We start from the raw sequence: 55877 nt of genomic DNA on the forward strand, positions 1-55877 counted from the left end.
GACCAGCGACCGCACCGGACCCTCAGCGCACAGCAGCGCGTCGGCCAGCTCGAACAGCTCATCGGCCCGCCGACCCAGGCATCCATACAGCTGACCGCGGAACTCTCGCAGCCGGTCCAGCCCCGCCGGCCCCACGAAGCTCTGGTCAATCCCGTCGGACAGGGGAAGACTGTCCATCGCGGCCACCGCCGATCTTCGAAGCTCGCTACTCCGAAGGATCACGCGGTGGCCGCCTTCATGCCAGCCCTCGAATCACACTGATGTGACTCCGCCGGCCACGGAGGTTAAACGGCAAGCTCAGCCCGGGTGCGCGACCTCCACGACGACCCGCGTCGGGGCCTCGAGCAGGTGCACCCGGAACGGCGCCCGGGTGCCCGTCCCGACGAACGACGTCGTGACGCCCTCGAACGTCGCCGCGAACGCCACCTCGGTGACCGTCTCCGTGCCGGAGCCGGCCACCGGCCCCGCCGCGGTGAACTCCTCGACCCCGGTGTCGTAGGGGTAGCCGGCACCGGTGATCTGGACCTGCAGCACGGCGTCGCCGGCCAACTGGATCTTCTGCCCGCGGCCCGGCTCCGTCGCCTGGTCGACGTACCGGATGTCCCAGCCGGGCGTGCCGGTACCGCCGAGCTCGAAGACCACCCGGTCGTAGCCGTCGTGCGCTCCCACCCGGACGTCCCGGACGGTGACGCGCGCGTCGGCGGACGGATCGGCGGTCTCCCGCCCGGCGTCGAGGTCGGCTGAGGGCGGCGCGTCGGAGGTGGCGCCCGGTTCGACCCCGGCGTCCGGCGACGGCGCGCTCGCCGGGGCGCTGCTCGTGGTGGGACCGGCGGAGGACGACGCCTCCCCCACGTCCCCGTTGCCGGCGCACCCGGAAAGGGCCACGAGCGAGGCGACGACGGCGGGGAGGACTACCTGGGGACGGGCGCGCACACGACACAGCGTCGCACCCGGAACCCCCCGCGCAGAGGAGGCGCGAGGAGCATGTATTGTTCTCGCTGCCCCCGGCGAACACGAGCCCCCATCGTCTAGCGGTCCAGGACGCCGCCCTTTCAAGGCGGTAGCACGGGTTCGAACCCCGTTGGGGGCACGCAGCACCAGCACCACCAGCAAGGCCCTGTAGCGCAGTTGGTTAGCGCGCCGCCCTGTCACGGCGGAGGTCGCGGGTTCGAGTCCCGTCAGGGTCGCTTTCCGGTGAGATCACCGGGAGGGGCAGGTAGCTCAGTCGGTACGAGCGCTCGCCTGAAAAGCGAGAGGTCGGCGGTTCGACCCCGCCCCTGCCCACACCTCCACCCCGCACGGGCCCGGCAGCTGCCGGGCCCGTCGTCGTTCAGGCCCAGCTGCGGTCGGCCACCACCTGCGCGTAGACCTCACCGTGCACCTCGCGGACGGCGGTGCGCTGCTCCTCTCGCCAGCCGCGGTCGGCCGGCCGCGGCATCGGGCGGGTCAGGGCGGCACCGATCGCGGCGGCCAGGGACACCGGGTCCAGGCCCGTGCGCTCGTCGTTCGTGTAGGGCACCACCTCCGACCACTGGTCGGCGAACCACCCGCAGCTGGGCGCCACGACCCGGGTGCCGACGTCGCGGCAGACCTCCACGTCCGGGGAGTGGGTGCCGCAGCGCTCGGGCAGCACCGCCACGTGCAGCTGCTGCAGCTGGGCGGTCCACTCATCGTCCCCGTACCGGACGAGCTCCAGCTCACCGCGGTCGGCGAGGGCGACGACCTCGGGGTCCAGCGCCGGGGCGACCGCCGCGTCGACCAGGATGCGCAGCCGGCCGCCGCCGGACAGCGCGCCGGAGAGCGCCGCGCGGACGATCCCCACCGGGTCGGGCACCGCGCTGGACGCCGGGCCGAGCCGCACGCCGACCAGCCCGCGCTCGGCACCGAGCTCCGGGTCCGGGACGGTGAGGGACGGGTGGGCCACCACGATCGCCGTGCGCCCGTAGCGCTCGGCGATCTCGTCGGCGGCTCCCGGGGTCAGGGTGAGGACCACCTCCGCCGTGGCCAGCACCGCGGCGAGGTGGGTGTCGTGACGTGCGGGCGAGGGGTGCCCGGGGTCCTGCAGCTGGTGGACGGTGACGACCAGGGGGATGCCCAGCCGCTGCAGCTCCTCGGCCCACGCCTCGAGCTCCGCGACCTCCAGGCGACCGTGCCCGGCGTGCAGGTGCACGGCGTCGACCTCGGCGGCGTGGGTGGTCAGGTGGGCCCGGTCCAGCCACGGGCTCGGTTCGGCGGGCCCGCCGACCCGGACCACTCCGGGGGGCAGCACGGCGTCGACGTAGGGGGCGGCGTGCGGGATGGACACCACCCGGATGCCCGTCCCCGGCACAGGGGGCAGCCCCGGGAGCGGGGGTTCTGCGTGCGTCACGCGGCGGCGCTTCTCCTCGTGCGGTCGAGCCTCACGACAGCACCACGGTGCCGCTCGACGTCCTCAGCGCCCACCGACGTCCTTGCGGCTGCGCCGGTCATGCCTACCCCACCGATCTCCGGAACAACCCGTGACCAACTCCATCGGGTGAGTCGACGTGACCGGCGCGTCACGAGCCGATCCGGCGTGCGGTCGCGTAGGCCGGCTCCCGGAAACGCGCGAGCGGACCGTCGGCCACCAGCCCCGGGGGCGGGTTGCGGACCGCGTCGAAGCGCAGCCGGGTGTCCAGCGGACCGTGCGTCCCGGTGGCCCGCAGCGTGCCGAAGGGGCGCCACTCCTGCGCCCCGGGCGCGACCGCCAGCGTGAAGACGACCGCGCCGTCCGCCGCGGCCGCCGCCACCGGCTCCGGGTCGGACGGCAACGAGAGGACGCCCGGGAAGGCGGCCAGCCGCACCGTCCCGGCGGCCGACCGGTAGGCCATGATCGAGCCGTAGGTGGCCGCCGCGTCCGTCCGGAGCACCGGCACCCGCCGGGTCAGCGGACCGCGGCCGCACGTGGAGAGCAGCAGGTCCACCGGGGCGCCGTCCGCATCGGGCAGCCGGATCGCCAGACCGAGGACGTCGGGCAGCGGGGCCGGGAGCCCGGCGCCGCGCGAGAACCGGACCAGGGCCTCGGTGGTGCCGCTGCCGTCGAGCCACGGATCCCCGAGCGGTGGGCTCGCCCCGTGCCGCTCCAGGACTGCGTCCAGCACCGCCCCCCGCGGGTGCAGCGGCCGACCGTGCCGCCAGCGTGCCACGGCGCCGAACGGCCCCGCCACCAACTGCCCGGCAGCTGCCGCCAGATCCGGCACCGCGCCTCCCCGCTCGATCGACGGCGGCTGCCCTACCCGCCCACGTGCGTCGGCCATGCGCCCTGCCGACGGCGGCGACGTGCCCCTCCCGCTTTCCCGGCGAGAGGTGCCGAGGTCGGCGGGGCGGAACGGGGCGACCGCAGGTGAACTCTGCGGAACTCGCCGTCGATCTTCGGAGACATCTGCCTGATGACAGCGCACGTTCAGACGCCTACGTTGAGTACATGCTCTCGACGCTCCTGGTCATCGGCGGTGTGCTGGTCGGTCTGCTCGTGCTGCTGGCCGTGATCGTGAGCCTGAGCGCCCGTCCCGCGACCACCAGCCGCGGCACGCAGAGCGGCCCGCGCACCCCGGCCTGGGTGGCCGACGCCGGCCGGCCGCACCCTGACGCCTGGTCGGCCCCGACCGTTTCCACCAGCGAGATGCCCGCCGTCCGCTGACGCCACGAGCCCGGGTCCCGGCGGCTGCGTCCTCGCGCCGCCGGGACCCGCGTGCGTGCGCCCCCGGGCCCGCAGCACCCCGCCAGCACGCGGGTTGAGCCGTGCCACCGGAGGTCCAGCCGCGCCGTGACGCGGCTGGACGTCCGGTGGAGCGGCCCGACGTGACGTTCACGGGCCTCACCGGGGGGTGGCGCAGAGGTTCCGAGGGGCTCTGTCGTCTCCCACCCCCATCCCCTTGCTGCTGGGCTCAGCCGACCATGAGCTCGGCGGCCCGCTCGCCGATGAGTACCGCGGTGGCGGCCGGACCGCGGCTGGTCACCCGCGGCAGCACCGACGTGTCGGCCACCCGGAGCCCCTCGACGCCCCGCACCCGGAGCTCCTGGTCGACCACGGCCCCCGGATCGCTCTCCGGACCCATGCGCGCGGTCCCCGACAGGTGCACGGCGGTGGTCAGCCGGTCGCGGATCCAGGCGTCCAGCGCCGCGTCCTCGGCCGGGACCGCGCCGGGCTCGCCCAGCCCCGCCAGCGCGCGGGTGCGCAGCAGCTCCGCCGCCAGCCGTACGCCCTCCCGCATGCGGCGCCGGTCGGCCTCCTCCACCAGGTGGCCGTACTCGACGACAGGCGCTGCGGCGGGGTCCGCCGCGGCGAGCACCAACCGCCCCCGGCCGGCCGTCCGCTGCAGCCCGACCCCGACCTCGACCACCTCGCCCTCCGGGGCGGCGTGACCGGTCATCACCTGGGCGAACGGCGCCAGCCAGGGCAGCACCTCGAGGTCTCCGGGGACCTCCGCTCCCGCCGAGCTCGCGTGCAGGACGCCGTCGAGCGGTGACCCGCCGGGCGGGGCGGTGGTGCCGGCCCGGGGTCGGAAGGGCAGGTAGACCAGCGGGTGGTCCGAGCACTCCTCGCCCACGCCGGGCGCGGCCACGAGCACGTCGACACCGGCGGTGCGCAGCCGGTCGGGCGGGCCGATGCCGGACAGCAGCAGCAGGTGCGCCGACCCCACGGCCCCGGCCGCGAGCACCACCTCGTCGGCGCGGACGTCACCGGCCGTCGTCCGCACCCCCACCGCGCGGCCCCGCTCCACCAGCACCCGCAGCACCCGGACGCCGCCGCGGACGGTGAGGCCGGGGTGCCCGCGCCGCGGGGCCAGGTACGCCGCGGCCGTGCTGATCCGCACGCCGTCGACCACGTTGCGTGGCAGCGGGCCGTAGCCGGGGGGCGCGCCGGCGTTCTTGTCGGGCTCGGCGGGCAGCCCCAGCTCCTCGGCGGCCGCGGCGAACGCACATGCGAGCGGCGGTCCGCCGGTGGGGCGCGTGACCGGCACCGGCCCGTCGGCCCCGTGTCCGGGACGGTCGCCGTACTCCCGGTCGCTCTCCAGCCGGCACAGCGCCGGGAGCAGCCGCTCCCAGGCCCACAGGTCGTTGCCGGCGGCGGCCCACCCGGCCGCGTCGGCCGGCGTCGGGCGCACGAAGTACCCGGCGTTGACGGCGCTGGAGCCACCGCTCACCCGGCCACGGGGCACCCGCACCTCCCGCCCGCCGGGGAGGAGCCCGGGGAGGTCCCAGTTGGCCGGGTGGCCGCTCACGGCGGCGCGCAGCGTGGCGGCGTCGCGCAGCTCGGCCGGGGCGGCCGCGGGATCGGGGTGGTGCGCGCCGGCCTCCAGCAGCAGCACCCGCCGGCCGGCGTCGGCCAGCCGGGCGGCCAGCGGGCAGCCCGCCGTGCCCGCGCCGACCACGACGACGTCCCAGTGCTCAGCCACCGGCGAGACCGAGCACCCCCGGCAGGTCCAGCCGGCGCACCTTGCCGGTCGACGTGCGGGGCAGCTCGGTCAGCGGGTGCAGCGACTTGGGGCGCTTGGCGGGCGCCAGCCGCTCCCTGGCCCAGTCCGCGAGCTCACCGGCCCCGGCGCCGCCCACGTAGGCGGCGACCACCCGCTGTCCCCAGTCGGGGTCGGGGACGCCGAACACCGCGCTCTCGACCACCCCGGGGTGGGCGTCGAGGACCGCCTCGACCTCGGCCGGGTAGACGTTCACGCCGCCGGAGATGACGAGGTCCTCCCGCCGGCCGTCCAGCCAGACGGTGCCGTCGGCGTCGACCCGGCCCAGGTCGCCGACGGTCACCCGGTCTCCGCGCCACGCCGCCGTCGTCTTCTCCGGGGCCCGCCAGTACTCGAACCGGGCCCACCGGGGCACCGCGCACCACAGCTGCCCGCGCCCGTCGGTCTCCAGCCGCCGCCCAGGGCGGGCCCGGCCGACGCTGCCCGGGTGGGCCAGCCAGCCCTCGGGGGAGCAGACGGTGAACTGCGCCTCGGTGGAGCCGTAGAACTCCCACACGCTGCCGGCGGGCAGCGCCGCGAGGACGGCGCGCTTGAGCGGCTCGGGGCAGGGCGCCCCGGCGTGCACCAGCCGGCGGAAGGAGGACCAGTCGACGTCGTCGCGCGCGAGCAGCCGCTGCAGGTGGGTGGGCACGCAGAACGCCGTCGTCGGCCGCAGGGTGGAGAGCACCCGCGCCGCGCGGGCGGCGTCGAAGGGCCCGGGCAGGACCACCTCGCCACCGGCGAGCAGCGTGTGGACGGCGAACCGCAGCGGGGCGCTGTGGTGCAGCGGGGAGAGGACGACGTGCCGGTCCCCCGACCCGAACTCCCACAGGTCGATCTCCTCGCCGGCCAGGGCGCGGGCGTCGTCCCCCGCCAGGACGCCGGACCACACCCCCTTGCGGCGGCCGGTCGTGCCGGAGGTGTAGTGCATGGGGCGCGCCAGCGGCACCGGGGCGAGCGGCGCCTCGGCCTCGCCCAGCAGCCGCTCGGGTTCGGCGCCGACGTCCAGCGCCGGATCGGCGTCCGCCGCCAGCGCTGCCCGCTCCGCGGCCGGGAGCGCCGGGTCGAGGACGACCGGGACGATGCCGGTGCGCAGGGCACCGAGGACGACGGCCAGCAGCGCGGGCGAGGCCGCCGCCGAGACCAGCAGGCGGTCCCCCTCCCGCACCCCGGCCGCGGCCAGCGCGGCGGCGGCGCGGCGCTGGTCGTGCTCGCTGCCGGCCGCCGTCACGACGGGGACGCCGGTCACGCCGGCCGCACCCCGCCGTCGCCGGTGAGCTCCACCCGGCCGTCGGCGGCGAGCTTGTCCAGCGTGGCCCGGGTCGACTGCGCGGCGGCCGGCCACACCTCGCGGGGCACGTCGGCGTAGACGGTGGCGACCAGCTCGTCGACGGTGCCCGCGCCGGCGGCGAGGGCGTCCAGCAGCTGCTGCTCGCGGTGCGCGCGGTGGGCCAGGTAGTACTGGAGGACCGCGCCGGGGTCGGTGGTCAGCTCCGGGCCGTGGCCGCAGTAGAGCGCGCTGGGGCCCAGGTCGTGCACCCGGCGCAGCGACTCCAGGTAGGCCACGACGTCTCCCTCGGGGTGCGTGACGACCGACGTCCCGCGCCCCAGCACGTGGTCGCCCACCAGGACGGCCCCCGACTCCAGGCGGAACGCCAGGTGGTCGGCCGTGTGACCGGGCGTGCCGACGACGTCGATCGCCGTGCCGGCCAGGGCGAGCCGCTCCCCCGGGGCCAGCACCCGCCCGTCCGGCCCCGCGACGTCGCCCGACGCGGCGGCGACGGGCGCGCCCAGCCGCGCACCCCACGGCAGCGCCGCCTCGGCGTGGTCGCCGTGGTGGTGGGTGACCAGGACCGCCACGCAGCGCGCGGCCCGCGCGGCGAGCACCGCCTCCACGGCGGCCAGGTGGGCGGCGTCGTCGGGCCCGGGGTCGACCAGCACCGCCTGCCCGCTGCCCGGTGCCCCGACCACGTAGGTGTTCGTCCCGTCGAGGGTCATCGGCGAGGGATTGGGCGCGAGCACCCGGGTGACCAGCGGCTCCAGCTCGGCGGTGCGCGGCAGCGCGCCGGGCGCGGGGAGCCCCCACGAGGCACGGGGGTCGGTCGGAACGGCCACGTCGCGCACGCTAGCCGCGCGGCCCCCGCGGCGCGCAGTCGGCGGCTAGCCTCGTCCCATGCGCCGCACCCTGCTCCGGTCCGGGCTCCTGCCCGCCGCGACCGCCCTCGTCCTGCTCACCGGCTGCAGCGGTTCGGAGCCCGAGGACACCACCGCCTCCGAGACGACCACCGCCTCCCCGCAGACCTCGGCGCCCGAGGAGACCACCGCCTCCGAGACCCCGTCCGCCGCCGGCAGCGAGTTCTGCACGGAGGCGACCGGCATCGTGGAACGCCTCACCAGCAACGCCACGGCCGGGAACCCCGCCGACCTGCCGCAGACCTTCCAGGCCGCGGCGCAGGAGATCCGCGCCCTCGAGGCGCCCGAGGAGCTCGCCGCGGACTGGAACGCGCTGGCCGACGGCGTCGAGGAGATCGCGACCACCCTGCAGGACATCGACCCCACCGACCCGAACGCGCTGGCCACCCTCCAGGAGCGGCTCGCCCCGCTGCAGCAGGAGCTGAGCCAGTCCTCCGACAACGTGGAGCAGTACCTGGTCGAGGAGTGCGGGCTGGGCCTGCCCACCGAGGAGAGCGCGCCGACCGGCTGAGCGCCGGCGCGGCTCGCGCTCAGCCGCCGCAGCCGCCGACGAACACCCCGCGCGCGTTGAGCCACGGCACGGGGTCGACGTGACCACCGTGCATCCGCCCGCTCGGGTGGACCTCGAAGTGCAGGTGCGGGCCGGTGGACTGGCCCCGGTTGCCGACCTCGGCGATCCGCTCCCCCGCCGACACGCGCTCACCGGCGGTGACGAAGTACCGGTTGACGTGGCCGTACACGGTGACCGCGCCGTCGTCGCCCTCGATGTAGACCGCGTAGCCGAAGCCGGTGGCGGTGCCGGCACGCCGCACGACGCCGCTGGTGACCGCGTACACGGGAGTCCCGATCGGGGCGGCGATGTCCACGCCCCCGTGCAGGGCTCCCCAGCGCCAGCCGTAGCAGCTGGACACCCGGCCCGACGTCGGCTTGACGTACCCGGACCCGCCGACCGCACCGCCGCCGCCATCGCCACCCCCGCTGCTGCTGTCGCCGCCCGCGTCGGCACGGTTCCGGGCCGCTTCCGCCTCGGCCTCGGCCTCCCGGGCGGCGCGCTCGGCCGCCTCCCGCGCGGCGGCCTCCTCAGCAGCCTTCTGCGCGGCCCACTGGTCGTAGGCGTTGCGCGCGCCCTGCAGCTCCAGCAGCTGGATCTGGGCCGCCTGGAGCTGCTGCTCGTACTCGGCCTTCTGCGCCTCGATCTCGGCGTAGGCCGCCTGCTGGGTGGCGAGCTGCGCGTCGGCCGCCGCCTTGGCGGCCTCGGCGGTGTCCTCCGCGGCCGCGCGCTCGTCGCGCGTCGCCCGCGCGCTCGACTCGGCGTTGGCCTGCCGGACGCGAGCGATCTCGAACTGGCCCAGGACATCGAGCTGGTTGGCCGCGACGTAGTCGAGCATCGCGGCGCGCTGGATCAGCTCGCCGGGCCCCTCGGAGTCCAGCAGGGCCGCGGAGCTGGTCAGGCTCCCGCCGTTCATGTAGCTCTCGCGGGAGAACTCCGCGATCCGCAGCTCCGCCGCCACGACCGCCTCGTCGGCGGCCCGCAGCTCGGCGGCCGCCCGGTCCGCGGCCTCCTGGGCCAGCTGCAGCTCCTCCACCGCCGCCTCGTAGGCCGTCCCGGCGGCCTCGGCCAGCACGCCGACGCGCTCGAGGTCGGCCTCGGCGGTGGCGACGAGGGCGCGGATCCGGCCCACCTCCGCGGCGGCCGCGTCCTGCTGGCTCCGCGCCGAGCCGATCTGACCGTCGGTCGGGTTCGGCGGGGGCGCCGGCACGGCGACGGCGGGCGCAGACGTGAGCACCAGCGCGGCTCCGGCGACGACCCCGACCAGGGCGGTGCGCAGCGGGCGGGGTGAGCGGCCCGCGACGGGACGGCGGCGGCCGGCCCGCGGAGTCGCCGGTCCGTGCGAACGGCGCTGGGACATGTGCTCGCTCCCTGGGGAAGAGGGTGGGGCGGTGTGGCCTGCGAACGGTCCCACTGTCACCTGGAGTCACAAAGGCAACACGCGGCGCCCACGCCGGGCCGCGCGCAGAACGTTCGGTGACCGTCTCGTCGCGATCGGTATGTCGACACCGGCGGCCTGCCCGACCACCCCGCACTAGCCGCCGGGCCGCTCCAGCTCGTGCGCGAGCGCGATCGCCACCGACTGCCGCTCGCCGCCGGAGAGCGTGCCCAGCGGGCGCTCCGCGCCGTTCGGGCGGCCTAGGCTCTCGTCGTGGACGTGCTGACATCCGGTCATGAGCAGGTCGTCTTCTGCAGCGATCCCCGGTCGGGGTTGAGGGCGATCATCGCCATCCACTCGACCGCGCTCGGGCCGGCGCTGGGGGGCACGCGCTTCTACCCCTACGCCGACGAGGACGCGGCGGTGGCCGACGTGCTGCGGCTGTCGGCCGCCATGTCGTACAAGAACAGCCTGGCCGGCCTGGACCTCGGCGGCGGCAAGGCCGTGATCATCGGGGATCCTCGCGCGGACAGGACCGAAGGGCTGCTGCGGGCCTACGGGCGGTTCGTGGAGTCGCTGGGCGGGCGCTACCTCACCGCCTGCGACGTCGGCACGTCCAACGCCGACCTCGACCTCGTGGGCCGCGAGACGCGGTACGCGCACGGCCGGTCGGAGGCCTACGGCGGGTGCGGCGACTCCTCCGTGCTGACCGCCTACGGGGTCTTCCAGGGCATGCGGGCGGCCGCCCAGCACTGCTGGGGGATGCCGTCGCTGGCGGACCGGACCGTCGCCGTGGCGGGCGTGGGCAAGGTCGGCTCGTGGCTCGTCGACCACCTGGTCCAGGACGGCGCCGACGTGGTGGTCACCGACGTCGATCCCGGCGCCGTGGAGCGGGTGCGGACCCGGCACCCGCAGGTGCGCGCCGCCGCCGACACCGCCGCCCTGGTGCGGACGCCGCACGACGTCTACGCACCCTGCGCCCTCGGCGGGGCGCTGGACGAGGAGACCGTGGCGGCGCTGACCGGCCGGATCGTCTGCGGCGGCGCGAACAACCAGCTCGCCGACCCGGAGGCGGCCGAGCGGCTGCGCGCCCGCGGCATCCTCTACGCACCCGACTACCTGGTGAACGCCGGCGGCGTGATCCAGGTGGAGGACGAGCGGCACGGCTTCTCGTTCGATCGCGCCCGGGCCAAGGCGTCGGGGATCTTCGACGTCGCCCTGCGGGTGTTCGCGCTGGCCGACGCCGAGGGCGTCTCCCCGGCCGTCGCCGCCGACCGGCTGGCCCAGGAGCGGATCGACTCGGTCGGCCGGCTGGCCACGATCCGGCTCCCGCGTTGAGCGGCGGAGGGCTCGCGCACCTCCGGAGGGGGAGGGCGTGTGCCCCTCGCCGATCCGTGTCGTAATGTTGTCCGAGACATAGTCACTCAGTCGGGGTCGCCACGCGGGCCGCATCAGCCGCTTGGCTGGGCCTCCGCACTCCGTAATGAGGGGGTCGAGCCGATGGGGCGCGGCCGAGCGAAGGCCAAGCAGACACGCGTGGCCCGTGAGCTCAAGTACAGCTCACCGAACACCGACCTCTCCGCGCTGCAGCGGGAGCTGGCCGGTTCTCCGTCGACGTACACCGCGCCCAGCGCGGCGAACGACGACGAGGACGAGGACGACGAGTACGCCGACCGCTGGGCGGACGACGACTCGGACGACGACTGGGCGGCCAGCCGCTAACCGGCGGCCCGACCAGCTGATCCGTCCGATCCCACGACACCGCAGCCCTCCGGGGCAGCGGTGTCGTGGCGTTGCGTGCCGGGATCCGGGTCGTCCGGCGGCCCCGCGCGAGCCCTGAGCCCGCGTGATCCCGGGCACGTCGTCGCCGCCCCGGCTCCGCAGCGCTCAGGCGGCGACCACGGACCCGGGGCGGGGGAACGCCCGGGGCGTCGTCAGCGGTAGGTGCCGACGAGCTCGGCGGCCGACGGGCCGCCGGCCTGCTCGCGCACGGTGCCGACGACCCACGCGGGCACGCCGCGCGCGGTGAGCAGCGCGACGGCGGCGTCCGCCTGCTCCGGCGCCACCGACGCCACCATGCCGACGCCGCAGTTGAAGGCCCGCTCGCTCTCCGCCCGCGGCACCCCGTGCTCCTCCATGAGCCGGACGGCGGCCGGGAGGGCCCAGGTGGAGCGGTCGAGGACCGCCTGCAGGCCCTCGGGGACGACCCGCGCGGTGTTCCCGGCCAGCCCGCCGCCGGTGATGTGCGCGTAGGCGTGCACCGCCCCGACGCCGAGCTCCTCGACCAGGGCGAGGCAGTCGCGGGCGTAGATGCGGGTGGGCTCGAGCAGCTCGTCGCCCAGCGGCCGATCCAGGCCGGCCGGCGTGGCGGTGAGGTCCAGCCCGGCGGCGGAGACGACGCGCCGCACGAGCGAGTAGCCGTTGGAGTGGAAGCCGCTGGCGGCCATGGCGATCACCGCGTCGCCGGCGCGCACCCGCTCGGGGCCCAGCACGGCGTCGGCCTCCACGACCCCGACAGCGGTGGCGGCGAGGTCGTACTCGTCGGCGTCCATGAGGTCGCCGTGCTCGGCGGTCTCGCCCCCGACCAGCGCGGCGCCGGCCAGCGTGCAGCCGGCGGCGATGCCGGTGACGATGGCCGCGATGCGCTCCGGCACGACCGTGCCGCAGGCCACGTAGTCCTGGAGGAACAGCGGCTCGGCACCGCAGGCCACCAGGTCGTCGACGACCATCGCGACCAGGTCGATGCCGACAGTGTCGTGCCGGTCCAGCTGCCGGGCCAGGGCGATCTTCGTCCCGACGCCGTCGGTGGAGGAGGCCAGCAGCGGCCGGCGGTACTTCTGCACGTCGAGGGCGAAGAGGCCGGCGAACCCACCGAGCCCGCCCACGACCTCCGGCCGGTGGGTGCGCTCGACCGCGGTCTTCATCAGGGTGACGGCACGCTCACCGGCGTCGATGTCGACACCGGAGGCGGCGTAGGTGAACGTCTCGCTCACGGCCGCCTCAGCGCGTCCTCGGCGCCACCGGGCACGATCGCGCTGCCGGCCTGCTGCCCGGTCCAGCCACTCACGGCACGCTGGCCGATGCCCTCGAGCACGTGCTTGCCGAGCACCTCGGGCTCGCCGAGGTCGATCGGGTACTTGCCGGTGAAGCAGGCGGTGCACAGCCGGTTGACCGGCTGCTCGGTAGCAGCGATCAGCCCCTGCTCGGAGACGTAGCCCAGCGAGTCGGCGTTGATCGAGGCACGGACGCCGTCGATGTCCAGGCCGTTGGCGATGAGCTCGGCCCGGCTGGCGAAGTCGATCCCGTAGAAGCAGGGCCACTTGACCGGGGGCGAGGCGATCCGCACGTGCACCTCCACCGCCCCGGCCTCGCGCAGCATCCGGATCAGCGCCCGCTGGGTGTTGCCGCGCACGATCGAGTCGTCGACGACGACCAGCCGCTTGCCACGGATGACGTCGCGCAGCGGGTTCAGCTTGAGCCGGATGCCCAGCTGCCGGATGGTCTGGCTGGGCTGGATGAAGGTGCGCCCGACGTAGGAGTTCTTGACCAGGCCCAGCCCGTAGGGGATGCCCGATGCCTCGGCGTACCCGACCGCGGCCGGCACGCCGGACTCGGGGACCGGGATGACCAGGTCGGCCTCGGCCGGGTGCTCGGCGGCCAGCCGCCGGCCGATCTCGACGCGGGCGGCGTGCACCCCGCGGCCGGAGATCGTGGTGTCGGGACGGGCGAGGTAGACGTACTCGAAGACGCAGCCCTTGGGGTCGGCGGGGGCGAAGTGCTGGCTGCGCAGGCCGTTCTCGTCGATGGCGATCAGCTCACCGGGCTCGACCTCGCGGACGACCGAGGCCCCGACGATGTCGAGCGCCGCCGTCTCGCTGGCCACGACCCAGCCGCGCTCCAGGCGGCCGAGCACCAGCGGCCGCACGCCCTGCGGGTCGCGGGCGGCGTAGAGCGTGTCCTCGTCCATGAAGGTGAGGCTGAACGCGCCGCGCAGCTGCGGCAGCACCTCCATGGCGGCGGCCTCGACCGAGAGGTCGGGGCGGGCGGCGATGAGCGCGGTGACCAGGTCGGAGTCGTTGGTGGCCACGAAGGCACCCGGGACCCCCGCGTCGGCGGCCCTGCTGGCGAGCTCCGCGGTGTTCACCAGGTTGCCGTTGTGGCACAGCGCCAGGCCGGTGCCGGCCTCCGTGGTGCGGAACGTGGGCTGGGCGTTCTCCCAGGTGGAGGCCCCGGTGGTGGAGTACCGGGCGTGGCCGACCGCCAGGTGGCCGCGCAGACTGCCGAGGGTCGACTCGTCGAAGACCTGGCTGACCAGGCCGAGGTCCTTGTAGACGACGACCGAGACGCCGTCGGACACCGCGATGCCGGCCGCCTCCTGCCCTCGGTGCTGCAGGGCGTACAGGCCGAAATAGGTCAGCTTCGCGACCTCCTCACCCGGCGCCCAGACACCGAAGACGCCGCAGGCGTCCTGGGGGCCGGGGAACTGGGGATCGAGGTCGTGCGTCAGCCGTCCATCACCACGGGGCACGAGGTCGAGCGTACCGGCGTCCGTCACCTCGCCTCCGAGGCGCTCGCGCGCACCGCGCCGCGTCGCCGGACCGTCCTCGCTGGTCACCGACCGGATCCGCGCCCGGCCGGCCGCCTCCGGCGGGAACCCCACCAGCCCCACCCGCGTTGAGCGGCAACCCCCTCGCCGCCTCGGAGGTCCCGCCGTGCCCACCACGCCCACCGCTCACCCGCTCGCCCCCCTCCCGCTCGCCCTGCTCCCGGCCGCCCCGCTCCCGGCCGCCACCGCGCAGGCCGAGCGGTTGATCGCCCTCGGGGTGCCCGGGATCGCCGGCCTCGACCCGGCGGAGCTCCACGCCGCCGCGGGCACCCTCCCCCCGGGTGCCCTGCTGGTGGTGCACCCCGACCGGGCCCCGGTGTCGGCGCTCGCCCCGCTGCTCGAGCTCGACGGCCGGCCCGGTTTCGTCGTCGAGGACATGACCGACGTCGACGCGTTCGGCCCCGCCGGCGGGGTGGAGCTCCCCGCGGACGCGGTCTACGCCGTCACCGGGCTCGACCGGGGTGACGGGATGCGGAACTGGAGCCCCGCCGAGGCGCTCCCCGCCCTCGGCGCCGCCGGCCGGACCCCGCTCACGCTGGGCGAGGGCGTGCACTGGCTGCTGCAGTGCCCCGAGGTGCTCGAGCGCAACGCCTGCTTCATGACCGTGGGCTCCCGGCTGCGGAAGGGCGACGGCCGCCTCGACGCCCGGACGCCGGCGCTGTGGATCAGCAACGGCACCGGACGCGACGGGCGCGAGCGCCGGGGCGCCCCCAAGGTCGGCTGGTGCTGGGCGGGCAACCGGCACACCTGGCTCGGCATCGCCTCGGCCGCCGCCCGGGTCCCGCGCTGACCCCGGGGCATAGGAAGCTTTACCTACGGTTTCGAGGCCAGTTCCACACGTAGAGCTTCCTATGCCCGGGTCTCAGCCGACGTTGCGCAGCTCCGCGGCGATGGTGGTGTCGTCGCCGTGCCCGGTCTTCACGACGGTGTCGCCGTGCAGGCTGAGCAGCTGCGCGCGGATCGACCTCAGGATCGTCGGGTGGTCGCTGAAGGACCGGCCGGTCGCACCCGGCCCGCCGCAGAACAGCGTGTCGCCGGTGAAGACGGTGTTCAGGTCCGGGGCGTGCAGGCAGGTGCTGCCCGGCGAGTGACCCGGGGTGTGCAGCGCGACCAGCCGGGTGCCGGCGACGGTGAACACCGTGCCCGGGTGGAGGTCGCGGTCGGGTCCGGCGTCCGGGTGGGTCATGTCCCACAGCATCCGGTCGGCAGCGTTGAACCAGATCGGGGCGCCGGTGGCCTCGCGCAGCGCGGGAGCGGCGGTGATGTGGTCGTTGTGCCCGTGGGTGAGGACGATCGCGGTGACCTCTCGGCCGCCGATCGCCGCCACGATGGGCGCGGCGTCGTGCGGCGCGTCGACGACCAGCACCTGCTCGTCGTCCCCGACCAGCCAGACGTTGTTCTCGACGTCGAAGTCCTGCCCGTCCAGGGAGAAGACGCCCGGGATCACGACCTGCTCGATGCGTGCGCTCACCGGTCGAACACCACGACCGAGCGCAGCACCTCGCCGTGGTGCATCTTCTCGAACGCCTGCTCGACGTCGTCCAGCCCGATCGTCTCGGAGACGAAGGCATCGAGGTCGAAGCGGCCCTGCAGGTAGAGGTCCACCAGCATCGGGAAGTCGCGGCTGGGCAGGCAGTCGCCGTACCAGGAGGACTTCACCGCGCCGCCGCGGCCGAAGACCTCGATCGCCGGCAGGGTGATCTCCATGCCCGGCGTCGGCACGCCGACCATGACCACCCGGCCGGCGAGGTCGCGGGCGTAGAACGCCTGCTCGAACACCTTCGGGTGGCCCACGGCGTCGATCGCGACGTCCACACCGAACCCGCCGGTGAGCGCCTTGATCGCCTCGACCGGGTCGGTCTCCCGGGAGTTGACCGTGTGGGTGGCGCCGAACTGCTCGGCCCACTCGAGCTTCCGGTCGTCGATGTCGACGGCGATGATCGTCGTCGCGCCGGCCAGCTTCGCCCCGGCCACCGCGGCATCCCCCACGCCGCCGCAGCCGAACACGGCCACGGTCTCCCCGCGCTGCACGCCACCGGTGTTGATCGCCGCGCCGACGCCGGCCATGACGCCGCAGCCCAGCAGCCCGGCCGCGGTCGGCGGAGCTGCGGGATCGACCTTGGTGCACTGCCCGGAGTGGACCAGCGTCTTCTCCGCGAACGCGCCGATGCCCAGCGCAGGGGAGAGCTCCGTGCCGTCGGTGAGGGTCATCTTCTGCGCGGCGTTGTGGGTGTTGAAGCAGTACTGCAGCTGACCCTTGCGGCAGGCGCGGCACTCCCCGCACACCGCCCGCCAGTTCAGCACCACGTAATCGCCCACGGCCACGTTCGTCACACCCTCCCCCACGGCCGAGACGACACCGGCCGCCTCGTGACCGAGCAGGAAGGGGAACTCGTCGTTGATGCCGCCCTCGCGGTAGTGCAGGTCGGTGTGGCACACCCCGCACGCCTGCACGTCCACGACCGCCTCACCGGGACCGGGATCGGGCACCACGATCGTCTCGACCGACACCGGCAGGCCCTTGCCGCGGGCCACCACACCTCGCACCTCGTACGCCATGTGACGAAGCCTAGGGCCACCCCTGGGACGCACCCCCCGACCATCCAGCCCATGGACGGTGAGTCACACCCCGGTCACAGCGGCCTGTTGAACGCGCAATCTGCTGGCGCACCACGTACGGTGCCACGCGATAGCGACCCAGATCACAGATCATCGGGCGCGTCCCGGTCGCGGCCAACCGGCCGTACCGGTCCCGTCCCCGGAGGTTCTCCCCGTGGCAGTACCCAGCTTCCTGGCTCGTGAGCGGATCATCGCCAAGCCAGGCTTCAACCGGTGGTTGATCCCACCCGCGGCGCTCGCCGTGCACCTGAGCATCGGCCAGGCCTACGCCACCAGCGTCTACAAGGTGGCGCTCGTCGAGCACTTCGACGCCAGCCTCACCGCGATCGGCATCATCTTCTCGCTGGCGATCGTCATGCTCGGCGTGTCCGCCGCGCTCTTCGGCACGTGGGTCGACAAGAACGGCCCCCGCGCCGCGATGGCCACCGCTGCCGTCTTCTGGTCGGCCGGCTTCCTCGTGGGCTCCCTCGGCATCTTCACCAACCAGCTCTGGCTGGTCTACCTCGGCTACGGCGTCCTCGGCGGCATCGGCCTGGGCATCGGCTACATCTCGCCGGTCTCCACGCTGATCAAGTGGTTCCCCGACCGGCCGGGCCTGGCCACCGGCATGGCGATCATGGGCTTCGGTGGTGGCGCCATGGTGGCCTCGCCGCTGTCCCGCCAGCTGATGAACTGGTACGACGAGGACTACACCGGTGCGGCCGGTGAGGTCGCCAGCGGCAACTCCGTCGCCCTCCTGTTCCTCACCCTCGGCCTGATCTACCTGGTCTTCATGCTGTTCGGCGCCCTCATCGTGCGGGTGCCCGCAGCCGACTGGCGGCCGCACGGCTTCGACCCGGCGACGGTCAAGCAGAAGGCCCTGGTCACGACCGAGAACGTCTCCGCCAGCAACGCGATCAAGACGCCGCAGTTCTGGCTGCTGTGGACGGTCCTGTTCTGCAACGTGACCGCGGGCATCGGCATCCTCGAGCAGGCCGCCCCGATGATCCAGGACTTCTTCCGCGAGGGCGGGACGTCCGCCGTGGCCGCCGCCGCCGCCGCCGGCTTCGTCGGGCTGCTGTCCCTGTTCAACATGGCCGGCCGCTTCGTGTGGTCCTCCACGTCGGACTACATCGGGCGCAAGCCGATCTACATGGTGTATCTCGGCGTCGGCATCGTCCTCTACATCGGGCTGGCCACCATCGGCGCCAGCACCGTCTGGCTGTTCGTCGCGCTGGCCGCGGTGATCATCAGCTTCTACGGCGGTGGGTTCGCGACCGTCCCGGCGTACCTGCGCGACCTGTTCGGCACCTACCAGGTCGGCGCGATCCACGGCCGGCTGCTGACCGCGTGGGCGGCGGCGGGCATCGCCGGACCGCTCATCATCAACGGCATCCTCGACGCGCAGGGGGAGCCGGGGAACCTGGTCGCCTCCGACTACCGGCCCGCCCTGTTCATCATGGTCGGCATCCTGGGCGTCGGCTTCGTCGCCAACCTGCTGATCAAGCCGGTCTCCGAGAAGTACTTCGAGCCGAAGAACACCGACATCCCCACCGCTGCAGCGGAACCCGAGAGGAGCACCATCCGATGAGCTCGACGTCCTCCACCGGTGAGCAGCCGGCCTCGAGCACCCCGGGGGGCTTCATCGCCTTCGCCTGGGCACTGGTCGGCATCCCGCTCGTCTACGGGCTGTACAACACCGTGAAGGCGGCCAGCGCCCTCTTCACCGGCTGACCGCTCTTCAGCACCACCGGCGCCCCCGTCCGCATCCCGCGGGCGGGGGCGTCTGCCGTTCCGCGGTGTCGTGCCGAGTGGGGCCCGGGGGCTCCGCTCAGCCCGGGGACGGCTCCTGGCCGCGGTGTCGCCCGGAGGGTGACAGAGGGCGCAGCGGCAGGTGGGCGCCGAGATCGGCGCGGTTGCCGCTCGCGCTGACCCCGCCCTCGGCGAGCGCCTCGTCCCAGGTGACCTGACCGGTGGCCAGCCGCAGCCAGGTGGCGGCATCGGTCTCCACCACGTTGGGCGGGGTGCCCCGGGTGTGCCGCGGCCCCTCGATGCACTGCACGGCGACGAACGGGGGCACCCGCAGTTCCACGGAGCGGCCCGGCACCTGCTGGGCCAGCCAGCGGGCGCTCGTCTTCACCGCCGCACCCAGCACCGCCCGGGGCGGCTGCTCGGCCTCGCCCGCCAGCCAGGCCCGCACCGGGTCGACCACCGCCCGCAGCTCGTCGGCCGGGATGGGGGCCGGCATCAGGAGGTCGGGACGGTGCCCGCCGGAACGGTGCCGACCGCGTCCTCGGGCGCTCCGAACAGCGCCGGCAGGGTGGCGCTCCAGGTGGCCCGCAGCTCGTCCAGCGGCAGCTCGGCCAGCCCGTCGACCGACAGCGCATCGCCACCGGTGGTCCCGAGCTCGGTCACCGGCACGCCGGCCCACCGCGCGGTGGTCTTCACCCCACCCGGATCGGTCGTGGTGACGACGACGCGCGCCGTCGACTCGCTGAACAGCGCGGTGAACGGGTCCTCGCCCAGCTCGAGGCGGGCGCCGACGCCGTGGCGCAGCGCCGACTCGGCCAGCGCCTGGGCGAGACCGCCGTCGGCCAGGTCGTGCGCGGAGCCGACCAAGCCTGCCTTCGCCAGCGCGGCGAGGAGGTCGGCGAGCGTGCGCTCCGCCGCCAGGTCCACCGCCGGCGGCCGCCCGCCGAGGTGGCCGTGCAGGACCGACGCCCACGCCGAGCCGCCGAACTCCGGCCGCGTCTCGCCAAGCAGCAGCACCGTCTCCCCCACCGCCCGCCATCCGCTGGGCACCCGGGTGCGGACGTCCTCGTGCACACCGAGCACACCGATGACCGGCGTCGGGTTGATGGCGACGTCGCCGGTCTGGTTGTAGAGGCTCACGTTGCCGCCGGTGACCGGAAGGCCGAGCTCGCGGCAGGCGTCGGCCAGGCCGCGGACGGCCTCGGCGAACTGCCACATGACCTCGGGGTTCTCCGGGGAGCCGAAATTGAGGCAGTTGGTGACGGCGAGGGGCTTCGCGCCGGAGACGGCGACGTTGCGGTAGGCCTCGGCCAGGTTGAGCTGCGCGCCGGTGTAGGGATCGAGCCGCGCGTAGCGGCCGTTGCCGTCGAGCGAGAGGGCGATGCCGCGGTGGCTCTGCTCGTCGATGCGCACCACGCCGGCGTCGTCGGGCTGCGCCAGGACGGTGTTGCCGCGGACGTAGCGGTCGTACTGCTCGGTGATCCAGGTCTTGTCCGCGCCGTCCGGGCTGCTGACGACGGCCAGCCAGTGCGCCTGGAGCTCCTCGGGCGTGGTGGGGCGGGGCAGCCCGGCGGCGTCGTCGGCCTGGAGCGCGTCCAGGTCGGCGGGGCGGGCCATCGGCCGCTCGTACACCGGGCCCTCGTGGGCGACGGTGCGCGGCGGGACGTCGACGATCCGCTCGCCGTGCCAGTCGACGGTGAGCCGCGCGCCGTCGGTGACCTCACCGATGACGGTGGCCAGCACGTCCCACTTCGCGCAGACCGCGAGGAAGGCATCCACCTTGCCCGGCTCGACGATCGCGCACATGCGTTCCTGCGACTCGCTCATCAGGATCTCGGCGGGCGTCAGCGTGGAGTCGCGCAGCGGGACGGTGTCGAGGTCGACGTGCATGCCGCCGGTGCCGGCGCTGGCGAGCTCGGAGGTCGCGCAGGACAGCCCGGCGCCGCCGAGGTCCTGGATCCCGGTGACGAGGTCCTGGGCGAAGATCTCCAGGCAGGCCTCGATGAGCAGCTTCTCGGTGAACGCCGCGCCCACCTGGACGCTGGGGCGCTTGGCCGGGCCCTCGGCGTCGAACGTCTCGCTGGCCAGCACGCTCACGCCGCCGATGCCGTCGCCGCCGGTGCGGGCGCCGAACAGGATGACCTTGTTGCCCGCGCCCTCGGCCTTCGCCAGCCGGACGTCCTCGTGCTTCATGACGCCGACGCACAGGGCGTTGACCAGGGGGTTGCCGGCGTAGCAGTCGTCGAAGAGCACCTCGCCGCCGATGTTGGGCAGCCCCAGGCAGTTGCCGTAGCCCCCGACGCCGGCGACGACGCCGGGCAGCACGCGAGCGGTGTCGGGGGCGTCGGCGCGGCCGAAGCGCAGCGAGTCCATGACCGCGACCGGGCGGGCGCCCATGGTCAGGATGTCGCGCACGATGCCACCCACACCGGTGGCCGCGCCCTGGTAGGGCTCGACGTAGCTCGGGTGGTTGTGGCTCTCCACCTTGAAGGTGACCGCGTAGCCGTCGCCGACGTCGACGACGCCCGCGTTCTCGCCGATGCCGACGAGCAGCGCGTCGCTGGGCGGGAGGTCGCCGAACCGGCGCAGGTGCACCTTGCTGGACTTGTAGGAGCAGTGCTCGCTCCACATGACCGAGTACATCGCCAGCTCCGCCGTCGTGGGGCGGCGGCCGAGGATGCCCTTGATCCGGGCGTACTCGTCGGCCTCGAGCCCGAGCTCGGCGTAGGGCTGCTCGTCGTCCGGCGTGCTCGCGGCGAGCTCGACGGTGTCCAGCCGGTGGGCCAGCCGGCCGGGGCCGGTGTCGAGCTCGGAGAGCCCTGCGGTGGCGCTGGCCCGGCCCGCCGTTCCGTCGTCGCTCACGCGTTCACGACCGCCTTCAGGACGCTGGTGAAGAAGCCGAGGCCGTCGGTCGACGGCCCGGTGAGGTCCTCGATCGCGTGCTCGGGGTGCGGCATGAGCCCCACGACGCGCCCGTTCTCGCTGGTGACACCGGCGATGTCGCGGCTGGAGCCGTTCGGGTTGCCGCCCTCGTAGCGGAACACCACCCGGCCCTCGCCCTCGAGCCGGTCGAGGTCGGCGTCGGCGGCCACGTAGCGGCCCTCGCCGTTCTTGACCGGGATGACGATGCGCTGGCCGGTCTCGTAGTCCTGCGTCCAGGCGGTGTCGGCGCGCTCGACGGCCAGCACCTGGTCGCGGTTGCGGAAGTGCAGGTGGCTGTTGCGGGTGAGCGCCCCGGGCAGCAGGCCCGCCTCGCAGAGCACCTGGAAACCGTTGCAGATGCCCAGCACCGGCAGGCCGCCGTTCGCCGCGGCCACGACGTCCTGCATCAGGGGCGAGCGGGCGGCGATGGCACCGGCGCGCAGGTAGTCGCCGTAGGAGAAGCCCCCGGGGAGGACGACGGCGTCGACGCCCCGCAGATCGTGGTCGGCGTGCCAGAGGGCGACCGGCTCGCCACCGGCCAGCCGTACCGCGCGCGCGGCGTCGACGTCGTCCAGGGAGCCCGGGAAGGTGATGACACCGATGCGCATGGCTTCAGGCTCCCAGGTGCAGCTCGACGTCCTCGATCACCGGGTTCGCCAGCAGCGTCTCGGCGATCTGCTTCAGCTCGGCCTCGTCGGGTGTCCCGTCGACCTCGAGCACGAAGTGCTTGCCCTGGCGGACGCTCCGGATGGAATCGTGGCCGAGCCGGCCGAGCGCGCCGAGCACCGCCTGACCCTGGGGGTCGCTGATCTCCGGCTTCAAGACGACGTCGACGACCACGCGGGACACGCCGCCGAGCCTACCGGGGCGGCTCACCCACCCGGCGTGAGCCTGCTCTCCCCGCCCACCGCCTCGCCGAGTGCGACGAACTCGTGGCCATCGCGGCCCGATAACCACGAGTTCGTCGCACTCGCCGTCAGTGGCCGGTCAGCACGCGGGTCAGCAACCGGAGAACCGCCGCTTGGCGCCCCAGGACGTCCGCTGAGCTGAACCGCAGAACCTGCCAGCCGGCCAGCACGATCGCGTTCTGCCGGCGCAGGTCGTTGACGAAGACCCGCCGCTCGCGGTGCACGTCGCCGTCGAACTCCACCAGCACCCGCCGCTCCGGCCAGGCCATGTCGACGGCCGCGAGGAAGCGGCCCCGCTCGTCACGGACCTCGTGCTGGAGAACCGGGCACGGCAGTCCCGCGTCGAGGATCGCCCACCGGAGGACCGACTCCATGGGGGAGCCCGCACGGCGGTCGCCCCGTCCCATCACCGCCCGCGCGCGAGCGGCTCCCCGCCGTCCGCGGTAGCGCCGGACGGCGTGCGCGAACTGGTCGGCCGGGTAGCCCTGGGCGAGCAGTTGGTCGGTGACCGCAAGGAGCGCCGCAGGCGGCACCACACCGGCGAGGTCGATCCAGGTCCGGCTGGGCGAGGTCACGAGCAGGCCGTCGATGCGCCGCGTCTCGGGGGCGGGCACGACCGAGGCGTGGATTACCCGGTCCGCCCGCGATCGGACACGGGCACCCGGCGGCACGGTGAGGTGCACCCGCCGGTCGTCGTCGACCAGCGGGACCTCGAGGTCCCACAGCTCCGCCGCCGTCCGGTGGCTGAGCACCGAGCCGGCGGGAGCACCCAGGAGGACGGCGTCGATGCGCTGCCGCAGCATCCATCCCGCATCTCGCGGCAGGTACGTGTCCCTCGACGTCCGGATGATTCCGTCATGCCGTAGCTGCCAGTCGCTCACCCCGGTCGAGCGGGCTCCACGTCGGTCGGTCGGCGCGTGGATGCGCGGCGGGACGGGCGGGGTCGGCACCCGGGCAGCCTGCCCGGACGCCGCGAAGGCCCGCTGGCGTCGTCCACAGGCGAACCGGGTGCGACGAACTCGTGGCGATCAGCGGCTGATGGCCACGAGTTCGTCGCACTCGCGGCGGAGCACGGCGGGGTGGCGGGGCGGAGCACGGCGGGGCGGGGCGGGGCGGGGCGGGTCAGGCGAAGGTCTGGCCGGTGAGGCGCTCGTAGGCGGTCACGTAGCGCTCGCGGGTGGCGGCGACGACGTCCTCCGGCAGCTCGGGCGGCTCGGACACGCGGTCCCATCCCGAGGAGGTCAGCCAGTCGCGGACGAACTGCTTGTCGTACGACGGCTGCACCGCACCCGGCGACCACGTGTCGGCCGGCCAGAAGCGCGACGAGTCGGGGGTGAGCACCTCGTCGCCCAGGACGAGGGAGTCCCCCGCCGCCCCGAACTCGAACTTGGTGTCGGCCAGCACGATCCCGGCGTCGGCGGCGATCTCCGCACCCCGCCGGTACAGCGCGAGGGTCAGCTCACGCAGCTGCTCGGCCCGTTCGGCGCTCACCAGCGCGATCACCCGGGCGAAGTCGATCGCCTCGTCGTGCTCACCGATCTCCGCCTTGGTCGACGGCGTGAACACCGGCTCGGGCAGCCGCGAACCCTCGACCAGCCCGGCGGGCAGCGGGACGTCGCGGATCGAGCCGGTCCGCTCGTACTCCTTCGTCCCCGAGCCCGACAGGTAGCCGCGGGCCACGCACTCGACGGGGAGCATCGCCAGCCGCCGCACGAGCATCGCGCGACCGGCGACGCCGGAAGGCACCTCCGACGCCGAGACCAGGTGGTGGGCCGCCCCGAACGACGCCAGCACCGGCGCCAGCTGCTCGAACCACCACACCGACAGCCGGGTCAGCACGGCGCCCTTGTCCGGGATCGGCGTGGGCAGCACCCGGTCGTAGGCCGAGATGCGGTCCGACGCGACCAGCAGCAGCCGGTCGGGGCCGGCGTCGTAGATCTCCCGCACCTTGCCGCGGGCCACCAGCGGGAGGTCCACCATCACGTGAGCGCCGCCAGCCGGTCGAAGAGCGGACCGAGGTTCGCCACGTACTTCTCCGGCCGGCAGATCTCGTCCAGCCGCCCCTCGTCCAGCGTCACGCCCGAGGACGACGCCCGGGCCCGCAGCGTCTCCCGGAACGGGACACCGCTGTTCCACGTCTCCATCGCCGCCGACTGGACCAGGGCGTAGGCGTCCTCGCGCGACTGCCCGCTCTCCACCAGCTCCAGCAGCACCGAGGAGGTGTAGATCAGCCCGCCGGTGGACTCCAGGTTCGCCCGCATGCGCTCGGCGTCCGCCACCAGGTTCTCCACCAAGCCCGCGGTCAGGTGCAGCAGGTAGTCGGTGGTGATCGCGGCGTCGGGCAGGAACACCCGCTCGGTCGAGGAGTGCGAGATGTCGCGCTCGTGCCAGAGCGGGATGCCCTCCATGACCGGCACGATCGCCGCCCGCACCACCCGCGCGAGCCCGGCGATGCGCTCGGAGCGGATCGGGTTCTTCTTGTGCGGCATCGCGCTCGAGCCCTTCTGGCCCGACCCGAACGCCTCGGAGAGCTCGCGCACCTCGGTGCGCTGGCCGTGCCGCACCTCCAGGGCGATCGCCTCGCAGACGGTGGCGATGATCGCCAGCGCGGAGACCCACTCGCTGATCGAGTCGCGCAGCACCACCTGGGTGGAGGCGTCGGCGGGACGCAGGTCCAGCGCCTCGGCGACCGCGACCTCGACCGAGGGGTCGATCAGCGAGTACGTGCCGACGGCGCCGGAGATGGCGACGACGCCGACGCGCTCGCGGGCGGCCCGCAGCCGGTCACGTGACCGGGCCGCGGCGAAGGCCAGGTCGGCGATCCGGTGCCCCCACACGTCCGGCTCGGCGTGCACGCCGTGGGTACGGCCCACCTTGATGGTCCCGCGGTGCGCCAGGCCGTGGTCGCGCAGCGCCGCCACGAGCCGGTCGGCCTTGGCCAGCAGGATGTCGGTCGCCTCGGTGAGCTGCACGGCGAGCGCGGTGTCCAGGAGGTCCGACGACGTCATGCCGTGGTGCACGAAGGCGGCGGCCGAGCGCGGCTCGGTGTTGTCGGCCCACGCGGTGAGGAAGGCGATGACGTCGTGCTGCGTCGTCTCCTCGATCTCCGCGACCCGCTCGGCCGTGGGCGGGGGCGCGTTCCGCACCGGCTCCACGACGTCGGCGGGCACGCGGCCGGCCGCGGCGTGCGCCTCCAGGACGAGCGTCTCGACGCGGCACCACAGCTCGTACTTGTGGGCGTCGCTCCAGACCCGGCCCATCTCGGGGAGGGTGTAGCGCTCGATCATGCGGGTACCGCCCGCCACCGGTCAGCTCGTCGCAGCACGGGGACAGTCTCCCGCAGGGCTAGCGTGACACGAACGGCCCCCTACCGGAGGTGATCGATGCGGCGTCGCGCCCGAGATCTCGCAACGCGGGCTCGCGAGCGCATCCGCGCCGCGCGGGAGCACGATCCGCACGCCTGGCACCACCACCACGGCCCGCCCGACCCGTACCCGGTCGGCATCCGGGGCGACGGGGCGCACGCCGACGGGGCCGGCCGGGACGACGCCGGCGGTCCGCCACCGCTGGGCAGCCCGGCCCCCGGCGCCCCGGACCTCGACGGCGCGCTGGGCCCGGGCGGGGTCAGCGGCCCGCCCGCGCCCGGCTCCCCCGGCGGTGCGGCGCCGCACCTGGACGGGCACGCGTCCGGCGCGCGCCACAGCGGGCCGGAGGACATCGTCCCGTTCGGGCTGCGCACCGCGGCGGCCTGGTCGTGGCGGCTGATCGTGGTGATCGCCGGGTTCTCCGTGCTGCTCTGGGCCGCGGCCTACATCGCGGTCGTCATCGTCCCGGTGCTCGTGGCGCTGCTGCTGTCGGCGCTGCTGCAGCCGGGCGCCGCGGGGCTGGCCCGGCGCGGGTGGCCGCCCTCGCTGGCCGCGTTCACCATGCTGCTGGTCGGCCTGACCGTGGTCGCCGGGATCATCACGCTCGTCGTCGAGCGGTTCACCGCGGGCTTCGCCGACCTGGCCGAGCAGGTCAGCGAGGGGCTGGAGCAGGTGCAGACGTTCGTCGTCCGCAGCTTCCCCATCACCGAGGGGCAGCTCGCCGACCTCCTCACCCAGGCCCAGGACGTGCTGCTCGACAACCAGGACACCCTGGCCTCCGGTGCCCTGACGACCGCGGCGACGGTGGGCGAGGTCGTCGCCGGCATCGTGCTGGCGCTGTTCACCCTCTTCTTCTTCCTGAAGGACGGCCGGTCCATCTGGCTGTGGCTGGTGGGCCTCTTCCCCGCCGCTTCCCGCGCCTACCTCGACGAGGCCGCCCGGCGCTCCTGGCGCACGCTCATCTCCTACGTCCGCGCGACCGTCGTGGTGGCGCTGGTCGACGCGGTGGGCATCGGCATCGGGCTGGCGGTGCTCGGGGTGCCGCTGGTGATCCCGCTGGCCGCACTGGTCTTCCTCGGCGCCTTCGTGCCGATCATCGGCGGCTTCCTGGCCGGCACCGTGGCGGTGCTGGTGGCGCTGGTCTCCAACGGCCCGATCACGGCACTGATCACGCTCGCCGTCGTCATCGGCGTCATGCAGCTCGAGGGGCACGTCCTGCAGCCGCTGCTGCTGGGCCGGGCGGTGCGGGTGCACCCGCTGGCGGTGGTGCTCGCGATCGCCGCGGGCCTGCTGATCGGCGGCATCTTCGGCGCCCTCATCGCCGTCCCCACGGTGGCCTGCGTGAACGTCGCGGGCACCTACCTCAGCCGCCGGCACGAGGGCCCGCGGCCGCCCGAGCCCCGGCCCGAACGCGCCCGCCCCGTGGTCGCGGCGAGTTAACCGAGGGCGATCCGGCCCTCGACCGCGGCCAGCGCGATGTCGGTGCGCCAGTGCGCGTCGGCCAGCCGCACGCCGGCGACCCGCTCGTAGGCGGCCTGCCGCGCGGCGGCGAGGTCGTCGCCGGTCGCGGTGACGGCCAGCACCCGCCCGCCGGCGGAGAGCACGGTGCCGTCGTCGGCGAGCGCGGTGCCGGCGTGCAGCACGCCCTCGCCGTCGGCGCCGGTGACCGGGTCGCCGGTGCGCGGCGCCTCGGGGTACCCCGGTGCGGCGACGACGACGGTGACCGCGGCACCGTCGCGCCAGCGCAGCGGCGGGTGCTCGCCGAGGGTGCCGGTGGCCGCGGCGTGCAGCAGCCCGCCCAGCGGCGTCTCCAGCAGCGGCAGGACGACCTGGGTCTCGGGATCGCCGAACCGGGCGTTGAACTCCACCACCCGGACGCCGCGCGAGGTGAGGGCCAGCCCGGCGTAGAGCAGGCCGGTGAACGTCTCGCCGCGGCGGGCCAGCTCGTCCACGGTCGGCTGCAGCACGGTGGCCAGCACCTCCTCGACCAGCCCCACCGGGGCCCACGGGAGCGGGGCGTAGGCCCCCATGCCGCCGGTGTTGGGGCCGGCGTCGCCGTCGTCGCGCCGCTTGTGGTCCTGGGCGGGCACCAGCGGCAGCACGGTCGTCCCGTCGGTGACGGCGAACAGCGACACCTCCGGCCCGTCGAGGTACTCCTCCACCAGCACGGCGCCACCGGCGTCGAGGACCCGCCGGCCGTGCGCGGCGGCGGCCTCCCGGTCGGGGGTGACGACGACGCCCTTGCCCGCGGCGAGCCCGTCGTCCTTCACGACGTAGGGCGCGCCGCCGGTGAGCGCCGCAACCTCGTCGAGGGCCGTCTCCAGCTCGGCCGGGCCACCGACGGGCCACGAGCGCGCGGTCGGGACGCCGGCCGCGCTCATCACGTGCTTGGCGAAGGACTTGCTGCCCTCCAGCTGCGCGGCCTGCGCCGAGGGGCCGAAGCACGCGATGCCGGCCTCGCGCACGGCATCGGCCGCCCCGGCGACCAGCGGCACCTCGGGGCCGATCACCACGAGGTCGGCCCGCCAGTCACGCGCCAGCGCCGCCACCGCGACCGGGTCGGCCGCGGCGAGGTGCTCGCCTCCCGGAGGCGACGGTGCGGTGCCGCGCGTGCCGGCGTTGCCGGGTGCGCAGGCGAGCGCGCTCACCGCGGGGTCGGACTGCAGAGCCACGCACAGGGCGTGCTCCCGGGCACCGGAGCCGATCACCAGCACGCGCACGATCCGCGACCCTACCGATGCCACGCGGCGGCGGCCCCGCGGCAGGGGCGCAGTCCCACCCGTCACAGACACACCGTGTGAGATCGCCCACGTCGGCTCCGGTCCTCCGCTGGTCAGCGCGGTGGCCGCTCGATCGTGCGCAATCCGTCCCCTCCAGTTCGCCCCCGATTCATCCGATTCATGTGTTGTGGGTGCCATGCGCGCGACCGAGTCGCTGACCGACCGGCCAGTGACACGCCTTCCCCGGCCCGTCGTCATCGGACACCGCGGAGCCCCGGCCTACCGGCCGGAGCACACGCGGGCCAGCTTCGAGCTGGCCGTCGACCTGGGCGCCGACCTCATCGAGCCCGACGTCGTGCTCAGCCGCGACGGCGTGCTCGTCGTCCGGCACGAGACCGAGCTCTCCCTGTCCACCGACGTGACCGACCACCCGGAGTTCACCGACCGCCGGACCACGAAGGTGGTGGACGGCGAGCTGTGCACCGGCTGGTTCACCGAGGACTTCACCCACGCCGAGCTGCGCACGCTGCGCGCGGTCGAGCGGATGCCCGCACTGCGCCCGCTGAACACCGCCTACGACGGCCGGTTCGGCATCCTGACGCTGGCCGAGGTCGTCGAGCTGGCGCGCTGCCGCTCCACCGCCGACCGCCGCGTACGCGTGCTCGCGGAGCTCAAGCACGCCGAGTGCACCGAAGCGGGCCGCTCGATGGCCGACCTGGTCGCCGAGGAGCTGCGCCGGCTCGGGGCCGACCGCGCCGACGGCGACGTCGTGCTGCAGTCGTTCGACCCGGCGGTGCTCCGCCGCCTGCGCACGCTGCTCGGCGAGGACGGCCCTCAGCTGGGTCAGCTCGTCGCCGACCTCCCCGCGGGCGACGCCATGGTCACGCCCTCCGGGCTGCGCGAGGTCTCCACGTACGCGCAGGTGATCGGTCCGAGCCGGGAACGCGTGCTGGCCGGCGCCGCCGCGCAGGCGCTGACCGGCACGCCGCACCTGGTGGAGCAGGCGCACGCGGCCGAGCTGGCGGTGTTCTGCTGGACGCTGCGGGCGGAGAACGCCTTCCTGCCCGAGCACCTCCGGCGCGGCACGGCACCCGACGGGCTCGGCGACGCCGTCGGTGACGCGATGGCGCTGCTCGCGCTGGGGGTCGACGGCCTGATCAGCGACTCCCCCGACCACGCCGTCCGCGCCCGCACGGCGGTCACCGCCCAACTGGTCTGACGCCGTCGGGGGACTGCGGCGCGGGGCCCGGAGTGCTCCCGGCGCGGCTTGCGCAGCGGCTCAGCGCGAGCCCGCCCGCTGCCTGGCCGCGGTGCCGTCCGGAGGACGACGGTGTCGTCGCGCCCGGGCGTCCACGCGGAGCTGCTGGCGGTGGGCCTCGGCCTCGAGCTTGCGCCAGGAGGTGAAGCGGGCGGGGTCGAGCCGGCCGTCGTCGATCGCGGCCGCGACCGCGCACCCGGGCTCGCCCCGGTGGCCGCAGTCCCGGTAGCGGCACTGCGTCCCCAGCTCCGCGACGTCGGCGAACGCGCGGTCGACGCCGTCCGCGTCGTCGTGGAGGCCCAGCTCCCGCATGCCCGGGGTGTCGATCAGCGACCCGCCGCCGGGCAGCCGGTGCAGCTCCCGCGCCGTGGTCGTGTGGCGCCCGCGGCCGTCGTCGCGGATCTCACGGGTACCGGCCACCGCCTGCCCGGCCAGCGCGTTGGCGAGGCTGGACTTGCCGACCCCGGAGGGGCCGACCATGGCGGCCGTGGTCCCGGGCGGCACCAGCGCCCGGACGGCGGCCAACCCCGCCCCGGTGACCGGGCTGACCGCCAGGACCGGGACGCCCAGGGCGTCGTCGGCGACCTGGGCGACCCCGGCCGGCACGTCGGGGCACAGGTCGGTCTTGGTGAGGACGACGACGGGCGCCGCACCGCTGCTCCACGCCACGGCCAGGTAGCGCTCCACCCGGCGCAGCCGGGCGGGCCCGATCAGCGCGTCGACCACCAGGACGGTGTCGACGTTGGCGGCCACCACCTGCGCGGCCGAGGTGCGGCCGGCGGCGGTGCGCGTGAAGGCGCTGCTCCGGGGCAGCACGGCCACCGCCAGCTCCCCGCGCAGGGCCACCCAGTCACCGACCGCAGGGCCGCCGGTGGCGTCGTCGTGCAGGGCGGGCGCGGGGTGGACCCGGCGCTCGCCGTCGGCGGCCAGCACGGTCAGCCGCGCGCGGTCGACGCGCACCACCCGGCCGGGCTCGCAGCCCGCGGTCAGCGCGGCGGCGCGGTCCGGCGTCCAGCCGAGATCGGTCAGCTCCACGCGCGGCATGCTCCCGCTACGGCGGAGGCCTGTCGCGCGATTTTCGGTGCCCGGCGACGCGGGGGCCGGAGGCCTCCCGGCGCCGGGCACTGACGCGCGAGGCACGACGACGGCGGGGCGGCGGTCGCGGATCGTGGCTGATGCCGCCCCGCGAGGCGGTCCCGACGAAGGGCGGCCGGAGGCCTCCCTGAGAAGGGCCGGCAACGGCTCAGCGCAGCAGTGGGCGGCACCTGGCCGCGGTGTTGACCCGGAGGGTCAACCGATCAGATCGTGGATGACGACGTTCTCGTCGCGACCGGGACCGACGCCGATCACGCTGATCCGGGCGCCGGAGAGCTCCTCCAGCCGCCGCACGTAGGCCTGGGCGGCCGCGGGCAGCTCGTCGAAGGTGCGGCAGTTCCGGATGTCCTCGAACCAGCCCGGCATCTCCTCGTAGACCGGCGTCGCGTGGTGGAAGTCGGTCTGCGTCATCGGCATCTCGTCGTGCCGGACGCCGTCGATCTCGTAGGCGACGCAGATCGGCACCGTCTCCAGACCGGAGAGCACGTCCAGCTTGGTGAGGAAGTAGTCGGTGATGCCGTTGACCCGGCTGGCGTACCGGGCGACGACGGCGTCGAACCAGCCGCAGCGCCGATCGCGCCCGGTGGTGACGCCGACCTCGCCGCCGTGCTTGCGCAGGTACTCGCCCCACTGGTCGTGCAGCTCGGTCGGGAACGGGCCCGAGCCCACGCGGGTCGTGTAGGCCTTCAGGATGCCGACGACGCGCTCGATCCGCGTGGGGCCCACCCCGGCGCCGACGGCCGCCCCACCCGCGGTCGGGTTGGACGACGTGACGAACGGATAGGTGCCGTGGTCGACGTCGAGCAGGGTGCCCTGCGACCCCTCCAGCAGCACCCACTCGCCGGCGTCCAGCGCCTTGCCCAGCAGCAGGCGGGTGTCGGCGATGCGGTGCTTGAGCTGCTCGGCGTAGCCGGCGTACTCCTCGACCACCTCGTCGACGTCGATGGCCTTGCGGTTGTAGACCTTGACGAGGACCTGGTTCTTCTCCTGCAGCGTCCCCTCGAGCTTCTGCCGCAGGATCGACAGGTCGAGCAGGTCCTGGACGCGGATGCCGACGCGGGCGACCTTGTCGCCGTAGGCCGGGCCGATGCCGCGCCCGGTGGTGCCGATCTTGCGCTTGCCCAGGAACCGCTCGGTGACTTTGTCGAGGGCCCGGTGGTGCGGCATGATCAAGTGCGCGTCGGAGGAGACCACCAGCCGCGAGGTGTCGACCCCGCGCTCCTCCAGGCCCGCCAGCTCGCGGATGAGCACCTCCGGGTCGATCACGACGCCGTTGCCGATGACCGGCGTGCAGCCCGGCGTCAGGATCCCGGAGGGGATCAGGTGGAGGGCGTACTTCTCGCCGTCGGGCGTGATCACCGTGTGCCCGGCGTTGTTCCCGCCCTGGTAGCGGACGACGTAGGGGACGCGGCCACCGAGCAGGTCGGTGGCCTTGCCCTTGCCCTCGTCGCCCCACTGGGCACCGATCAGCACGACAGCGGGCATCGGCTCGTGGCTCTCCTGTCCGGCGGGGTGGCGGCGCGGGTCTGCAGCTCGACACCCGGGTCGATCCGTCCGGCAGGTCGGCCGGGGCGGTGGGGTGGGACGGGTGACAGGGTATCGGCATGTCCTCGGTCGAGCTGGACCTCCGCCGCCTGGGCCCTGCGGAGGCACCCCTGCGCAGCCAGTTGCAGCCGGTCGCCACGGCCGGACGGCTGGTGGTGCGGGGCCCCGTCGCCGGCCTGTCGGGGGCCCTGGCGGCGCTGCTCAAGGCCGGGCGGACGGCGGAGGTGCCCGTGGCGTGGGAACCGGCCGCCGACAAGGCCTCGACCGCGCTGGCCCGCGCACTGGGCATCGGCAGCGGCGAACCGCGGGAGCTCAGCCTCGTCCGCGACGACCACGGCGGTGTGCTGCTGCACCACGGGCGCCTCGAGGCCGCCGGTGACGGCCGCCGCTCCCTCTCGCGCCGGCTGGGCCTGCAGGCCTACCACGACGACATCAAGGTGGCCGACGGCGAGATCACCCGGATCGACGTGCGGCCGGACTGGACCGCCGTCGACACCATCGCGGTGACGGTGATGACCCAGCCGCTGCGGCCGACCCGGCAGACCAGCGGGCGCGCCCTGCAGGTGGCCTCCGACCCGGCGCGGATCATCCGGGACGGGGTGCCCTACGTGCGGCCCGTCGACCGGTGGACCTGGTACGCCGACGACCGGGTGCGGTGGCGCCTGGAGCCGTGACGGGGCGGCCGTTCCGGCACGCCGGCGGGCTCGGCGCGGGTGGCTGCGGCGGGCTGCGGGCGTCGTGGACACTGGAGCGCACCCGACCGCCCGAGGAGGACCCGCTGCCGACGTCCTGCCACCCCACCGGGTCGCCGTGCCGGTGATCTCCGACCCGCGCTCGGCCTTCGGCGCCCGGACCGCCGAGGTGCCCGCCGGGCGCCGCTTCCTGGCGCGCGCGTTCGCGCGGCCGAGCCTGCCCGCCGTCGTGGGACTGGTCGTCGTCGTCGCCTTCTTCGCGGTGCGGGTGCCCGACCTGCTCAGCCCCTTCGGGGTGGCGACGGTCCTGGACACCGCGGCGCTGCTCGGCGTCGGCGGGGTCGCGGTCGCGCTGCTGCTGGTGGCCGGGCAGTTCGACCTCTCGGTGGGGGTGATCGCGGTCGCGAGCTCGCTGCTGACGGCGCTGCTGATCGGCTACGCGGGCTGGAGCACCTGGCCGGCGCTCCTGGTCTCGCTGCTGGCCGCGCTCGCGGTGGGCGTGGTCAACGGCGTCCTCGTCGTCAACACCGGCCTGCCCAGCTTCCTGGTCACGCTGGCGACCTTCCTGATCCTGCAGGGCACCTCCCAGGCCGGGTCGCAGGCGGTGGCGGGCGGCACGCGGGTCAGCGGGCTCGACGAGACCCCGGGCTGGTCCTCGGCGACCGCCGTCTTCGACGCGACCGTGCAGATCGGCAACGGCCGGTTCAGCGTGAGCATCCTGTGGTGGCTGGGCCTCACGGCGCTGGCGACCTGGGGGCTGTGGCGCACCAAGTTCGGCAACGCCGTGTTCGCCAGCGGTGGCGCCCGCCAGGCGGCCCGCGAGCTGGGCGTGCCGGTGCGGCGTACCACGGTGGCGCTGTTCTGCCTCACCTCGGCGGCCGGGTGGCTGCTCGGCACCATGACGCTCGTCCGTCTGGCCAGCGTCCAGGCCGGCGGGACGGTGGGGATCCTCAGCGGGATCGACTTCATCGTGGTGGCGGTCATCGGCGGGTGCCTGCTGACCGGCGGCTACGGGTCCGCGATCGGCGCCTCCGTCGGCGCGCTGCTGTACGCGGTGGCCCGGGAGGGCATCACGCTGGCCGACTGGGACACCCGGTGGTTCCAGGCGCTCCTGGGGGTGCTGCTGCTGGTGGCGTTGCTGGCCAACGGCGAGGTGCGACGGCGGCTCCGCGCGAGGCCGCGGTCGTGAGCGCCACCCCCGCCGTCGAGGAACGGGTCGAGGGCGCGACCCCGGTGGTGGAGCTGCGCGGCGTCACCGTGCGGCACGGCAGCGTGCCGGCGCTCAGCCGGGTCGCCGTCGCCCTGCTCCCCGGGCAGATCACCTGCGTCCTCGGGGAGAACGGGTCGGGCAAGTCCACCCTCGTGCAGGTGCTCTCGGGGCTGAGCCGCCACGACGAGGGCGAACTGCTGGTCGGGGGCGTGCCGACGCGCTTCCGCTCCCCCCGGCAGGCCCGGGAGGCGGGGATCGCCACCGTGTGGCAGGACCTCGCCGTCGCCCCGCTGCTGTCGGTGTGGCGGAACTTCTTCCTCGGCGCCGAGCCCACCCGCGGGGTGTGGCCGTTCCGCCGGCTGGACCTGGACGGCGCGCGCGAGACGACGATGCGCGCGATGGCGCGGGTGGGCGTCACCGGGCTGGACCCCGACCAGCCGGCCAGCGCCCTGCAGGCCGGTGAGCGGCAGAGCCTGGCGGTCGCCCGGGCGCTGCACTTCGGTGCCCGGGCCCTGGTCATCGACGAGCCCGTCACGCCTATGACGGTGGCACGCCAGACGCTGTTCGGGCAGGCGGTCCTGGCGGCCCGCGCCCGGGGGCTCGCGGTCGTCGTCGTCACCAACAACCCGCGCTACGCCCACCTCATCGGCGACCGGTTCCTGCTGCTGGCCCACGGGCAGGTCGCGGGGAACCTCACCCGCGACGACGTCGACTCCGACGTCCTCACCGCGCTGATGGCCGGCGGGGACCAGCTCACCACGCTGACCGACGCGCTCACCGCGCTCCACCCGGAACTCGGCGAGCGCTGAGCTCCCCGGGGCCCCCGCGACCGCGGGGGCCCGGGGCCGATCAGGTGAAGACGCTCACCCCGCCCGGGCCCACCAGCAGCCCGACCACGATCAGGACGATGCCCCACACGATCTCCTTGCGGATGATCGCCACGACACCGGCGACCACGAGGACGACGGCGAGGATCCAGAGCAAGGTGGCCATCAGAGGTCTCCTCTCCAGGGCGCCCTTCTGGCGCCGCGCACTCTGCGTAGTGATCAGGAGCGCGGTGATCCAAACCAGGAGACCCGAACGTGCTGGTCGGGCGGGTGAGCGGGGGGTCCGCGTTCGCGGACCGCCCGCTACCGATCGTGAACGATCAGATCGCCAACGTCGGATCGCAGTCCCGGAGCAGCTGGGTGCACCGCTCGGCCTCCGCCGTCTCACCGATCGCCTCGGCCGCCCGGGCCAGCACGGTGACGCAGCGCAGGAACCCCTGGTTCGGTTCATGCGACCACGGCACGGGGCCGTAGCCCTTCCACCCGTTGCGGCGCAGCGCGTCCAGCCCGCGGTGGTAGCCGGTGCGGGCGAAGGCGTACGCCTGGACCGTGTCACCGAGCGCCCGCTCGGGTCGGCTCATCGCCTCCTCGGCCAGGCCCGCCCACACCCCGCTCACCGTGGGGTGGTGCGCGGCGGCCTCGGCCAGCGTGGCGCCCTCGGCGAGCTCGGCGTCGGCCTCCGGCGTCGGCGGCAGCAGGGTCGGATCGGGCTCGCCCAGCAGGTTCCCGTGGGGGTGGCTCACGGTCACGCCCCCTGCGACTGGCCGGCCGACAGCAGGTGCTCGCAGGCCTCGACGACGCGGGCGGCCATGCCGGTCTCGGCGGCCTTGAGGTAGCTGCGCGGGTCGTAGGTCTTCTTGTTGCCGACCTCGCCGTCGATCTTCAGCACGCCGTCGTAGTTGCTGAACATGTGGCCGGCGATCGGCCGGGTGAAGGCGTACTGGGTGTCGGTGTCGACGTTCATCTTCACCACGCCGTAGGAGAGCGCCTCGCGGATCTCCGACTCGGCCGAGCCGGATCCGCCGTGGAACACCAGGTTGAACGGCTTGGCGTCCTCCCCCAGGCCGAACTCCTTGGCGACCAGCGCCTGGCCGCGCTGCAGCACGTCGGGGCGCAGCTTGACGTTGCCCGGCTTGTAGACGCCATGCACGTTGCCGAAGGTCGCCGCGAGCAGGTAGACCCCGCGCTCCCCCAGTCCGAGCTGCTGCGCGGTGCGCAGGAAGTCGCCGTCGGCCGTGTAGAGCTTCTCGTTGATCTCGGCGACGACGCCGTCCTCCTCGCCGCCGACGATGCCGATCTCGAGCTCGAGGACGATCTTGGCCGCCGCCGACTTCTCCATCAGCTCCTCGGCGATGTCGAGGTTCTCGCCGAGCTCGATCGCCGAGCCGTCCCACATGTGCGACTGGAACAGCGGCTCCTGAGCGGCGTCGACCCGGTCCTTGGACAGGGCGATGAGCGGACGCACGTAGGAGTCGAGCTTGTCCTTCGGGCAGTGGTCGGTGTGCAGCGCCACGTTGATCGGGTACTTCTCGGCGACGACGTGGGCGAACTCGGCCAGCGCGACGGCGCCGGTGACCATGTCCTTGACCCGGGTGCCGGAGCCGAACTCCGCACCACCGGTGGAGAACTGGATGATGCCGTCGCTGCCGGCGTCGGCGAACCCGCGCAGCGCCGCGTTGACGGTCTCCGAGGACGTGCAGTTGATCGCCGGGTAGGCGAACCCGCCCTCCTTCGCCCGGCTGATCATGTCGGCGTAGACCTCGGGGCTGGCGATGGGCATGCGGCACTCCTCCGTCGGGAACGGCTGTACGGCGCTGTACGTGCGGATGTCGGTGAGCAGTATCGCGCCGGGGCGCTCGGTCCGGGGCGTCGGGGCGGACGCGGAGCCCCGGCTCAGCCCTGCTCGATGCGGCTGACCACCCGGGCGGCGACGACCACCGGGTCGTAGGTGGGCGAGAACGGCGGGGCGTAGGACAGGTCCGAGCCGGCGAGGTCCTCGGCGGTCATCCCCGCCCAGATCGCGGCGGCGAGCACGTCGATCCGCTTGCCGCTGCCGGGCCCGCCCACGATCTGGGCACCGAGCAGCCGTCCGGACCCGGCCTCGCTGAGGAGCTTGATCGCGACCTCCTCGGCGCCCGGGTAGTAGCCGGCCCGCGTCGTCGCCTCGATCGTGTCGGTGCGGTAGTCGAACCCCGCCTGCTCGGCCTCCGTGGTGCACAGCCCGGTGCGGCCGATCTCCAGCTCGCCGACCTTCGTCAGCGCGGTGCCCAGGACCCCGGCGAAGCGGGCCGCCCGGCCGCCGATCACCGAACCGGCCACCCGGCCCTGCTTGTTGGCGTGGGTGCCCAGCGCGACGTGGGTGGCCTCGCCGGTGACCCGGTGGAAGGTCTGCGAGCAGTCCCCGGCGGCGTAGATCTCCGGGTGCGAGCGGGTGCGCTGGGTGCGGTCGACGGCGATGGCGCCGGTGGTGCCGAGGCGGATGCCGGCCTGCTCGGCCAGCGCCACCTCCGGCCCCATGCCCAGGCCCAGCACGACGAGGTCGGCGTCGTAGCTGCCGGCGTCGGTGCGCACCCCGCGGGCGCGGCCGGCCTCGTCGACCAGGATCTCCCGCACCGCCTGGTCCGGGTGCATCTCCATGCCCATGGCGCCCATGCCGGCGCAGACCCGCTCGGCCATGTCGGTGTCGAGCAGCTGCATCGGCAGGGGGTCGGCGAGCACCACGGTGACCTCGAGCCCGCGGCGCTGCAGCGCCTCGGCCATCTCCAGCCCGATGTAGCCGCCCCCGAGCACCAGGGCGCGGCGCGGACCGGCGTCCAGGGCGGCCCGGATGGCGGCGCCGTCGTCGAGCCGGTGCACGCCGAAGACGCCGGGCGCGTCCAGGCCGGGGATCGGCGGGCGGTTCGGGCGGCCGCCGGTCGCGATGAGCAGCCGGTCGTAGCCGATCCGCTCGCCGGTGGCGGTGACGACCTTGCCCGCGTCGGCGTCGATCTCCACCGCCCGCGCGCCCAGGTGGACTGTGATGTCCCGGGCGGCGAACTGCTCCGGCGTCCGGGCGATCAGCTGCGCGCGGTCCTCGACCTGGCCGCCGATCCAGTACGGGATGCCGCAGGCGGAGTAGGAGACCACGTCCCCCTGCTCCAGCACGACGATCTCCAGGTCGTCCGCGTCCCGGAGCCGGCGCGCCTGCGACGCCGCCGACATCCCTGCCGCATCGCCACCGATGACGAGGAACCGCTCCCTGCTCATCGCCCCAGCGTGGCACCCGCCGGCGTGCTGCGGAACACCGTCCCCGGGTTGAGCAGGCCGGCCGGGTCGAGGGCGGACTTGATCGAGCGGTGCACGTCCAGCGCCACCGGGCCGATCTCCCGCTCCAGCCAGTCGAGCTTGATGGTGCCCACACCGTGCTCGCCGGTGATCGTCCCGCCCAGCGACAGCCCCAGCGCCAGGATGTCGTCGAACGCCGCGTAGGCCCGCTGCCGCTGGTCGGCGTCACCGGCGTCGAAGCAGACGGTCGGGTGCATGTTGCCGTCGCCGGCGTGCCCCACGACACCGATGACGACGTCGCGGTCGGCGGCGATGGCGTCGCAGCCGTCCAGGAAGCCGGCGATCCGCGAGCGGGGCACGGCGACGTCATCGATGAGCACTGCGCCCCCGACCCGCTCCAGGGCGGGCAACGCCATCCGCCGGGCCGCGAGCAGCAGGTCACCCTCCGCCTGGTCCTCGGTGGAGTGGACGAACTGCGCGCCGGCCTCCTCGCACAGCGCGGTGAGCACCGCGATCTCCTCGGCGGCGGCCGCGCCACCCGCGTCGGACTGGGCGACCAGCAGCGCCCGGGTGTCGTGGTCCAGGCCGGCCTTGAGCACCTGGTCGACGGTGCGGATGCAGGTGCCGTCCATGATCTCCAGCAGGCTGGGCACCAGCCCGGCGGTGACCACCCGCTCGACGACCTGCCCGGCCTGCGCCGTCGTCGCGAAGGAGGCGGCCAGGGTGACCGGCGCCTTCGGCGCGGGGCGGAGCGCGAGCGTGGCCTCGGTGATGACGCCGAGCGTCCCCTCGGAGCCCACGAACAGCCGGGCGAGGTCGTAGCCGGCCACGCCCTTGACCGTGCGCCGGCCGGTGCGCAGCACGCGCCCGTCCGCCAGCACCACCTCCAGGCCGAGCACGTAGTCGGTGGTGACGCCGTACTTCACGCAGCAGAGGCCGCCGGAGTTGGTGGCGAGGTTGCCGCCGATCGTGCACCAGTCGTAGCTGGAGGGGTCCGGCGGGTAGAACAGCCCGTTGCCGGCGACCGCGTCGCGCAGCTGCTTGTTGACCACGCCCGGCTGCACGACGACCAGCCGGTCGGCGGCGGAGACCTCCAGCACGGCGTCCATGCGGGTCATCACGAGCGTGATCCCGCCGTCGACGGCGTTGCTGCCGCCGGCGAGCCCGGAGCCGGCACCGCGCGGCACCACCGGGATGCCGTGCCGTGAGGCGACCCGCAGGACGGCGGCGACGTCGTCGGTGCGGCGCGGGAAGACCACGGCCGCGGGGATACCGGCGGGCGCCATCATCGCCTGGTCGCGGGCGTAGGTGGCGGTCACGTCCGGGTCGGTCAGCACGCTGTCGGGGCCCAGCGCGTCGGTCAGCTCGGCGAGCCACGTCGCCGTCATCGTGGTCACCGTCACACCGTAGGACCTCCGGCGATGATCAGGTCACCTGGTCGTCAGGGGTCCTGGCTCAGCACCGGTGGTGAGCCAGGACCCGGAATGATCAGCTCACCTGATCATTCCGGGCGGGGTCAGGTGAGGCCGAGGTCGGCGAGGGTGAAGGCGGCCCGGTACTCGAAGCCGGCCTCCTCGACCGCCGTGCGCCCGCCCCGGTCGACGACCACCGCGACGGCCACCACCTCGGCGCCGGCCTCCTGCAGCGCCCCCGCCGCAGTCAGCGGGCTACCGCCGGTGGTCGACACGTCCTCGACCACCAGGACGGCGCGCCCGGCGACGTCCGGCCCCTCGATGCGCCGCTGCAGGCCGTGCGCCTTGCCCGCCTTGCGCACCACGCAGGCGTCGAGGAAGCCCTCGCCCGCCGCGGCCGCGTGCAGCATCGCGGCGGCGACCGGGTCGGCCCCCAGGGTCAGCCCGCCGACGACGTCGTAGCGCAGGTCGCCGGTGAGCTGGCGCATCACCCGGCCCACCAGCGGAGCGCCCTCGTGGTGCAGCGTGAGCCGGCGCATGTCGATGTACCAGTCGGCTTCCTGCCCGGACGAGAGCGTGACCTTCCCGTGCACCACGGCGAGGTCGAGGATCAGCTGGAGCAGCCGGTCGCGGTCGGGCAGCGTGGCCTCGTTCCAGGGGCCCGCGCCGAGGGACGAGGTGTGGGGGGGAACGAGGTCCTTGTCCATGGCCCGAAACCCTAGACACGGGCCCGGAGACGCCGCAGGGCCGCGGCCCGACGCGAGGTCGGACCACGGCCCGGTGCGGTCCCCTCCCCCGCTCGCGGAGGGGCGCGGCGTCAGCCGGCGGCCGGCTGAAGCACCTGGTCGATGATGTAGACGGTGGCGTTGGCGGTCTGCACGTTGCCGCAGATCACCGAGGCCTCCATGCCGACGACGGTGCTGTCCGCGCCGATGGTGAAGGTCTCGCCCGAGCCCTCGATCGTCACCTCGTCGTTGTTCAGCGTGGTGTGCGTACCGGCCAGCTCGTCGGGGGCCAGCCGGCCCGGGATGACGTGGTGGGTCAGCACCGCGGTCAGCGCCGGGGTATCGGCGAGCAGCCCCTGCAGCGCGTCGGCCGGGACGGCCTCGAACGCCGGGTTGGCCGGGGCCAGCACGGTGATGTCCTGGGTGGTGTTCAGCGTGTCCACGAGGCTGGCCGCCTGCACCGCCTGGACCAGCGTCGACAGCGCCGGGTTGTTGCTGGCGGCGGTCGCCACCGGGTCGGCGCTCATGCCCTGGAAGCTGCCCGGCCCCTCGGTGGGCACCGCCGCGCAGCCCTCGCCGAACGGCTCGTCGGAGACCGGTGCGGCGGCGGCACTGCTCTCCGGCGCGGAGCTGCTGGTGCTCGGGGTGGTGGCTGCGGTGCTCTCGGCGGCGGTGTCGTCGGAGCCGCAGGCGCTGAGCGTGATCGCCAGGCTCGAGACGGCGGTGAGCAGGATCCCGCGGGTGAGGGTGCGCGTCATGGTGGTGCTCCTGTTCCTTGTCCAGCGCGACGGCTGGGTGGCGATCGATCCGGGGTGGGGCGCCGGCCGCGGTACGGCCGGTGGGTCGTCGTCGGCGGGGCCGGGACGGGTCTGGGGGTCCAGGTCGGTGCCCGGACGGCGGGTCACGCGGCGACCACCTGCACGGTGTGCCAGCCGGTGGCGCCGCTGGGGAAGGGGCGGGCGCGCTCCTCGGGCTGCACCTCGCCGTCGGCGCTGGTGGCGCGGACGGCGATCGAGTGCCGGCCGGGGGCGAAGTCGACGAGGAGCACCCACTGCCGCCACAGGTCGGCGTCGACCTGCGGGGACAGCTCGGCCGGCACCCAGTCCCCGTCGTCGACCCGCACCTCGACCCGGGCGATGCCCCGCGTCTGTGCCCAGGCCACGCCGGCCACGGGACGGCGGCCGGCCGGGAACGACCGCAGCGGCGCGGGGGTGTCGATGCGCGAGAAGACCTTGATCGGCGCCCGGGCGGCCCAGTCGCGCTCCACCCAGTAGGGGTCGACGGCCTCGAAGGTGGTGGCGTCGATGCCGGTGAGCCACTTGCAGGCCGAGGCGTAGCCGTAGAGGCCGGGGATGAGCATGCGCACCGGGAAGCCGTGCTCCACGGGGAGCGGCTCGCCGTTCATCCCGAGGGCGAGCATCGCGTCCTCGACCTCCAGCGCGGACCGCGTCGGGGCGCCGATCGTCATCCCGTCCTCCGAGCGGCACACCAGCTGGGTGCTGCCCGCCCGCACGCCGTTCTCCCGCAGGAACGCGCCGAGCGGGACGCCGAGCCAGCGAGCCGTGCCGGCCAGGCGGCCCCCCACCTCGTTCGAGACGCAGGTCAGGGTGATGTCGCGCTCGATGAGGTCGTCCCGCCCGAGGAGGTCGTCGAGGGTGTAGGAGCGGGGCGTGTCGAACATGCCGGTGAGGGTCAGCCGGTAGTCCGCGGGGCGGATCTGCGGCACGGCGATCGCCGTGTCCACCCGGTAGAAGTCGCGGTTGCCCGTGAACAGCGGCGTCAGGCCCTCCACCCGGCGGGCGAGGTCGGCGCCCTGCGGGAGGGCCGGCGCCGGCGAGGCCGGCCGCGGGAGCACCAGCTCACTGCGCTCCCCGGCGACGTCGAACCGCTGCTGGAGCAGGCGGCCGCCACCACCGGCCACCGCCGCCACGCCGACGACCACGCCCCCGGTGAGGAAGAAGCGCCGCCGGTCCATCCCGGCGCCCTTGCGGTCACCGCCGGCGAGCGCCGCGCGGAGCCGGTCACCGAGCGGGACGTCGGCCGGTGCGCCCCCCTGAACGGCCGGCGCCCGCCCGACCGGCGCCTGCAGCGGGGCCAGCAGCGCCAGGAGGGCGGCCACGCCGGCGGCGGCCCCGACCAGCGAGGGCAGCCCGTCCAGCGGGCCGGCGGCCGGGCGGGTGACCGCCGCAGCGACCCCGACGAGCCCGAAGAGGACGACGCCCGCGACGCCCAGCCGGCGGCGGCGCAGCCCCACGAGCCCGACGAGGAGCGCGTACAGCGCCACGACGACGAGCGTCCCGACGACCAGGGCGATCTTGTCCGCCTCGCCGAACGTGCGGATCGCGAAGCTCTTGACCGCTTCCGGCGTGAGCGTGATGGCGGCGTCGCCGACGGCCACGACCGGTGCGGCGGCGCGGCCGACGGCGGCGGCCACCAGTTCGGCCACCCCGAGGGCGACCGCGGCGGCGACCAGCCCGGCCAGCGCCGCGAGCAGGCGCCGCACGCCGCGGCCGGGCACCGGGTGCGCCGGTCCGCCGGGCTGCACCCGGACGGCCTGTTCGCTCGTGATCACGGACGGTATTCGCGGGCCGGTGCTGATCCGGATTGGACCCGGGCGGAAAATATCGTTCACCGTCCCGGCGGCGGGCGGGCCGTCTGCCAGGCTGGAGGGGTGCCGGCCGATCCCCGCCCCCGCCCCGTCGACGGAGACGCGACCCCGCAGGCACCGCCGTCGGTGCGCGTCGCCATGGCGCTGCTGGCGACCCTCGCCGTGCTGCTCCTGCTGTACGTGACGATCACCTGGCTGGGCCGCGACGGCGTCCGGCAGGCGCTGACCGAGGCGGGGCTGACCGCGGAGGAGGCCCAGCAGTTCCTGCTGGTCAACACCACCGCCCCGCTGGTCCTGGGCATCGCCTACGCGGTCTCGGCGTGGGCGGTCTCCGGCCGCCGCCGGTGGGGGCTGTGGGCCGGCGTGGTCTCGACCGTAGTCCTGGCCCTGGTGCTGCTGTCCACGATGCTCACCGCCGGTGGCGTCACCGTCGTCGCGCTGCTGCTGCTGGTGCTGTCGGTCGGGGCGGCGGCCAGCCTGGTCGCGCGGACGACGCGGGACTGGCTGGCCGCCGGCCGGGCCTGAGCGCGACCCGGCTCAGCCCTGCCCGGTGGCGCGCTGCCACTTGCGGAAGCGGTACCAGTCGTTGGACGGCTTCATCGCCAGCAGCACCACCCCGGCCGCGGTCAGCGCGAGCTGGAACCAGGAGAGCGTGGTGACGAAGGGCAGCGGCCCGCTGGCGACGGCGTTGAACGGGCCGGTCAGCAGCGCCAGGCCGCCCAGGACCCACAGCACGATCCGCGCCCAGTTGCGCCCCTGCCAGGCGAACCACACGAACAGCAACTCCAGCAGGAGCACGAGGACCGTGAAGCCGATCGTCGCCTGCGCCATGAGCTCGGCGAACGCCTCGGGGTCCAGACCCTCGAACTCGGGGCCCTGGAGGTCCGCGCCCGACTGGTCGACGGTCCAGGCCAGCAGCTCGTCCCAGTTGAGCAGCGTGACGACGGCCGCCACGGCGCTGAGCACCAGCGAGCCGAGGTAGGCGCCGATCCCGGCGCGCACCGTCAGCGGCCGCTCCATCGGCTCGGGCGCACCCGGGCCCCAGCCCTGCGGCGCCGCGGGCGCGGGGGCGTAGCCGTAGGGGTTCTGGCCGTACGGGTTCTGGCCGTAGGGGTTGTGCGGCGGCTGCCCGTACGGCGGCTGACCACCCTGCGGCTGCCCGTACGGCGGCTGACCCCCCTGGGGCTGCCCGTACGGGGGCTGACCACCGTAGGGCGGCTGCCCCGGCGGCGGACCCCACCCCGGCTGCTGGCCGCCCTGCCCCTCGGGCTGCCCCTGCTGCCGACCGTGCTGGTCGTCCTGGCCCGCCGTCATCGCGTCTCCGCCTCTCGGTTCCGGTCGTCGCCCGCGATCATCGACGACGCCCTGCCGGGGAACCAGCACGGCACGCGGTGCCACCCGATCAGGCGGTGCGCCCGCCGGGCCCCGAAGGGCCCAGCGGGCAGGGTGCGCACGGCTACGCCCTGCGGGTGACCAGCAGCCCCTCGACGTCGCCGCCGGGCCAGTCGACGACGACCTCGTCGCCGTCCCGGATCTCGCTGGAGAGCAGCGCCTTCGCCAGCTGGTCGCCGATCGCCGACTGCACCAGCCGGCGCAGCGGCCGGGCGCCGTAGACCGGGTCGAACCCGTTCAGTGCCAGCCACTCGCGTGCTGCGTCGGTGACCGTGAGGGTCAGCCGGCGGGCGGCCAGCCGGCGGGCCAGGACGCCGACCTGGATGTCGACGATCCCGGTCAGCTCCTCGCTGCCGAGCGCCCGGAAGACCACGACGTCGTCCAACCGGTTGAGGAACTCGGGCTTGAAGTGGCCCCGGACGACCCCCATCACCGCGTCGCGGCGCCGGTCCTCGGCCACCGACTGGTCCGCGATGAGCTGGGAGCCGAGGTTCGACGTCAGGATCAGGATGGTGTTCCGGAAGTCCACCGTCCGGCCCTGGCCGTCGGTGAGCCGGCCGTCGTCGAGCACCTGCAGGAGCACGTCGAAGACGTCCGGGTGGGCCTTCTCCACCTCGTCGAGCAGCACGACGGTGTACGGACGGCGCCGGACCGCCTCGGTGAGCTGCCCACCGGCCTCGTAGCCGACGTAGCCGGGCGGCGCCCCGACCAGCCGGGCCACCGAGTGCTTCTCGGAGTACTCGCTCATGTCGATGCGGACCATGGCCCGCTCGTCGTCGAACAGGAACTCCGCCAGCGCCTTCGCCAGCTCCGTCTTGCCGACGCCGGTGGGGCCCAGGAACAGGAACGACCCGGTCGGCCGGTCGGGGTCGGCGACGCCGGAGCGCGCCCGCCGCACCGCGTCGGCGACCGCCCGCACCGCGTCGGGCTGCCCGACGACCCGGTGCCCGAGCTCCTCCTCCATGCGCAGCAGCTTCTGGGTCTCGCCCTCGAGCAGCCGCCCGGCGGGGATGCCGGTCCAGGCCTGGACGACCTCGGCGATGTCGTCGGGGCCGACCTCCTCCTTGAGCATGGAGGCCTGCTCCTCGACCGACGCCTCCGCCTCGGCCAGCGCCTTCTCCAGCTGCGGGAGCCGGCCGTAGCGCAGCTCCGCCACGCGGGCGAGGTCGCCGTCGCGCTCGGCGCGCTCGGCTTCGGTGCGCAGCCGCTCGAGCTCCTCCTTGGCCTGCTGGATCCGGGTGATGGCGCTCTTGTCCTGCTGCCAGCGGGCGGTCAGCTCGGCCAGCTCCTGACGCTTGTCGGCGAGGTCCTCGCGCAGGCCGGCCAGTCGCTCCAGGGACGAGGGGTCGTCCTCCTTGGCCAGCGCCATCTCCTCGATCTCCAGCCGGCGCACCGCGCGCTCGACCTCGTCGACCTCGACGGGGCGGCTGTCGATCTCCATGCGCAGCCGGCTGGCGGCCTCGTCGACCAGGTCGATCGCCTTGTCGGGCAGGAACCGGGACGTGACGTACCGGTCCGACAGCGTGGCCGCCGCGACGATCGCGCCGTCGGTGATGCGCACGCCGTGGTGCACCTCGTAGCGCTCCTTGAGCCCGCGCAGGATGCCGATCGTGTCCTCGACCGAGGGCTCGCCGACGAAGACCTGCTGGAAGCGGCGCTCCAGGGCCGGGTCCTTCTCGATGTGCTCGCGGTACTCGTCGAGCGTGGTGGCCCCCACCATGCGCAGCTCGCCACGGGCCAGCATCGGCTTGATCATGTTGCCCGCGTCCATGGCGCCGTCGCCGGTCGCGCCCGCACCGACGATCGTGTGCAGCTCGTCGATGAAGGTGACGATCTCGCCCTCGGCCTCGGTGATCTCCTGCAGGACGGCCTTGAGCCGCTCCTCGAACTCACCGCGGTACTTCGCGCCGGCGACCATCGCGACGAGGTCCAGCGCCATCAGCCGCTTCCCCTTGAGGCTCTCCGGGACGTCGCCGGCGACGATGCGCTGGGCCAGCCCCTCGACGATCGCCGTCTTGCCCACGCCCGGCTCGCCGATGAGGACCGGGTTGTTCTTGGTGCGGCGCGAGAGCACCTGCACGACCCGGCGGATCTCGGTGTCCCGGCCGATGACCGGGTCGACCTTGCCTTCCCGCGCGCGCTCGGTGAGGTCGACCGCGAACTTCTCCAGCGCCTGGTACGTGGCCTCCGGGTCGGCGGTGGTGACCTTGCGGTTGCCCCGCACGGTGCGGAAGGCCGCGAGCAGCGCGTCGGGCGTGGCGCCCGCGCTGGTGAGGACGGCGGCGGCCTCGCCCTCGGACCCGGCCAGCCCGACCAGCAGGTGCTCGGTGGAGACGTACTCGTCACCGAGCGCCCCCGCCTGCTCCGAGGCGGCGTTGACCACCCTGAGGAACTCGCGCGAGGGCGCGGGCGCCGGAACCGTGGCGCCGCTGACGCTCGGCATGCGGCGCAGGGCGGCGTCGGCCTTGCTGCGCACGTCGGCCGGGTCGGCGCCGACCGCGGTGAGCAGCGGGCCCGCGATGCCGTCGGCCTGCTCCAGCAGGGCCACGAGCAGGTGCAGCGGCTCCAGGGCCGCCTGACCCCGGCCGACGGCGAGGCGCTGGGCGCCCGCGACGGCCTCCTGCGAGCGGGTCGTGAGCTTGCTCTCCATGCCGGGGGGCACGTCCTTTCCTCTCTCGGGCACGCCGTCCCTCCGTGGGCGGCGTCATCGCTCCCTGCAACGAGCCGCGGGTTGAGTCTGTTCCGCTCAACTCTTCCGCGCCGGTTCATCCTGCCCGGGTGCCCTCCGCCACCACCAGGCCTCTTCCGGGGCAGGCCCAGGGCGGAACGTCCCGGTTCCTCAGCCCGGGAGCCCCTAGACTGGCGGCATGACCGCCCTGCCGGCTCCGAGCGTCACGCTCGACGACCAGCTGTGCTTCGCGCTGTACGCCGCGTCCCGCGCGGTGACCGCGCGGTACCGCCCCATGCTCGACGCCATCGGTCTGACCTATCCGCAGTACCTGGTGATGCTGCTGCTCTGGGAGCAGGACAACCAGACGGTCGGCCAGCTCGGCTCCCGGCTGGCCCTCGACAGCGGCACCCTCTCGCCCCTGCTCAAGCGGCTCACCGCGGCGGGGCTGGTCACCCGGCACCGGCGGGTCGAGGACGAGCGCTCGGTGTCCATCGCCCTCACCGACGCCGGCCGGGCCCTCGAGGAGAAGGCCGTGGCCATCTCCGAGGAGATGATCGGCGCGATCGGCTTCGACACGAGCGAGTTCGACGACCTCAAGGCCCGGCTCCGGCTGCTCACCGACCGGGTCAACGGGTCGGTCGGAATCCCCGACCAGGCCTGACCCGCGCGGTAGCCCGCGCTCCCGGCGGGTAGGAGGGCGGCCACAGCGCCGCCCGAGCCAGAGGCGGCCACGGCCCGGAAGGGGCAGCATGCCCACTCGTACCGCCCGCACCGCCTGGAACGGCACCCTGCAGGAGGGCTCGGGGCAGGTGGAGCTCTCCAGCTCCAAGGTCGGCACCTACGAGGTGTCGTTCCCCAAGCGCGCCACCGACGACGCCGGGGGCACCACCAGCCCCGAGGAGCTCATCGCGGCGGCGCACTCCGCCTGCTTCGCCATGGCGCTCTCCAGCGAGATCGGGAAGGCCGGCGGTACGCCGCAGTCTCTCGAGGTCTCCGCCGACGTCACGCTCGGCCAGCAGGACGGCGCCCCGACGATCACGGGCATCAAGCTGACCGTGCGCGGTGAGGTCGAGGGGCTCGACGCCGCCGGCTTCGACAAGGCGGCCCAGGCCGCCAAGGCCGGCTGCCCGGTGAGCAAGGCGCTGACCGGCACCGAGATCACCCTCGACGCCGCGCTGGAGGGGTGACCTCCGGCTGAACGCCCGACGGCCCGCCTCCCCCCTGGGGGAGACGGGCCGCCGGCCGTGCCCGCTCAGCGGGTCGGAACCGCTGCGGCGTGCGCCGGCTCGCCGGTGCGCTCGCCGTCGGCGTCGCGGCCCTCGATCGCGTCGGTGTCAATGCGCACCGCAGGCGCCCGCTCGGTCCGCTCGCGCTCGTCCCCGGTGTCCGTCCGCAGGGCGACCTCGCGGATGAAAAGGACGGCGAGGAAGGCGACGAGCGCCACCACGGCCGAGATCAGGAAGACCCGTCCGGTCGCGTCCCCGTAGGCGAGCCGGATCAGCTCCTGCACCGGCGCGGGCGCGTCGGCGAGGTCGGCCAGACCGACATCCCCTCCCCCGGCGGCCGCCGCCTCCGCGGTCCCCGGGCTCCGCACCATGCCCTCGCGGATCAGGTCGCCGACGTGGTTGCTCAGCACCGCACCGAGGACCGAGACGCCGATCGTGCCGCCGAGGCTGCGGAAGAAGGCCACCGCGGAGCTGGCCGCCCCCAGGTCGCGGGCCGCCACGGTGTTCTGCACCGCGAGCACCAGGTTCTGCATGCTCATGCCGATGCCCACGCCGAGCACGAACAGGAAGGCGCTGAACGGCACCATGCCCGTCTCGTGGTCGATCGTCGCCAGCAGCGCGAAGCCGGCCACGACCAGGACCGAGCCGGCCGCGAGGTAGGCCTTCCACCGGCCGTAGCGGGTGATGAGCAGCCCGGACACCGTGGAGGAGATCAGCAGGCCACCGACCATCGGGATGGTCAGGAGCCCGGCCTCGGTGGGCGAGTACCCCCGCGAGATCTGCAGGTACTGGCCGAGGAACACGGTGGAACCGAACATCGCCATGCCGACGGCGACGCTGGCGATGATCGCGAGCGCGGTGGTGCGGTCGCGGAAGAGCCGCAGCGGCACGATCGGCTCCGCGGCCCGCACCTCGGTGACCAGGAACGCCACGACCGCCAGGGCCGCCCCGCCGAGGAACAGCGCCGTCTCGACCGACGCCCAGCCGAAGCTGCCGCCGGCCAGCGTGACCCAGATGAGCAGGGTCGAGACACCGGCGGTCAGGAAGGTCGCGCCGAGGTAGTCGATCGTCACGTCCCGCCGGGTGACCGGGAGGTGCAGCGTGCGCTGCAGGAGCACCAGCGCGACGGCGGCGAAGGGCACGCCCACGTAGAAGCACCAGCGCCAGCCCAGCCAGCTGGTGTCCACCAGGAGGCCGCCCAGCAGCGGGCCGCCGACGGTCGCGACCGCCATGACCGCGCCCAGGAGACCGGAGTAGCGGCCGCGCTCGCGCGGGCTGATCATCGCGGCCATCGCGATCTGCACCAGCGCCTGCAGACCGCCGAGCCCCAGGCCCTGGAGCACCCGCCAGGCGATCAGCGTGTCCACCGACTGCGCGAGCCCGGCCAGCATCGACCCGGCGATGAACACCACGATCGACAGCTGGATGAGCAGCTTCTTGCTGAACAGGTCGGCCAGCTTGCCCCAGATCGGCGTGGACGCCGTCGAGGCCAGCAGGGTCGCCGTGATGACCCAGGTGTACTGGTTCTGCGTGCCGCGCAGCTCGGTGATGATCGTCGGCAGGGCGTTGGAGACGACGGTCGAGGACAGAAACGCCACGAACATCGCGAGCAACATGCCGGAGAGGGCCTCCAGCACCTGGCGGTGGGTCATCCGCCCCTGCTGCTCGACGGGCGCCTCGGCGGCGGGGGTCTGGACGGTGGTCACGGAACTCCTGGACGGCTGGCGTGCGGGGTGGGGGAGGAGCGGGCGCCGGGCGGTCACCGGGCGGCTCCCGCGGGCTCGGCGCGCGCCGGCGCGCCGACGACGTCGATGTCGCCGACCAGGCGCTCGAGCAGGCCGGCGAGCCGCTCGGCGTCGTCGTCGTCCCAGTCGCCCAGGGCGGTCAGCGCCCACGCGGAGCGGAGCGCCCGCGAGGTGGCCAGTGCCTCGGCCCCGCGGTCGGTGATGCGGAAGAGGGCGGCGCGGCCGTCGCGCGGGTCGGGGTGGCGGTCGACGTAGCCGGCCTGCTCCAGCGCGGCGAGCTGCCGGCTGGCGACCGAGCCGTCGACCCCGGCCAGCGCGGCGAGGGCGCTGCATCGGAGGTCGCCGTCGCGCTCGAGCGGGAGGAGGAGTGCCCAGCCGAACGACGGCAGGTCACCGTGCAGCTGGGTGGCGGCGCGCGAGCTCAGGTGGCGTCCGGCGCGGATGAGCTGGGCGACGCTCGCCATGAGGCGGTCCCGCATCGGGGGGCTGAGGGGCATGACGACGTCCTAGGGGTGCAACTGCTTGTAGACCGAAACCATACGCTCATATGGTTGTGGTCTGCAACGTGTTCGGCAGCACCTCTCCCCGGACGCGACGGCGCCCGGGCCCCTCGGTGGGGTCCGGGCCCCTCGGTGGGGTCCGGGCCCCGGAACGGGGTGCGCCGCGCTCAGCCGGTGCACGGGCGGTGCGGGCACCGACCCGCCGGCCGGGTGGTGACCGGCCGACGAACGCACCGTGCCCCGAGGCCGACTTACGGGAAGTGGGGCCCTGGGCAGTGCCTCGGAGCCCGACTTCCCGGCTCTCGGTGTCCGGCATCGGGGTCGACCGGAGGACGATGCGTCCTGGTCGTCGCGGGCGTGGCGGGTCAGGCCCCGGACTCGGCCTCGCGGGCCTCGCCGATCCGGTTGAGCCGTTCCAGCAGCACGGCGAGCGTGGCCACGTCCTCGGCCGGCCAGCCCGACATGTCGCTCTCCCAGCGGGCCCGCCGGGCGGTCCGGATGCGGGCCAGCCGCGCCGCGCCCTCGGCCGAGGGCGTCAGCACCTGCGCCCGGCCGTCGTCGGGGTCGGCGGTGCGGTCGACCAGGCCGAGCTCCACGAGGCTGGAGAGCTGCCGGCTGACGGTGCTCTTGTCCAGGCCGAGCCGCGCCACCAGGTCGCTGGCGCGCAGCGGCCCGGCGTCCTGCAGCAGGGCCAGCAGCCCGTACGCGGCGCCGTCCAGGTCGGGGTGCAGCTCGCGCGCCAGCCGGGTCGAGATGGCCCGGGACCGGCGCAGCAGCAGCCCGATCTCCCGTTCCAGCGCGACGAAGGCCTCGTGGGCGTCGACCTCCGGCCCGCTCACCGGGCACCTCCGGGACGCCACACCACGAGGGCGGAGCTCTGCCGCCGGTGGGGCACCAGGTCCGCGCGGTAGACCGCCGGAACGGCAGCCTCCGCGGCCATGCGACGGTTCTCGGAGTGCTGCAGCTCCTCGAGCAGCTCGTGCACCCGGCCCTGCAGCGCCTCGACCTGCGACTCCAGCTCGATGATCCGCTTGATGCCGGCCAGGTTGACGCCGTCCTCCTGGGACAGCCGCTGCACCTCGCGCAGCAGCGCGACGTCGCGGGGGCTGTACCGCCGGCCTCCCCCGGGCGTGCGGCCCGGGCTGACCAGCCCCAGCCGGTCGTACTGCCGGAGGGTCTGGGCGTGCATGCCGGCCAGCTCGGCCGCCACGGAGATCACGAACACCGGTGCGTCGTCGGCGACAGACGGAGCCGCGCTGCCCAGCGGCCCTGCCGGCGGCCTGGTCATGCCTCACCTCCCGCCCGCACCGCGGCGGTGATCTGCGGGCGCGGGTCCTCGTCCATCTCCTCGGCCAGGTTCTCGACGGCCTTGCGCTGCGCCGGGGTCAGCCGCACGGGGACGGCGATCTCCACCGTGACCAGCAGGTCACCGGTTCGGCCCTTGGTGGGCACGCCCCGCCCGCGCACGCGCAGCGTGCGACCGCTCGCGGTGCCGGCCGGCACCTTGAGCGACACCGTGCCGTCGAGGGTCGGCACGGTCAGCGTGGTGCCCAGCGCCGCCTCGGCGAAGGTGATCGGCACGCTCAGCGTCAGGTCCTCGCCCTTGCGGCCGAGCAGCTGGTGCTCGGACACGTGGACGACGACGAACAGGTCGCCGGCCGGGCCGCCCCGCCGCCCGGGGGCTCCCTTGCCGGGCAGGCGGATGCGCTGCCCGTCCTTGACCCCCGCGGGGATCCGCACGGTGATGGTGCGGGTCTGGCTGGTGATCCCGCTGCCGGCGCAGGTGGGGCACGGGTCGTCGACCACCTGGCCGCTGCCGCGGCAGCTGCGGCAGGGTTCGGAGAAGGCGAACGCGCCCTGGCTCCGGCTGGTCACCCCGGCGCCCTGGCACACCGGGCAGGTGTGCGGCGTGGTGCCGGGGCGGGCGCCGCTGCCGGCGCAGGTCGGGCAGCTGCCCGGGCTCTGCATCCGCAGCGGCACCGTCACCCCGAGGACGGCCTCCTCGAAGGAGAGGGTCGCCTCGGTCTCGACGTCCTGACCCCGCGCGGGCCCGGACGCCGCCTGGCTGCGCGCCCGCGCCCCGCCGCCCCCGGCGCCACCGAAGAGGCCCCCGAGGATGTCGCCCAGCCCGCCGGCGCCCCGAGCGCCCGCCCCGGCCCCGGCCGCCCCGAAGAGGTCGCCGAGGTCGAAGGGCTGGCCGCCGGGGCCCGCTCCCGGGAAGCCCCCGGGGAAGCCGGCGCGGGCACCGGCTCCCCCGGCGCCGAACAGCCGTCGCGCGTCGTCGTACTCGCCGCGCCGCTTGGGGTCGGAGAGCACGTCGTAGGCCTCGGAGACCTCCTTGAACCGCGCCTCGGCATCGGCGTTCCCCGGGTTCTTGTCCGGGTGCAGCTCGGTGGCCAGCTTGCGGTAGGCCTTCTTGATCGCGGCCGCGTCGGCGTCCTGGGGGACGCCGAGCGCGCCGTAGTAGTCCTTCTCGATGAAGTCACGGGTGCTCATCGACCCACCTCCGGTGAGGAACCGGAAGCCTCCGGCTGGTTCATCCGGCCCCCTCTCGTGCTCGGTCGGTCGCCGCTCAGCCGGCGGCCTGGTCGGGCGAGCCCTCGGGCTCCTCCGCCGGGGCCGGCGACTGCGGCTCGGTGACGGCGACCATGGCGGTGCGCAGCACCCGCTCGCCGCGGCGGAAGCCCTGCCGCAGCACGGTCGTCGCCGTCGGCACGGTGACCTCGGCGGAGGTGTCGTGCATGACGGCCTCGTGCAAGGACGGGTCGAACTCGTCGCCGGCCTTCCCGAACGCCTCGACCCCGAGCCCGTCGAGCAGGCCCAGGATGCGGTCGGCGACCACCTTGAAGGCGCCGTTCAGATCGCCGTGGTCGCGCGCCCGCTCGATGTCGTCGACGATCGGGAACAGCTGCGCGGCGAACCGCTCGGCCGCCTGGTCGACGACCAGCGAGCGGTCCCGGTCGACCCGCCGCCGGTAGTTGGCGTACTCGGCGGTGACCCGCTGCAGGTCCTCGGTGCGCTCGGCCAGCTGCTGGGTCAGGTCGCCGTCGGCACCGGGCTGCGGTGCGGCGGCGTCCTGCGGCGCGGTGTCCTGCTGCGGCGCGGTGCCCTGCTGGGCCGCCGTGCCCTGCTCCGGGCCCGCGGTGTCGGCGGCCGGGGTGTCGTGCTCGCTCATCTGCTCCCCTGGGAGGTCGGTACCGGGCCGGACGCCGGCCGGCTGCTCGCCGGCCGGCGTCCGCACTGCGCCGGTGGGGTCGATCCGCCGCCTGTCACGGATCACGACCCGCGGCTGCTCGTCCCCCTGGCTCATCGGCGGTCGGTGTCCTCGTCGACGATCTCGGCGTCGACGACGTCGTCGTCACCCGGGGCCTGGCTGCCCGTGGCACCCGTACCGGCACCGGCACCCGCGCCGGCCTCGGCACCCGGCGCCCCGCCGGCCGCCTCGGCCTGCTGGGCGTAGAGCGCCCCGCCGACCTCCTGCGAGACCCGGGCCACCTTCTCCTGCGCGGACTTGATGGCCTCGATGTCGGAGCCGCCCAGCGCGCTGCGCAGCTCGGTCAGCGCCTCGCCGAGCTCGTCCTTCTTCTCGGCCGGGATCTTGTCGCCGTTCTCGGCCAGGAACTTCTCGGTCTGGTACTGCAGCGACTCGGCGAGGTTGCGGGTCTCGGCCTCCTCGCGGCGGCGCTTGTCCTCCTCGGCGTGCGCCTCGGCGTCCTTCATCATCCGCTCGATGTCGTCCTTCGGGAGCGCCGAGCCGCCGGTGATCGTCATCGACTGCTCCTTGCCCGTGCCGAGGTCCTTGGCGTGGACGTGGACGATGCCGTTGGCGTCGATGTCGAAGGCGACCTCGATCTGCGGGACGCCGCGCGGCGCCGGGGGCAGGCCGGTCAGCTCGAACATGCCGAGCTTCTTGTTGTACATCGCCATCTCGCGCTCACCCTGGAACACCTGGATCTGCACGGACGGCTGGTTGTCGTCGGCCGTCGTGAAGATCTCCGAGCGCTTCGTCGGGATCGTGGTGTTGCGCTCGATGAGCTTGGTCATGATCCCGCCCTTGGTCTCGATGCCCAGGGACAGCGGGGTGACGTCGAGGAGCAGGACGTCCTTGACCTCGCCACGGAGGACACCGGCCTGGAGCGCGGCACCGATGGCCACGACCTCGTCGGGGTTGACGCCCTTGTTGGGCTCCTTGCCGCCGGTCAGCTCGCGCACCAGGTCGCTCACGGCCGGCATGCGGGTGGAACCACCGACGAGGACGACGTGGTCGATCTGGCCCACGGAGATGCCGGCGTCGCGGATCGCCTGGTTGAACGGCGCGCGGGCGCGGTCGAGCAGGTCCTGGGTCAGCCGCTGGAACTCGGCACGGGTCATCGTGACGTCCAGGTGCAGCGGGCCCTCGGCGCCGGCGGTGATGTAGGGCAGGTTGACGTTGGTCGACTGCGCGCCGGACAGCTCGATCTTGGCCTTCTCGGCGGCCTCGCGGAGCCGCTGCATGGCCAGCTTGTCCTTGGACAGGTCGATGCCGTTGGAGGCGTTGAACGTCTGCACCAGGTGCTTGACGACGCGCTCGTCCCAGTCGTCACCACCGAGGTGGTTGTCACCGGCGGTGGCCTTCACCTCGATGACGCCGTCCCCGATCTCGAGCAGGGAGACGTCGAAGGTGCCGCCACCGAGGTCGAAGACGAGGATGGTCTGCTCGGTCTCGCCCTTGTCCAGGCCGTAGGCGAGCGCGGCGGCGGTGGGCTCGTTGACGATGCGCAGGACGTTGAGGCCCGCGATCTCACCGGCCTCCTTGGTGGCCTGGCGCTGCGCGTCCTCGAAGTAGGCGGGAACGGTGATGACGGCGTCGGCGACCGGCTCGCCCAGGTAGGTCTCGGCGTCCCGCTTCAGCTTCTGCAGGGTGCGGGCGCTGATCTCCTGCGGCGTGTAGCGCTTGCCGTCGATCTCCTCGGACTTCCAGTCGGTGCCCATGTGCCGCTTGACGCTGCGGATGGTGCGGTCGACGTTGGTGACCGCCTGGTTCTTGGCCGACTGCCCGACGAGCACCTCGCCGTTCTTGGCGAAGGCGACGACGGAGGGGGTGGTGCGCGAGCCCTCGGAGTTCGCGATGACCGTCGGCTCGCCGCCCTCCAGGACGGTGACGACGGAGTTGGTGGTGCCGAGGTCGATACCGACCGCTCGAGCCATGGAGATGGCCTCTCTTCCGTGTGCTGGGGTGGTACTGGTCCGTGTGAGGAGTTG

At 74.5% G+C, this 55877-nt stretch carries 54 protein-coding genes, 3 tRNA genes and 1 pseudogene; 18 read left to right on the top strand and 40 right to left on the bottom strand.

The window, feature by feature from the left end; translation table 11 throughout:
• Both BMW62_RS22135 and BMW62_RS06820 read right to left on the bottom strand, forming a co-directional pair.
• A pseudogene (locus BMW62_RS22135) lies at positions 1-177 on the bottom strand (transposase); the annotation flags it as partial.
• 120 nt (positions 178-297) lie between these two features.
• Positions 298-933, bottom strand: coding sequence for an AMIN-like domain-containing (lipo)protein (locus BMW62_RS06820; protein ID WP_139206212.1), 636 nt, complete (start codon positions 931-933; stop codon positions 298-300).
• Between the two features lie 84 nt (positions 934-1017).
• Here BMW62_RS06820 and BMW62_RS06825 point away from each other — a divergent pair.
• From BMW62_RS06825 to BMW62_RS06835, 3 genes are all read left to right on the top strand, one after another.
• A tRNA-Glu gene (locus BMW62_RS06825) sits at positions 1018-1090 on the top strand.
• A 23-nt stretch (positions 1091-1113) separates the two neighbouring features.
• Positions 1114-1187: transfer RNA gene (locus BMW62_RS06830), tRNA-Asp, on the top strand.
• A 23-nt stretch (positions 1188-1210) separates the two neighbouring features.
• Positions 1211-1284, top strand: a tRNA-Phe gene (locus tag BMW62_RS06835).
• Positions 1285-1330: 46 nt separating this feature from the next.
• On the opposite strand, the gene BMW62_RS06840 is transcribed toward BMW62_RS06835, so the two are convergent.
• Together BMW62_RS06840 and BMW62_RS06845 are read right to left on the bottom strand one after the other, a co-directional pair.
• Complete coding sequence (locus BMW62_RS06840) at positions 1331-2368, bottom strand: hypothetical protein (protein WP_244523880.1); 1038 nt, start codon at positions 2366-2368, stop codon at positions 1331-1333.
• Between the two features lie 169 nt (positions 2369-2537).
• Positions 2538-3218, bottom strand: a complete 681-nt coding sequence (locus tag BMW62_RS06845; protein ID WP_091930111.1) for a phosphodiesterase — start codon at positions 3216-3218, stop codon at positions 2538-2540.
• A gap of 224 nt (positions 3219-3442) precedes the next feature.
• Here BMW62_RS06845 and BMW62_RS06850 point away from each other — a divergent pair, with 224 nt between their 5' ends.
• Positions 3443-3658 (top strand): hypothetical protein, encoded by a 216-nt coding sequence (locus BMW62_RS06850; protein WP_091930112.1) that lies wholly within the window; start codon positions 3443-3445, stop codon positions 3656-3658.
• A 247-nt stretch (positions 3659-3905) separates the two neighbouring features.
• Here the strand turns inward: BMW62_RS06850 and mftG are convergent, their stop codons facing one another.
• The 3 genes from mftG to BMW62_RS06865 are packed head-to-tail and all read right to left on the bottom strand — an operon-like array spanning position 3906 to position 7589.
• The gene (gene mftG, locus BMW62_RS06855) at positions 3906-5417 is read right to left on the bottom strand and encodes a mycofactocin dehydrogenase MftG (protein ID WP_091930113.1); all 1512 of its coding nucleotides are present in this window, start codon (positions 5415-5417) and stop codon (positions 3906-3908) included.
• Positions 5410-6723, bottom strand: coding sequence for a class I adenylate-forming enzyme family protein (locus BMW62_RS06860; protein WP_091930114.1), 1314 nt, complete (start codon positions 6721-6723; stop codon positions 5410-5412). The genes mftG and BMW62_RS06860 overlap by 8 nt, the downstream gene beginning before the upstream one ends.
• A complete protein-coding gene (locus tag BMW62_RS06865; protein WP_091930268.1) occupies positions 6720-7589 on the bottom strand; it encodes an MBL fold metallo-hydrolase in 870 nt (289 codons plus the stop codon). Before BMW62_RS06865 ends, BMW62_RS06860 begins: the two co-directional genes overlap by 4 nt.
• A gap of 58 nt (positions 7590-7647) precedes the next feature.
• On the opposite strand from BMW62_RS06865, the gene BMW62_RS06870 reads away from it, so the two are divergent.
• On the top strand, positions 7648-8178 hold the full coding sequence (locus tag BMW62_RS06870) for a hypothetical protein (RefSeq protein WP_091930115.1): 531 nt from the start codon (positions 7648-7650) through the stop codon (positions 8176-8178).
• Between the two features lie 19 nt (positions 8179-8197).
• On the opposite strand, the gene BMW62_RS06875 is transcribed toward BMW62_RS06870, so the two are convergent.
• Together BMW62_RS06875 and BMW62_RS22510 are read right to left on the bottom strand one after the other, a co-directional pair.
• Positions 8198-9577 (bottom strand): M23 family metallopeptidase, encoded by a 1380-nt coding sequence (locus BMW62_RS06875; RefSeq protein ID WP_091930116.1) that lies wholly within the window; start codon positions 9575-9577, stop codon positions 8198-8200.
• A 174-nt stretch (positions 9578-9751) separates the two neighbouring features.
• Positions 9752-9892: a hypothetical protein gene (locus tag BMW62_RS22510; RefSeq protein WP_170852247.1), complete on the bottom strand. Its 141-nt coding sequence runs from the start codon at positions 9890-9892 to the stop codon at positions 9752-9754.
• Between BMW62_RS22510 and BMW62_RS06880 the strand changes: the two genes are divergently transcribed.
• Both BMW62_RS06880 and BMW62_RS06885 read left to right on the top strand, forming a co-directional pair.
• Positions 9869-10933 carry a Glu/Leu/Phe/Val family dehydrogenase gene (locus BMW62_RS06880; RefSeq protein ID WP_091930117.1) on the top strand — a complete coding sequence of 355 codons (1065 nt, stop codon included), beginning with the start codon at positions 9869-9871 and terminating at the stop codon, positions 10931-10933. The genes BMW62_RS22510 and BMW62_RS06880 overlap by 24 nt on opposite strands.
• A 162-nt stretch (positions 10934-11095) precedes the next feature.
• Positions 11096-11317, top strand: coding sequence for a DUF3073 domain-containing protein (locus BMW62_RS06885; protein ID WP_091930118.1), 222 nt, complete (start codon positions 11096-11098; stop codon positions 11315-11317).
• Between the two features lie 212 nt (positions 11318-11529).
• Here the strand turns inward: BMW62_RS06885 and purM are convergent, their stop codons facing one another.
• Both purM and purF read right to left on the bottom strand, forming a co-directional pair.
• Entirely contained in the window at positions 11530-12588 is a 1059-nt protein-coding gene (gene purM / locus BMW62_RS06890) for a phosphoribosylformylglycinamidine cyclo-ligase (protein WP_091930119.1), read from the bottom strand.
• Positions 12585-14150: an amidophosphoribosyltransferase gene (purF, locus tag BMW62_RS06895; protein ID WP_244523882.1), complete on the bottom strand. Its 1566-nt coding sequence runs from the start codon at positions 14148-14150 to the stop codon at positions 12585-12587. Before purF ends, purM begins: the two co-directional genes overlap by 4 nt.
• A gap of 157 nt (positions 14151-14307) precedes the next feature.
• Between purF and BMW62_RS06900 the strand changes: the two genes are divergently transcribed.
• Positions 14308-14991 (top strand): DUF5701 family protein, encoded by a 684-nt coding sequence (locus BMW62_RS06900; RefSeq protein ID WP_244523883.1) that lies wholly within the window; start codon positions 14308-14310, stop codon positions 14989-14991.
• Positions 14992-15063: 72 nt separating this feature from the next.
• Here BMW62_RS06900 and BMW62_RS06905 read toward each other — a convergent pair whose 3' ends face one another.
• A complete protein-coding gene (locus tag BMW62_RS06905) occupies positions 15064-15672 on the bottom strand; it encodes an MBL fold metallo-hydrolase (RefSeq protein ID WP_091930120.1) in 609 nt (202 codons plus the stop codon).
• The gene (locus BMW62_RS06910; protein ID WP_091930121.1) at positions 15669-16760 is read right to left on the bottom strand and encodes an S-(hydroxymethyl)mycothiol dehydrogenase; all 1092 of its coding nucleotides are present in this window, start codon (positions 16758-16760) and stop codon (positions 15669-15671) included. The genes BMW62_RS06905 and BMW62_RS06910 overlap by 4 nt, the downstream gene beginning before the upstream one ends.
• A gap of 214 nt (positions 16761-16974) precedes the next feature.
• On the opposite strand from BMW62_RS06910, the gene BMW62_RS06915 reads away from it, so the two are divergent.
• Entirely contained in the window at positions 16975-18390 is a 1416-nt protein-coding gene (locus BMW62_RS06915) for an OFA family MFS transporter (RefSeq protein ID WP_091930122.1), read from the top strand.
• Entirely contained in the window at positions 18387-18533 is a 147-nt protein-coding gene (locus BMW62_RS22515; RefSeq protein WP_170852248.1) for an MFS transporter small subunit, read from the top strand. The genes BMW62_RS06915 and BMW62_RS22515 overlap by 4 nt, the downstream gene beginning before the upstream one ends.
• Positions 18534-18630: 97 nt before the next feature.
• Here the strand turns inward: BMW62_RS22515 and BMW62_RS06920 are convergent, their stop codons facing one another.
• From BMW62_RS06920 to purB, 7 genes are all read right to left on the bottom strand, one after another.
• Positions 18631-19047, bottom strand: coding sequence for a sterol carrier family protein (locus BMW62_RS06920; RefSeq protein WP_091930123.1), 417 nt, complete (start codon positions 19045-19047; stop codon positions 18631-18633).
• Positions 19047-21413, bottom strand: coding sequence for a phosphoribosylformylglycinamidine synthase subunit PurL (purL, locus tag BMW62_RS06925; RefSeq protein WP_211435021.1), 2367 nt, complete (start codon positions 21411-21413; stop codon positions 19047-19049). Before purL ends, BMW62_RS06920 begins: the two co-directional genes overlap by 1 nt.
• Entirely contained in the window at positions 21410-22081 is a 672-nt protein-coding gene (gene purQ, locus BMW62_RS06930; protein WP_091930124.1) for a phosphoribosylformylglycinamidine synthase subunit PurQ, read from the bottom strand. Before purQ ends, purL begins: the two co-directional genes overlap by 4 nt.
• 4 nt (positions 22082-22085) lie before the next feature.
• Entirely contained in the window at positions 22086-22322 is a 237-nt protein-coding gene (gene purS / locus BMW62_RS06935; RefSeq protein WP_091930125.1) for a phosphoribosylformylglycinamidine synthase subunit PurS, read from the bottom strand.
• 127 nt (positions 22323-22449) lie between these two features.
• Positions 22450-23184, bottom strand: coding sequence for an endonuclease domain-containing protein (locus BMW62_RS06940; protein ID WP_091930126.1), 735 nt, complete (start codon positions 23182-23184; stop codon positions 22450-22452).
• A gap of 319 nt (positions 23185-23503) precedes the next feature.
• Positions 23504-24361: a phosphoribosylaminoimidazolesuccinocarboxamide synthase gene (locus BMW62_RS06945; protein WP_091930127.1), complete on the bottom strand. Its 858-nt coding sequence runs from the start codon at positions 24359-24361 to the stop codon at positions 23504-23506.
• Positions 24361-25668, bottom strand: coding sequence for an adenylosuccinate lyase (gene purB / locus BMW62_RS06950; protein WP_091930272.1), 1308 nt, complete (start codon positions 25666-25668; stop codon positions 24361-24363). Before purB ends, BMW62_RS06945 begins: the two co-directional genes overlap by 1 nt.
• Before the next feature lie 96 nt (positions 25669-25764).
• On the opposite strand from purB, the gene BMW62_RS06955 reads away from it, so the two are divergent.
• Positions 25765-27186, top strand: coding sequence for an AI-2E family transporter (locus tag BMW62_RS06955; RefSeq protein WP_091930128.1), 1422 nt, complete (start codon positions 25765-25767; stop codon positions 27184-27186).
• Here the strand turns inward: BMW62_RS06955 and purD are convergent.
• Complete coding sequence (gene purD, locus BMW62_RS06960; RefSeq protein WP_091930129.1) at positions 27183-28466, bottom strand: phosphoribosylamine--glycine ligase; 1284 nt, start codon at positions 28464-28466, stop codon at positions 27183-27185. The genes BMW62_RS06955 and purD overlap by 4 nt on opposite strands.
• A gap of 196 nt (positions 28467-28662) precedes the next feature.
• Between purD and BMW62_RS06965 the strand changes: the two genes are divergently transcribed.
• Positions 28663-29685: a glycerophosphodiester phosphodiesterase family protein gene (locus BMW62_RS06965; protein WP_091930273.1), complete on the top strand. Its 1023-nt coding sequence runs from the start codon at positions 28663-28665 to the stop codon at positions 29683-29685.
• A 60-nt stretch (positions 29686-29745) separates the two neighbouring features.
• On the opposite strand, the gene rsgA is transcribed toward BMW62_RS06965, so the two are convergent.
• Together rsgA and BMW62_RS06975 are read right to left on the bottom strand one after the other, a co-directional pair.
• The gene (rsgA, locus tag BMW62_RS06970; RefSeq protein WP_244523884.1) at positions 29746-30759 is read right to left on the bottom strand and encodes a ribosome small subunit-dependent GTPase A; all 1014 of its coding nucleotides are present in this window, start codon (positions 30757-30759) and stop codon (positions 29746-29748) included.
• Positions 30760-31014: 255 nt separating this feature from the next.
• On the bottom strand, positions 31015-32304 hold the full coding sequence (locus tag BMW62_RS06975) for an adenylosuccinate synthase (RefSeq protein WP_091930131.1): 1290 nt from the start codon (positions 32302-32304) through the stop codon (positions 31015-31017).
• Between the two features lie 119 nt (positions 32305-32423).
• Here BMW62_RS06975 and BMW62_RS06980 point away from each other — a divergent pair, with 119 nt between their 5' ends.
• The 3 genes from BMW62_RS06980 to BMW62_RS06990 all read left to right on the top strand — a co-directional run bounded on the left by BMW62_RS06980 (position 32424) and on the right by BMW62_RS06990 (position 35075).
• Positions 32424-33038: a hypothetical protein gene (locus BMW62_RS06980; protein ID WP_091930132.1), complete on the top strand. Its 615-nt coding sequence runs from the start codon at positions 32424-32426 to the stop codon at positions 33036-33038.
• A 136-nt stretch (positions 33039-33174) separates the two neighbouring features.
• Positions 33175-34245, top strand: coding sequence for an ABC transporter permease (locus BMW62_RS06985; protein ID WP_091930133.1), 1071 nt, complete (start codon positions 33175-33177; stop codon positions 34243-34245).
• Complete coding sequence (locus BMW62_RS06990; protein ID WP_091930134.1) at positions 34242-35075, top strand: ATP-binding cassette domain-containing protein; 834 nt, start codon at positions 34242-34244, stop codon at positions 35073-35075. The genes BMW62_RS06985 and BMW62_RS06990 overlap by 4 nt, the downstream gene beginning before the upstream one ends.
• Before the next feature lie 40 nt (positions 35076-35115).
• Here BMW62_RS06990 and BMW62_RS22520 read toward each other — a convergent pair whose 3' ends face one another.
• The 8 genes from BMW62_RS22520 to BMW62_RS07025 form a co-directional block, all read right to left on the bottom strand.
• Positions 35116-35259, bottom strand: coding sequence for a GPGG-motif small membrane protein (locus tag BMW62_RS22520; protein ID WP_170852249.1), 144 nt, complete (start codon positions 35257-35259; stop codon positions 35116-35118).
• A 154-nt stretch (positions 35260-35413) separates the two neighbouring features.
• Entirely contained in the window at positions 35414-35836 is a 423-nt protein-coding gene (locus BMW62_RS06995; protein ID WP_211435023.1) for a DUF3151 domain-containing protein, read from the bottom strand.
• 2 nt (positions 35837-35838) lie between these two features.
• Entirely contained in the window at positions 35839-36873 is a 1035-nt protein-coding gene (fbaA, locus tag BMW62_RS07000; RefSeq protein WP_091930136.1) for a class II fructose-bisphosphate aldolase, read from the bottom strand.
• Positions 36874-36986: 113 nt separating this feature from the next.
• Positions 36987-38339: an FAD-dependent oxidoreductase gene (locus BMW62_RS07005; protein WP_091930137.1), complete on the bottom strand. Its 1353-nt coding sequence runs from the start codon at positions 38337-38339 to the stop codon at positions 36987-36989.
• Entirely contained in the window at positions 38336-39745 is a 1410-nt protein-coding gene (locus BMW62_RS07010) for an FAD-binding oxidoreductase (protein WP_091930274.1), read from the bottom strand. The genes BMW62_RS07005 and BMW62_RS07010 overlap by 4 nt, the downstream gene beginning before the upstream one ends.
• A 128-nt stretch (positions 39746-39873) precedes the next feature.
• The gene (gene pyrE, locus BMW62_RS07015) at positions 39874-40476 is read right to left on the bottom strand and encodes an orotate phosphoribosyltransferase (RefSeq protein ID WP_244523885.1); all 603 of its coding nucleotides are present in this window, start codon (positions 40474-40476) and stop codon (positions 39874-39876) included.
• A gap of 110 nt (positions 40477-40586) precedes the next feature.
• Entirely contained in the window at positions 40587-41252 is a 666-nt protein-coding gene (locus BMW62_RS07020) for a fasciclin domain-containing protein (RefSeq protein ID WP_091930138.1), read from the bottom strand.
• A gap of 143 nt (positions 41253-41395) precedes the next feature.
• On the bottom strand, positions 41396-43066 hold the full coding sequence (locus tag BMW62_RS07025; protein WP_211435025.1) for a molybdopterin-dependent oxidoreductase: 1671 nt from the start codon (positions 43064-43066) through the stop codon (positions 41396-41398).
• Between the two features lie 99 nt (positions 43067-43165).
• Between BMW62_RS07025 and BMW62_RS07030 the strand changes: the two genes are divergently transcribed.
• Positions 43166-43627 (top strand): hypothetical protein, encoded by a 462-nt coding sequence (locus BMW62_RS07030; RefSeq protein WP_091930139.1) that lies wholly within the window; start codon positions 43166-43168, stop codon positions 43625-43627.
• 12 nt (positions 43628-43639) lie between these two features.
• On the opposite strand, the gene BMW62_RS07035 is transcribed toward BMW62_RS07030, so the two are convergent.
• Entirely contained in the window at positions 43640-44416 is a 777-nt protein-coding gene (locus tag BMW62_RS07035; RefSeq protein WP_091930140.1) for a hypothetical protein, read from the bottom strand.
• A 142-nt stretch (positions 44417-44558) separates the two neighbouring features.
• Positions 44559-47144, bottom strand: a complete 2586-nt coding sequence (gene clpB, locus BMW62_RS07040; RefSeq protein ID WP_091930141.1) for an ATP-dependent chaperone ClpB — start codon at positions 47142-47144, stop codon at positions 44559-44561.
• A gap of 217 nt (positions 47145-47361) precedes the next feature.
• Between clpB and BMW62_RS07045 the strand changes: the two genes are divergently transcribed.
• Entirely contained in the window at positions 47362-47826 is a 465-nt protein-coding gene (locus BMW62_RS07045; protein ID WP_091930142.1) for a MarR family winged helix-turn-helix transcriptional regulator, read from the top strand.
• Positions 47827-47914: 88 nt separating this feature from the next.
• Positions 47915-48352 carry an OsmC family protein gene (locus BMW62_RS07050; RefSeq protein ID WP_091930143.1) on the top strand — a complete coding sequence of 146 codons (438 nt, stop codon included), beginning with the start codon at positions 47915-47917 and terminating at the stop codon, positions 48350-48352.
• 65 nt (positions 48353-48417) lie between these two features.
• Here BMW62_RS07050 and BMW62_RS07055 read toward each other — a convergent pair whose 3' ends face one another.
• From BMW62_RS07055 to dnaK, 7 genes are all read right to left on the bottom strand, one after another.
• Positions 48418-50097, bottom strand: a complete 1680-nt coding sequence (locus tag BMW62_RS07055; RefSeq protein WP_244523887.1) for a DHA2 family efflux MFS transporter permease subunit — start codon at positions 50095-50097, stop codon at positions 48418-48420.
• Between the two features lie 53 nt (positions 50098-50150).
• Positions 50151-50633, bottom strand: coding sequence for a MarR family winged helix-turn-helix transcriptional regulator (locus tag BMW62_RS07060; RefSeq protein ID WP_091930144.1), 483 nt, complete (start codon positions 50631-50633; stop codon positions 50151-50153).
• 368 nt (positions 50634-51001) lie between these two features.
• Entirely contained in the window at positions 51002-51475 is a 474-nt protein-coding gene (locus BMW62_RS07065) for a MarR family winged helix-turn-helix transcriptional regulator (RefSeq protein ID WP_091930145.1), read from the bottom strand.
• The gene (locus tag BMW62_RS07070) at positions 51472-51924 is read right to left on the bottom strand and encodes a heat shock protein transcriptional repressor HspR (protein WP_091930146.1); all 453 of its coding nucleotides are present in this window, start codon (positions 51922-51924) and stop codon (positions 51472-51474) included. The genes BMW62_RS07065 and BMW62_RS07070 overlap by 4 nt, the downstream gene beginning before the upstream one ends.
• Complete coding sequence (dnaJ, locus tag BMW62_RS07075) at positions 51921-53132, bottom strand: molecular chaperone DnaJ (protein WP_091930147.1); 1212 nt, start codon at positions 53130-53132, stop codon at positions 51921-51923. The genes BMW62_RS07070 and dnaJ overlap by 4 nt, the downstream gene beginning before the upstream one ends.
• Before the next feature lie 76 nt (positions 53133-53208).
• Entirely contained in the window at positions 53209-53946 is a 738-nt protein-coding gene (gene grpE, locus BMW62_RS07080) for a nucleotide exchange factor GrpE (protein ID WP_091930148.1), read from the bottom strand.
• Positions 53943-55823 carry a molecular chaperone DnaK gene (gene dnaK / locus BMW62_RS07085; protein ID WP_091930149.1) on the bottom strand — a complete coding sequence of 627 codons (1881 nt, stop codon included), beginning with the start codon at positions 55821-55823 and terminating at the stop codon, positions 53943-53945. Before dnaK ends, grpE begins: the two co-directional genes overlap by 4 nt.
• Positions 55824-55877 lie beyond the last annotated feature (54 nt).

This window comes from Blastococcus sp. DSM 46786 (assembly GCF_900109665.1).
GTDB classification, from domain to species: domain Bacteria; phylum Actinomycetota; class Actinomycetes; order Mycobacteriales; family Geodermatophilaceae; genus Blastococcus; species Blastococcus carthaginiensis.

What these genes read in the sequence shown, in the direction of transcription:
- BMW62_RS07060 (WP_091930144.1), bottom strand. Translation starts at nt 50,633, where the DNA reads ATGCCCCTCAGCCCCCCGATGCGGGACCGCCTCATGGCGAGCGTCGCC.
- dnaJ (WP_091930147.1), bottom strand. Translation starts at nt 53,132, where the DNA reads ATGAGCACCCGTGACTTCATCGAGAAGGACTACTACGGCGCGCTCGGC.
- purB (WP_091930272.1), bottom strand. Translation starts at nt 25,668, where the DNA reads ATGATCGAGCGCTACACCCTCCCCGAGATGGGCCGGGTCTGGAGCGAC.
- BMW62_RS06870 (WP_091930115.1), top strand. Translation starts at nt 7,648, where the DNA reads ATGCGCCGCACCCTGCTCCGGTCCGGGCTCCTGCCCGCCGCGACCGCC.
- BMW62_RS07045 (WP_091930142.1), top strand. Translation starts at nt 47,362, where the DNA reads ATGACCGCCCTGCCGGCTCCGAGCGTCACGCTCGACGACCAGCTGTGC.
- BMW62_RS06875 (WP_091930116.1), bottom strand. Translation starts at nt 9,577, where the DNA reads ATGTCCCAGCGCCGTTCGCACGGACCGGCGACTCCGCGGGCCGGCCGC.
- BMW62_RS06885 (WP_091930118.1), top strand. Translation starts at nt 11,096, where the DNA reads ATGGGGCGCGGCCGAGCGAAGGCCAAGCAGACACGCGTGGCCCGTGAG.
- BMW62_RS07010 (WP_091930274.1), bottom strand. Translation starts at nt 39,745, where the DNA reads ATGACGGCGACGTGGCTCGCCGAGCTGACCGACGCGCTGGGCCCCGAC.
- BMW62_RS06975 (WP_091930131.1), bottom strand. Translation starts at nt 32,304, where the DNA reads ATGCCCGCTGTCGTGCTGATCGGTGCCCAGTGGGGCGACGAGGGCAAG.
- grpE (WP_091930148.1), bottom strand. Translation starts at nt 53,946, where the DNA reads ATGAGCCAGGGGGACGAGCAGCCGCGGGTCGTGATCCGTGACAGGCGG.
- clpB (WP_091930141.1), bottom strand. Translation starts at nt 47,144, where the DNA reads ATGGAGAGCAAGCTCACGACCCGCTCGCAGGAGGCCGTCGCGGGCGCC.
- BMW62_RS06920 (WP_091930123.1), bottom strand. Translation starts at nt 19,047, where the DNA reads ATGCCGGCCCCCATCCCGGCCGACGAGCTGCGGGCGGTGGTCGACCCG.
- BMW62_RS07070 (WP_091930146.1), bottom strand. Translation starts at nt 51,924, where the DNA reads ATGACCAGGCCGCCGGCAGGGCCGCTGGGCAGCGCGGCTCCGTCTGTC.
- BMW62_RS06945 (WP_091930127.1), bottom strand. Translation starts at nt 24,361, where the DNA reads ATGGTGGACCTCCCGCTGGTGGCCCGCGGCAAGGTGCGGGAGATCTAC.
- BMW62_RS22515 (WP_170852248.1), top strand. Translation starts at nt 18,387, where the DNA reads ATGAGCTCGACGTCCTCCACCGGTGAGCAGCCGGCCTCGAGCACCCCG.
- BMW62_RS06955 (WP_091930128.1), top strand. Translation starts at nt 25,765, where the DNA reads ATGCGGCGTCGCGCCCGAGATCTCGCAACGCGGGCTCGCGAGCGCATC.
- BMW62_RS06965 (WP_091930273.1), top strand. Translation starts at nt 28,663, where the DNA reads ATGCGCGCGACCGAGTCGCTGACCGACCGGCCAGTGACACGCCTTCCC.
- BMW62_RS07035 (WP_091930140.1), bottom strand. Translation starts at nt 44,416, where the DNA reads ATGACGGCGGGCCAGGACGACCAGCACGGTCGGCAGCAGGGGCAGCCC.
- pyrE (WP_244523885.1), bottom strand. Translation starts at nt 40,476, where the DNA reads ATGGACAAGGACCTCGTTCCCCCCCACACCTCGTCCCTCGGCGCGGGC.
- BMW62_RS22520 (WP_170852249.1), bottom strand. Translation starts at nt 35,259, where the DNA reads ATGGCCACCTTGCTCTGGATCCTCGCCGTCGTCCTCGTGGTCGCCGGT.
- purQ (WP_091930124.1), bottom strand. Translation starts at nt 22,081, where the DNA reads ATGCGCATCGGTGTCATCACCTTCCCGGGCTCCCTGGACGACGTCGAC.
- BMW62_RS07050 (WP_091930143.1), top strand. Translation starts at nt 47,915, where the DNA reads ATGCCCACTCGTACCGCCCGCACCGCCTGGAACGGCACCCTGCAGGAG.
- dnaK (WP_091930149.1), bottom strand. Translation starts at nt 55,823, where the DNA reads ATGGCTCGAGCGGTCGGTATCGACCTCGGCACCACCAACTCCGTCGTC.
- BMW62_RS06940 (WP_091930126.1), bottom strand. Translation starts at nt 23,184, where the DNA reads ATGCTGCGGCAGCGCATCGACGCCGTCCTCCTGGGTGCTCCCGCCGGC.
- BMW62_RS07005 (WP_091930137.1), bottom strand. Translation starts at nt 38,339, where the DNA reads ATGAGCAGGGAGCGGTTCCTCGTCATCGGTGGCGATGCGGCAGGGATG.
- BMW62_RS06980 (WP_091930132.1), top strand. Translation starts at nt 32,424, where the DNA reads ATGTCCTCGGTCGAGCTGGACCTCCGCCGCCTGGGCCCTGCGGAGGCA.
- BMW62_RS06910 (WP_091930121.1), bottom strand. Translation starts at nt 16,760, where the DNA reads ATGGCGTACGAGGTGCGAGGTGTGGTGGCCCGCGGCAAGGGCCTGCCG.
- fbaA (WP_091930136.1), bottom strand. Translation starts at nt 36,873, where the DNA reads ATGCCCATCGCCAGCCCCGAGGTCTACGCCGACATGATCAGCCGGGCG.
- BMW62_RS06850 (WP_091930112.1), top strand. Translation starts at nt 3,443, where the DNA reads ATGCTCTCGACGCTCCTGGTCATCGGCGGTGTGCTGGTCGGTCTGCTC.
- BMW62_RS07020 (WP_091930138.1), bottom strand. Translation starts at nt 41,252, where the DNA reads ATGACGCGCACCCTCACCCGCGGGATCCTGCTCACCGCCGTCTCGAGC.
- BMW62_RS22510 (WP_170852247.1), bottom strand. Translation starts at nt 9,892, where the DNA reads ATGACCGGATGTCAGCACGTCCACGACGAGAGCCTAGGCCGCCCGAAC.